This is a genomic window from Allobosea sp. 05T433, from assembly GCF_056396065.1.
The window spans coordinates 57,672-112,801 of the sequence record NZ_JBFTKS010000004.1; the positions used below are offsets into that span (position 1 = coordinate 57,672).

58 protein-coding genes (2 of these 58 cut by a window edge) are annotated in these 55,130 nt (G+C 64.6%); 22 read left to right on the forward strand and 36 right to left on the reverse strand.

All coding sequences use genetic code 11. The features are described from left to right. Positions 1 to 976, reverse strand: the 5' portion of a protein-coding gene (locus tag AC1DGP_RS06610; protein WP_476831871.1) for a leucyl aminopeptidase family protein. It extends 416 nt beyond the left edge of the window; 976 of the gene's 1,392 nt are visible here — the first part of the coding sequence; it begins with the start codon at positions 974 to 976; its stop codon lies off the left edge, out of view. A gap of 174 nt (positions 977 to 1,150) precedes the next feature. Here AC1DGP_RS06610 and AC1DGP_RS06615 point away from each other — a divergent pair, with 174 nt between their 5' ends. Continuing rightward, positions 1,151 to 1,966 (forward strand): tetratricopeptide repeat protein, encoded by an 816-nt coding sequence (locus AC1DGP_RS06615; RefSeq protein WP_476831872.1) that lies wholly within the window; start codon positions 1,151 to 1,153, stop codon positions 1,964 to 1,966. Between the two features lie 140 nt (positions 1,967 to 2,106). On the opposite strand, the gene AC1DGP_RS06620 is transcribed toward AC1DGP_RS06615, so the two are convergent. The 10 genes from AC1DGP_RS06620 to AC1DGP_RS06665 all read right to left on the reverse strand — a co-directional run bounded on the left by AC1DGP_RS06620 (position 2,107) and on the right by AC1DGP_RS06665 (position 12,338). Beyond that, on the reverse strand, positions 2,107 to 3,084 hold the full coding sequence (locus AC1DGP_RS06620; protein WP_476831873.1) for a type II secretion system F family protein: 978 nt from the start codon (positions 3,082 to 3,084) through the stop codon (positions 2,107 to 2,109). Between the two features lie 10 nt (positions 3,085 to 3,094). After that, complete coding sequence (locus AC1DGP_RS06625; RefSeq protein WP_476831874.1) at positions 3,095 to 4,072, reverse strand: type II secretion system F family protein; 978 nt, start codon at positions 4,070 to 4,072, stop codon at positions 3,095 to 3,097. A 25-nt stretch (positions 4,073 to 4,097) separates the two neighbouring features. Further along, entirely contained in the window at positions 4,098 to 5,555 is a 1,458-nt protein-coding gene (locus tag AC1DGP_RS06630; RefSeq protein ID WP_476831875.1) for a CpaF family protein, read from the reverse strand. Positions 5,556 to 5,633: 78 nt separating this feature from the next. After that, a complete protein-coding gene (locus AC1DGP_RS06635) occupies positions 5,634 to 6,899 on the reverse strand; it encodes a CpaE/TadZ family protein (RefSeq protein WP_476831876.1) in 1,266 nt (421 codons plus the stop codon). Continuing rightward, complete coding sequence (locus AC1DGP_RS06640; protein ID WP_476831877.1) at positions 6,899 to 7,609, reverse strand: CpaD family pilus assembly protein; 711 nt, start codon at positions 7,607 to 7,609, stop codon at positions 6,899 to 6,901. The genes AC1DGP_RS06635 and AC1DGP_RS06640 overlap by 1 nt, the downstream gene beginning before the upstream one ends. A 61-nt stretch (positions 7,610 to 7,670) precedes the next feature. After that, on the reverse strand, positions 7,671 to 9,137 hold the full coding sequence (locus AC1DGP_RS06645) for a type II and III secretion system protein family protein (protein ID WP_476831878.1): 1,467 nt from the start codon (positions 9,135 to 9,137) through the stop codon (positions 7,671 to 7,673). Continuing rightward, positions 9,134 to 9,919, reverse strand: coding sequence for a Flp pilus assembly protein CpaB (cpaB, locus tag AC1DGP_RS06650; RefSeq protein WP_476831879.1), 786 nt, complete (start codon positions 9,917 to 9,919; stop codon positions 9,134 to 9,136). Before cpaB ends, AC1DGP_RS06645 begins: the two co-directional genes overlap by 4 nt. 194 nt (positions 9,920 to 10,113) lie before the next feature. Next, the gene (locus AC1DGP_RS06655; RefSeq protein ID WP_476831966.1) at positions 10,114 to 11,391 is read right to left on the reverse strand and encodes a phosphatase PAP2 family protein; all 1,278 of its coding nucleotides are present in this window, start codon (positions 11,389 to 11,391) and stop codon (positions 10,114 to 10,116) included. Positions 11,392 to 11,498: 107 nt separating this feature from the next. Further along, positions 11,499 to 12,011: an A24 family peptidase gene (locus AC1DGP_RS06660; RefSeq protein WP_476831880.1), complete on the reverse strand. Its 513-nt coding sequence runs from the start codon at positions 12,009 to 12,011 to the stop codon at positions 11,499 to 11,501. Between the two features lie 150 nt (positions 12,012 to 12,161). Then, on the reverse strand, positions 12,162 to 12,338 hold the full coding sequence (locus AC1DGP_RS06665; protein WP_476831881.1) for a Flp family type IVb pilin: 177 nt from the start codon (positions 12,336 to 12,338) through the stop codon (positions 12,162 to 12,164). Positions 12,339 to 12,750: 412 nt separating this feature from the next. On the opposite strand from AC1DGP_RS06665, the gene AC1DGP_RS06670 reads away from it, so the two are divergent. The 3 genes from AC1DGP_RS06670 (at position 12,751) to AC1DGP_RS06680 (ending at position 14,702) form a co-directional block, all read left to right on the forward strand. Then, on the forward strand, positions 12,751 to 13,254 hold the full coding sequence (locus AC1DGP_RS06670; protein WP_476831882.1) for a pilus assembly protein N-terminal domain-containing protein: 504 nt from the start codon (positions 12,751 to 12,753) through the stop codon (positions 13,252 to 13,254). A 156-nt stretch (positions 13,255 to 13,410) separates the two neighbouring features. Beyond that, a complete protein-coding gene (locus AC1DGP_RS06675) occupies positions 13,411 to 14,025 on the forward strand; it encodes a TadE/TadG family type IV pilus assembly protein (RefSeq protein WP_476831883.1) in 615 nt (204 codons plus the stop codon). 8 nt (positions 14,026 to 14,033) lie between these two features. Then, complete coding sequence (locus tag AC1DGP_RS06680; RefSeq protein ID WP_476831884.1) at positions 14,034 to 14,702, forward strand: TadE/TadG family type IV pilus assembly protein; 669 nt, start codon at positions 14,034 to 14,036, stop codon at positions 14,700 to 14,702. A 90-nt stretch (positions 14,703 to 14,792) separates the two neighbouring features. On the opposite strand, the gene AC1DGP_RS06685 is transcribed toward AC1DGP_RS06680, so the two are convergent. The 8 genes from AC1DGP_RS06685 to AC1DGP_RS06720 form a co-directional block, all read right to left on the reverse strand. Further along, entirely contained in the window at positions 14,793 to 16,292 is a 1,500-nt protein-coding gene (locus AC1DGP_RS06685; RefSeq protein ID WP_476831885.1) for a phosphomannomutase/phosphoglucomutase, read from the reverse strand. A 145-nt stretch (positions 16,293 to 16,437) separates the two neighbouring features. Beyond that, entirely contained in the window at positions 16,438 to 16,989 is a 552-nt protein-coding gene (locus AC1DGP_RS06690) for a retropepsin-like aspartic protease family protein (protein ID WP_476831886.1), read from the reverse strand. Between the two features lie 150 nt (positions 16,990 to 17,139). Beyond that, positions 17,140 to 18,048, reverse strand: coding sequence for a ribokinase (locus AC1DGP_RS06695; RefSeq protein WP_441490609.1), 909 nt, complete (start codon positions 18,046 to 18,048; stop codon positions 17,140 to 17,142). Then, positions 18,045 to 18,941 carry a 2-dehydro-3-deoxygalactonokinase gene (locus AC1DGP_RS06700; protein ID WP_476831887.1) on the reverse strand — a complete coding sequence of 299 codons (897 nt, stop codon included), beginning with the start codon at positions 18,939 to 18,941 and terminating at the stop codon, positions 18,045 to 18,047. Before AC1DGP_RS06700 ends, AC1DGP_RS06695 begins: the two co-directional genes overlap by 4 nt. Positions 18,942 to 19,068: 127 nt before the next feature. Then, positions 19,069 to 19,647 (reverse strand): protocatechuate 3,4-dioxygenase subunit alpha, encoded by a 579-nt coding sequence (gene pcaG, locus AC1DGP_RS06705; RefSeq protein WP_476831888.1) that lies wholly within the window; start codon positions 19,645 to 19,647, stop codon positions 19,069 to 19,071. Continuing rightward, positions 19,640 to 20,350: a protocatechuate 3,4-dioxygenase subunit beta gene (gene pcaH / locus AC1DGP_RS06710; RefSeq protein WP_069878356.1), complete on the reverse strand. Its 711-nt coding sequence runs from the start codon at positions 20,348 to 20,350 to the stop codon at positions 19,640 to 19,642. Before pcaH ends, pcaG begins: the two co-directional genes overlap by 8 nt. Next, positions 20,347 to 21,117, reverse strand: a complete 771-nt coding sequence (locus AC1DGP_RS06715; protein ID WP_476831967.1) for a CoA-transferase subunit beta — start codon at positions 21,115 to 21,117, stop codon at positions 20,347 to 20,349. The genes pcaH and AC1DGP_RS06715 overlap by 4 nt, the downstream gene beginning before the upstream one ends. Before the next feature lie 26 nt (positions 21,118 to 21,143). Next, a complete protein-coding gene (locus AC1DGP_RS06720) occupies positions 21,144 to 22,001 on the reverse strand; it encodes a CoA transferase subunit A (RefSeq protein ID WP_476831889.1) in 858 nt (285 codons plus the stop codon). A 112-nt stretch (positions 22,002 to 22,113) separates the two neighbouring features. On the opposite strand from AC1DGP_RS06720, the gene AC1DGP_RS06725 reads away from it, so the two are divergent. Together AC1DGP_RS06725 and AC1DGP_RS06730 are read left to right on the forward strand one after the other, a co-directional pair. After that, complete coding sequence (locus tag AC1DGP_RS06725) at positions 22,114 to 22,851, forward strand: IclR family transcriptional regulator domain-containing protein (protein WP_476831890.1); 738 nt, start codon at positions 22,114 to 22,116, stop codon at positions 22,849 to 22,851. Positions 22,852 to 22,861: 10 nt separating this feature from the next. After that, a complete protein-coding gene (locus AC1DGP_RS06730) occupies positions 22,862 to 23,752 on the forward strand; it encodes an aldose epimerase family protein (protein WP_476831891.1) in 891 nt (296 codons plus the stop codon). Between the two features lie 4 nt (positions 23,753 to 23,756). On the opposite strand, the gene AC1DGP_RS06735 is transcribed toward AC1DGP_RS06730, so the two are convergent. The 8 genes from AC1DGP_RS06735 to AC1DGP_RS06770 all read right to left on the reverse strand — a co-directional run bounded on the left by AC1DGP_RS06735 (position 23,757) and on the right by AC1DGP_RS06770 (position 31,296). Then, positions 23,757 to 24,422, reverse strand: coding sequence for a L,D-transpeptidase (locus AC1DGP_RS06735; protein WP_476831892.1), 666 nt, complete (start codon positions 24,420 to 24,422; stop codon positions 23,757 to 23,759). Between the two features lie 156 nt (positions 24,423 to 24,578). Beyond that, a complete protein-coding gene (locus AC1DGP_RS06740; RefSeq protein WP_476831893.1) occupies positions 24,579 to 25,424 on the reverse strand; it encodes an aldo/keto reductase in 846 nt (281 codons plus the stop codon). Positions 25,425 to 25,449: 25 nt separating this feature from the next. After that, positions 25,450 to 26,772, reverse strand: a complete 1,323-nt coding sequence (locus AC1DGP_RS06745; protein ID WP_476831894.1) for a bifunctional folylpolyglutamate synthase/dihydrofolate synthase — start codon at positions 26,770 to 26,772, stop codon at positions 25,450 to 25,452. 34 nt (positions 26,773 to 26,806) lie between these two features. After that, positions 26,807 to 27,706, reverse strand: coding sequence for an acetyl-CoA carboxylase, carboxyltransferase subunit beta (gene accD, locus AC1DGP_RS06750; protein WP_441490602.1), 900 nt, complete (start codon positions 27,704 to 27,706; stop codon positions 26,807 to 26,809). A gap of 37 nt (positions 27,707 to 27,743) precedes the next feature. Then, positions 27,744 to 28,589 carry a tryptophan synthase subunit alpha gene (gene trpA / locus AC1DGP_RS06755; RefSeq protein WP_441504940.1) on the reverse strand — a complete coding sequence of 282 codons (846 nt, stop codon included), beginning with the start codon at positions 28,587 to 28,589 and terminating at the stop codon, positions 27,744 to 27,746. A 40-nt stretch (positions 28,590 to 28,629) separates the two neighbouring features. Then, a complete protein-coding gene (locus AC1DGP_RS06760) occupies positions 28,630 to 29,361 on the reverse strand; it encodes an SIMPL domain-containing protein (protein WP_441504941.1) in 732 nt (243 codons plus the stop codon). A 34-nt stretch (positions 29,362 to 29,395) separates the two neighbouring features. Beyond that, positions 29,396 to 30,613: a tryptophan synthase subunit beta gene (gene trpB, locus AC1DGP_RS06765; RefSeq protein ID WP_441490599.1), complete on the reverse strand. Its 1,218-nt coding sequence runs from the start codon at positions 30,611 to 30,613 to the stop codon at positions 29,396 to 29,398. Then, complete coding sequence (locus AC1DGP_RS06770; RefSeq protein WP_476831895.1) at positions 30,610 to 31,296, reverse strand: phosphoribosylanthranilate isomerase; 687 nt, start codon at positions 31,294 to 31,296, stop codon at positions 30,610 to 30,612. Before AC1DGP_RS06770 ends, trpB begins: the two co-directional genes overlap by 4 nt. Positions 31,297 to 31,447: 151 nt before the next feature. Here AC1DGP_RS06770 and AC1DGP_RS06775 point away from each other — a divergent pair, with 151 nt between their 5' ends. The 5 genes from AC1DGP_RS06775 (at position 31,448) to AC1DGP_RS06795 (ending at position 36,907) form a co-directional block, all read left to right on the forward strand. Then, positions 31,448 to 32,752 (forward strand): TAXI family TRAP transporter solute-binding subunit, encoded by a 1,305-nt coding sequence (locus AC1DGP_RS06775; RefSeq protein WP_476775075.1) that lies wholly within the window; start codon positions 31,448 to 31,450, stop codon positions 32,750 to 32,752. 90 nt (positions 32,753 to 32,842) lie between these two features. Next, positions 32,843 to 33,142 (forward strand): autorepressor SdpR family transcription factor, encoded by a 300-nt coding sequence (locus AC1DGP_RS06780; protein ID WP_441490596.1) that lies wholly within the window; start codon positions 32,843 to 32,845, stop codon positions 33,140 to 33,142. Further along, positions 33,139 to 33,801, forward strand: coding sequence for an SdpI family protein (locus tag AC1DGP_RS06785; protein WP_476831896.1), 663 nt, complete (start codon positions 33,139 to 33,141; stop codon positions 33,799 to 33,801). The genes AC1DGP_RS06780 and AC1DGP_RS06785 overlap by 4 nt, the downstream gene beginning before the upstream one ends. A gap of 170 nt (positions 33,802 to 33,971) precedes the next feature. Further along, the gene (gene typA, locus AC1DGP_RS06790; RefSeq protein ID WP_441490594.1) at positions 33,972 to 35,795 is read left to right on the forward strand and encodes a translational GTPase TypA; all 1,824 of its coding nucleotides are present in this window, start codon (positions 33,972 to 33,974) and stop codon (positions 35,793 to 35,795) included. 173 nt (positions 35,796 to 35,968) lie between these two features. Then, the gene (locus AC1DGP_RS06795) at positions 35,969 to 36,907 is read left to right on the forward strand and encodes an aldo/keto reductase (RefSeq protein WP_441504945.1); all 939 of its coding nucleotides are present in this window, start codon (positions 35,969 to 35,971) and stop codon (positions 36,905 to 36,907) included. A 91-nt stretch (positions 36,908 to 36,998) separates the two neighbouring features. Here the strand turns inward: AC1DGP_RS06795 and AC1DGP_RS06800 are convergent, their stop codons facing one another. Next, a complete protein-coding gene (locus tag AC1DGP_RS06800) occupies positions 36,999 to 37,664 on the reverse strand; it encodes a nitroreductase family protein (RefSeq protein ID WP_441504946.1) in 666 nt (221 codons plus the stop codon). Between the two features lie 95 nt (positions 37,665 to 37,759). On the opposite strand from AC1DGP_RS06800, the gene polA reads away from it, so the two are divergent. From polA to AC1DGP_RS06825, 5 genes are all read left to right on the forward strand, one after another. Next, positions 37,760 to 40,801, forward strand: coding sequence for a DNA polymerase I (gene polA, locus AC1DGP_RS06805; RefSeq protein WP_441504947.1), 3,042 nt, complete (start codon positions 37,760 to 37,762; stop codon positions 40,799 to 40,801). An 86-nt stretch (positions 40,802 to 40,887) separates the two neighbouring features. Next, positions 40,888 to 42,021, forward strand: coding sequence for an AI-2E family transporter (locus AC1DGP_RS06810; protein WP_476831897.1), 1,134 nt, complete (start codon positions 40,888 to 40,890; stop codon positions 42,019 to 42,021). Between the two features lie 114 nt (positions 42,022 to 42,135). Continuing rightward, complete coding sequence (locus AC1DGP_RS06815; protein WP_441490589.1) at positions 42,136 to 42,498, forward strand: glycine zipper domain-containing protein; 363 nt, start codon at positions 42,136 to 42,138, stop codon at positions 42,496 to 42,498. A gap of 4 nt (positions 42,499 to 42,502) precedes the next feature. After that, entirely contained in the window at positions 42,503 to 42,928 is a 426-nt protein-coding gene (locus tag AC1DGP_RS06820; RefSeq protein WP_441490588.1) for a hypothetical protein, read from the forward strand. Positions 42,929 to 43,044: 116 nt separating this feature from the next. Continuing rightward, positions 43,045 to 44,415 (forward strand): sensor histidine kinase, encoded by a 1,371-nt coding sequence (locus tag AC1DGP_RS06825; protein ID WP_441504950.1) that lies wholly within the window; start codon positions 43,045 to 43,047, stop codon positions 44,413 to 44,415. Positions 44,416 to 44,473: 58 nt separating this feature from the next. On the opposite strand, the gene AC1DGP_RS06830 is transcribed toward AC1DGP_RS06825, so the two are convergent. Together AC1DGP_RS06830 and AC1DGP_RS06835 are read right to left on the reverse strand one after the other, a co-directional pair. After that, complete coding sequence (locus AC1DGP_RS06830) at positions 44,474 to 44,833, reverse strand: response regulator (protein WP_069878378.1); 360 nt, start codon at positions 44,831 to 44,833, stop codon at positions 44,474 to 44,476. 194 nt (positions 44,834 to 45,027) lie between these two features. After that, a complete protein-coding gene (locus AC1DGP_RS06835; protein ID WP_441490585.1) occupies positions 45,028 to 45,546 on the reverse strand; it encodes a DUF992 domain-containing protein in 519 nt (172 codons plus the stop codon). An 84-nt stretch (positions 45,547 to 45,630) separates the two neighbouring features. Here AC1DGP_RS06835 and AC1DGP_RS06840 point away from each other — a divergent pair, with 84 nt between their 5' ends. After that, the gene (locus AC1DGP_RS06840) at positions 45,631 to 45,921 is read left to right on the forward strand and encodes a hypothetical protein (protein ID WP_441504951.1); all 291 of its coding nucleotides are present in this window, start codon (positions 45,631 to 45,633) and stop codon (positions 45,919 to 45,921) included. A 14-nt stretch (positions 45,922 to 45,935) separates the two neighbouring features. Here the strand turns inward: AC1DGP_RS06840 and AC1DGP_RS06845 are convergent, their stop codons facing one another. Then, positions 45,936 to 46,508 (reverse strand): extensin-like domain-containing protein, encoded by a 573-nt coding sequence (locus AC1DGP_RS06845; RefSeq protein WP_476831898.1) that lies wholly within the window; start codon positions 46,506 to 46,508, stop codon positions 45,936 to 45,938. Positions 46,509 to 46,806: 298 nt separating this feature from the next. Then, entirely contained in the window at positions 46,807 to 46,959 is a 153-nt protein-coding gene (locus AC1DGP_RS06850; RefSeq protein WP_441504953.1) for a hypothetical protein, read from the reverse strand. A 167-nt stretch (positions 46,960 to 47,126) separates the two neighbouring features. On the opposite strand from AC1DGP_RS06850, the gene AC1DGP_RS06855 reads away from it, so the two are divergent. Next, positions 47,127 to 47,297, forward strand: coding sequence for a DUF1328 domain-containing protein (locus tag AC1DGP_RS06855; protein WP_441504954.1), 171 nt, complete (start codon positions 47,127 to 47,129; stop codon positions 47,295 to 47,297). A gap of 163 nt (positions 47,298 to 47,460) precedes the next feature. On the opposite strand, the gene AC1DGP_RS06860 is transcribed toward AC1DGP_RS06855, so the two are convergent. After that, positions 47,461 to 48,252: a response regulator gene (locus AC1DGP_RS06860; protein ID WP_113516876.1), complete on the reverse strand. Its 792-nt coding sequence runs from the start codon at positions 48,250 to 48,252 to the stop codon at positions 47,461 to 47,463. A gap of 240 nt (positions 48,253 to 48,492) precedes the next feature. Between AC1DGP_RS06860 and AC1DGP_RS06865 the strand changes: the two genes are divergently transcribed. The 3 genes from AC1DGP_RS06865 to AC1DGP_RS06875 are packed head-to-tail and all read left to right on the forward strand — an operon-like array spanning position 48,493 to position 50,904. Beyond that, positions 48,493 to 48,711 (forward strand): NepR family anti-sigma factor, encoded by a 219-nt coding sequence (locus AC1DGP_RS06865; RefSeq protein WP_476831899.1) that lies wholly within the window; start codon positions 48,493 to 48,495, stop codon positions 48,709 to 48,711. Next, entirely contained in the window at positions 48,698 to 49,258 is a 561-nt protein-coding gene (locus AC1DGP_RS06870; protein ID WP_043234959.1) for a sigma-70 family RNA polymerase sigma factor, read from the forward strand. Before AC1DGP_RS06865 ends, AC1DGP_RS06870 begins: the two co-directional genes overlap by 14 nt. Next, positions 49,258 to 50,904, forward strand: a complete 1,647-nt coding sequence (locus tag AC1DGP_RS06875; protein ID WP_441504956.1) for a sensor histidine kinase — start codon at positions 49,258 to 49,260, stop codon at positions 50,902 to 50,904. The genes AC1DGP_RS06870 and AC1DGP_RS06875 overlap by 1 nt, the downstream gene beginning before the upstream one ends. A gap of 6 nt (positions 50,905 to 50,910) precedes the next feature. On the opposite strand, the gene AC1DGP_RS06880 is transcribed toward AC1DGP_RS06875, so the two are convergent. The 3 genes from AC1DGP_RS06880 to AC1DGP_RS06890 form a co-directional block, all read right to left on the reverse strand. Further along, the gene (locus AC1DGP_RS06880; RefSeq protein WP_441504957.1) at positions 50,911 to 51,792 is read right to left on the reverse strand and encodes a transglutaminase family protein; all 882 of its coding nucleotides are present in this window, start codon (positions 51,790 to 51,792) and stop codon (positions 50,911 to 50,913) included. Between the two features lie 158 nt (positions 51,793 to 51,950). Then, positions 51,951 to 52,229 carry a hypothetical protein gene (locus AC1DGP_RS06885; protein ID WP_441504958.1) on the reverse strand — a complete coding sequence of 93 codons (279 nt, stop codon included), beginning with the start codon at positions 52,227 to 52,229 and terminating at the stop codon, positions 51,951 to 51,953. A 120-nt stretch (positions 52,230 to 52,349) separates the two neighbouring features. Next, complete coding sequence (locus tag AC1DGP_RS06890; protein WP_441504959.1) at positions 52,350 to 54,125, reverse strand: ABC transporter ATP-binding protein/permease; 1,776 nt, start codon at positions 54,123 to 54,125, stop codon at positions 52,350 to 52,352. A gap of 212 nt (positions 54,126 to 54,337) precedes the next feature. Here AC1DGP_RS06890 and AC1DGP_RS06895 point away from each other — a divergent pair, with 212 nt between their 5' ends. Further along, positions 54,338 to 55,130: the 5' portion of a Crp/Fnr family transcriptional regulator gene (locus AC1DGP_RS06895; protein WP_476831900.1), read on the forward strand. Its footprint extends 8 nt past the window's final position; only the first 793 of its 801 coding nucleotides appear in the window; the start codon lies at positions 54,338 to 54,340; its stop codon lies off the right edge, out of view.

Below are 55,130 nucleotides of genomic sequence, written 5' to 3' on the forward strand. Positions count from 1 at the left end.
CCTCATCCGCCAAGGCCAACGCATCGGCCAGGATGAGCCGGCCTTCGGCGTCGGTGTTGCCGATTTCGACCGTCAGCCCCTTGCGGCTCCGGAGCACATCGCCCGGGCGGAACGATGCACCGGAAACGGCATTCTCGACGGCGGGCACAAGGAGGCGCAGCCGTACCGGAAGCTTCGCCTGCATGATCATGCGCGCAGCGGCAGCCGCGGCCGCGGCACCGCCCATGTCCTTCTTCATCAGCAGCATGCCGGCATCTGTCTTGAGGTTGAGCCCGCCCGTATCGAACGCCACCCCCTTGCCGACGAGCGTCACCTTGGGATCGGCCGGATTGCCCCAGACAAGGTCGATCAGGCGCGGAGCGCGCGGCGACGCCCGGCCCACGGCATGGATCATCGGAAAGTTGTGCTCGAGCAGATCGTCCCCGACCTGGCTGGTGACGCTCGCACCAAGATCCTGCCCGAGCTGACGGATCGCGGCCTCGATCTCAGCGGGCCCCATGTCGCTTGCCGGCGTATTGACGAGATCGCGGGCAAAGGCGACCGCCTCGGCGAGCGCGCTCAGCTCCACACCATCCACGCCCTCGGGCAATACCAACCGAGCGCGGACCGGCTGCGGCTTGCGGTAGCGCTCGAAACGATAGGACTGGAGCAGCCAACCCAGCGCCGCAAGGCCGAAATCATCGATCTCGCCCTCCAGACGATAATCGCCCTCCGGCAGGACCGCGGCGAGCCGGCCGGGAGCAAATGGGTCGCGTCGGCGCGCCGATGCCCCCTCGACACCAAGGAGCACCGCGCTGACAGCGCCCAGCCCATCCGGCAGCACGACATGCTGCCCGGGACGCGCGGCGAAGCCATGGGCCTTCGCAAAGCGCGCGGCCTCCGGCGCGAGGCGCTCAATGAGTGCCGGCCAGCCCGCCTTCGAGACGAGATGAACCGGGACGGCGGACGGTGCAGAGGCAAGGAGCAGGCTGTGCACGGCTGAAGGAACCTGTTCGAAGGAGTGAGCGGCGAGGCCAGTTAAGGAAGCATTAGGGTTAACGTTTTACCACCAGAACGACCAGTTCTCTCTCGTGGCAAGGCACTCTGGCCCATGTCCCGCTGCTTCTCCGCAGTTTTGTATCCTTCGTCTGCGGCCTCCCGCGTCCGGCTGTTGGCAGCCGTCTGCCTCGCCTCGCTCGCCCTGGCCGGCTGCCAAAGTCGCGGCGGGATCGGCGACATCACCGGCTCCATCGGGCGATCCGCCCCGACCCAGCCACGCGGACCTGCCGAATGGCGCACCGAGGCCGACCAATGGGGCAAGCGCTACGACGCGAACCAGAAGGACCGGAACTCCGCCTTCTACTATGCCCGCGCGCTGCGGGCGCTCGACCAGAATGCCCAGGCCCTCGCCGTTCTGCAGAACGCTGTCCTCATACACAACGACGATCGCGAGATGCTCGGCGCCTATGGTCGTTCGCTGGCCGATAATGGCCGCTACAAGGAAGCAGACGAGGTGCTCTCGCGCGCCCATTCGCCGGAGCGTCCGGACTGGCGCATCCTGTCGGCACAAGGCACCGTCGCCGACCAGCTTGGCGAACACGCCCGCGCCCAGCAGATCTATGAGACCGCCCTCAAGCTCGCTCCCGGCGAGCCCACGGTGATGTCCAATCTCGGTCTGTCGCTCGCGCTGTCAAAGCGCCTGCCCGAGGCCGAGCGCGTGCTGCGCGAGGCGTCGAACTCCAACCGGGCCGACGCGCGCATCCGGCAGAATCTCGTGCTGGTGCTCGGCCTGCAGGGGAGGTTTGGCGAAGCGGAAACGCTGGCGCAGCAGGACCAGAGCCCGACCGAAGCGGCCGCGACCATCGCCTATCTCAAGCGCAGCGTCAGCCAGCCCAATAGCTGGAACATGCTCAAGGGCGGCAGCAAGGCAAAGACGGCGGCATCAGCGCAGCCTGAACAAGCGGATCGGTCCATCCCACAGGGTTAGGCAGGCCGGTCACCTCGGCGAGGCCTCCAACCACGAGCGTATGAGCCGTCAGGAGGTATCTGCAGCATCCTCCGCGCGCCCCCTTTGCCCTTGCTCAGCGCCAACATGCGCGTAGCGGCTCGCCGGTCGAACGGACGAGGCTATTTCAGCTTCATCACCTGAATGATCGCCGGCGTGATGATCACGACGAAGAGCACCGGCAGGAAGAACACGATCATCGGCACCGTCAGCATGGGTGGCAGGGCCGCAGCCTTCTTCTCCGCCGCCATCATGCGCTGGTCGCGACTTTCCTGTGCCAATGTGCGCAGTGCAGCACCGAGCGGCGTGCCGTAGCGCTCGGCCTGAACCAGTGCGGTCGAGACCGACTTCACTCCCTCGAGCCCGGTGCGGACAGCAAGGTTCTCATAGGCCTGGCGTCTTTCAGCGAGGTAGGAGAGTTCGGCCGTGCAGAGCGCAAACTCCTCGGCGAGAGGAACCGACTGGCCGCCAATCTCGGTCGAGACCTTGCGGAAACCATGTTCGATCGACATGCCCGCCTCGACACAGATCAGCAGCAGGTCGAGCGCGTCGGGAAAGGCCTGCTGCATCGACGCCTGGCGCTTCGAGATCTGGTTCGACAGGAATATCTCGGGCGCCTTGATGCCCAGATACGCGCCGCCGATCGCCATGCCGAACCGGATCAAGGGCGGCAGCCCGAAATCCTTGATAAAGAAGACGTAAAAGAGCGTGAACAGGAAGAGACCGATCGGCGTCACCAGGCGGAAGAACAGGAAGCCGATCTCGGCCTGTGGCCCGCGATAGCCAGCCATTGCGAGCTGCTTCTTCGCCGTTTCGGTGCCAAGCCAGTCACCCAGCTTGAACTGGTCGACGATGCGCCGCATGAACGCCTTTGGTTCCTGGCGCAGCGAGACCTTGTCCTTCTGGCGGTTCAGGCGGTCCCGCTCGCGCGCACGGATCTTGTCGCGCTCGATCGCAACATTCTTCATGCGCTTGTTGAGGTCGTTGCCCTCGACCAGCGGCATCGCCAGAGTCAGAACCGTCGCGGCGGCAGCCACGGCAGCAAGCAACGCGACCAGGAACTGGCTGTCGGCAAGCTTATCGGCGATGAGGGCAATCATTCCCGCAGCCTCAGATGTTGAAGTTGATCATCTTGCGCATCGTCATGACGCCGATCAGCATCCAGACTCCGCAGCCGACGAGCGCGACCTTGCCGATCTGCGTGAGCCAGAGAAGCTCGATATATCTCGGGGCAGTCAGATATACGAGGGTCGCAACAACCGGGGGCAAGGCCCCGATGATCGCTGCCGAGGCCTTTGCCTCCATCGAAACTGCCTGGATCTTGTCGCGCATCTTGCGACGTTCGCGAATGACTTTCGACAGATTGCCGAGGGTCTCCGCGAGATTGCCGCCCGTCTTCTGCTGGATCGCCAGCACGATGCCGAAAAAATTGGCCTCGGCGCAGGGCATGCGCTCGAAGAGCTTGGCGGCAGCCTCGGTCAGCGGCAACCCCAAGGTCTGGCTCTCGATGATCAGCCGGAATTCCGTCCGTACGGGCTCAACGGCTTCAGCGGCGATGATCCGCAGGCAGTCGTTGAGCGGCAGGCCAGACTTGATGCCGCGCACGATGATGTCGAGCGCATTCGGAAATTCGTTGCCGAACTTCTTCAGCCGCTTCGTCCGGGCTCGTGACAGTAACCACCGCGGCAGACCGAAGCCGCCGATGAACAGACCGGCCAGAAGCAGCAGGAGATTGGCTGTTACCAGGAAAAACAGGAAGCCGACAGCCATGCCAGATATGGTGCTGATGATGTAGAACTTGCGGCGGTCCCAACTCAATCCTGCTTGCAACAGCAGGAGTTCCAGCGTGACCTTGTTGCGAGCATTCTCTCGGGTTTCGATATCCTTGAGGCTCTGGGCGATCTGGCCGCGTTTCTGCCGCGCCTGGACTTCGCGATCGACCGTCCGAACGGCGACCGGGGCTGCGAACTCCTTGCGGCGCTTCTCTACCCGGGTCTGTCCGCTCAGCGCCGGATAGAACAGCGCGTAGACCACGCCGCCTGCCGCAAAGGTCGCCAGCACGACAACCGCGATGACACTCAGGTCCATGGCTCAAGTCCGCCCATAGCCGCGATCACGCAGCATTGGCTTCATCCTGGACGGCGAGTTGATCGATCGCCGTGGCCAGCCGCTGCTCCTCACCGAAATAGCGGGCACGCTCCCAGAACCGCGGGCGGCCAATGCCGGTCGAGCGATGGCGCCCGATAAGCTTGCCTGCGGCATCCTCGCCGAGCACCTCATAATTCATCAGGTCCTGGGTGATGATGACATCGCCCTCCATCCCCATCACCTCGGTGATATGGGTGATCCGGCGCGAGCCGTCGCGCATGCGCTGGGCCTGAATGACGACATCGACCGAGGAGCAGATCATTTCCCGCAATGTCTTCGAAGGCAGGCTGAACCCACCCATGGTGATCATGGATTCGATACGGCTCAGGCATTCGCGCGGCGTATTGGCGTGGAGCGTCCCCATCGATCCGTCATGGCCAGTGTTCATTGCCTGCAGCAGGTCGAACGCTTCCGGGCCACGCACCTCGCCGACGATGATCCGCTCGGGCCGCATGCGCAGGCAGTTCTTGACGAGGTCGCGCATCGTGATCGCGCCGGTGCCCTCGAGATTGGGAGGGCGCGTCTCGAGCCGCACGACATGCGGCTGCTGGAGCTGCAGCTCGGCAGCGTCCTCGCAAGTGATGACCCGCTCGTCATGCTCGATATAGTTGGTCAGGCAGTTCAGCAGGGTCGTCTTGCCGGAGCCGGTACCGCCGGAAATCACGATGTTGCAGCGCACCTTGCCGATGATCTTGAGGATTTCCGCACCAGGGGGCGAGATCGCGCCAAAGCGGACGAGCTGATCCAGCGTCAGCTTGTCCTTCTTGAATTTGCGGATGGTGAGAGCCGGCCCGTCGATCGCCAGCGGCGGCGCGATGACATTGACACGCGAACCGTCGGCAAGGCGTGCGTCGCAGATCGGCGAGGATTCGTCGACGCGCCGGCCAACCTGGCTGACGATGCGCTGACAGATGTTCATCAGCTGCGCGTTGTCGCGAAAGCGAATATTGGTCAGCTGGATCTTGCCGCCGGTCTCGATGAAGGTGCGCGAGGCTCCATTGACCATGATGTCGGCGATATCGTCCCGCGCCAGCAGCGGCTCCAGGGGCCCGTAGCCGAGTACATCGTTGCAGATATCGTCGAGCAGCTCCTCCTGCTCGGAGATGGAAAGCACGACGTTCTTGAGCGAAATGATCTCGTTGATGATGTCGCGGATTTCCTCCCGCGCCGATTCACCATCGAGCTTCGCGAGCTGAGAGAGGTCGATCGCCTCGATCAGCGCCCCGAAGATCATGCTCTTCATCTGGTAGTAATCGTCGGACTTCGGTGTTTCGACCGGAGCCACGGGCGCTGCCGATACCTGACGACGCATGTCGGGAGGAGGCGCAGACGATTCGAGCAGGCGCGCAGCCGAAGCCGGGCCCGAGACCTTCGCATTCAGCGGCTGCGTCGTCGCAGCGTTCGAGGATCGCTTTCCGAACATGTCACCCTCCCTTCACGCCGGGAAACGGCCAGCCGGCCAGTTGGAGCAGGGGGTAGCGGCGAAGAATAGCCCCACAGCTCAGGCCCTGCGACGCTTGAGCTTGGCGACCAGCGGCTCCAGCAGGCTGCGCTTTCCGCGCCTGGCCTCACCGCGGCCGGTCAGGGTGCTTGCAATATGGATGAAGGCCTCGTTGATCTTGCCGCCGGCCTGGACCTCCGCAACCATCTGCCCGTTATTTGCCGCCGTGCCGAAGACCTGCGCGTCGAAGGGAATTGCGACGAGCACCTCGACACCCAGGGCCTTGGCAAATTCCGCAGCGTCGATCTCGGGCCGCTTGGGCAAGCCGACCTGATTGAGCACCAGACGTGGCGGCGAATCGTTCGGGCGGCTGGCCCGGGCCAGATCGATCAGGTTCTTGGCGTTCCGCAGCGAGGCAAGTTCAGGGCCGGCAACGATCACGACCTCGTCTGCACCGATCAGACAGCGTCTGACCCAGCCGCTCCAGAGATGCGGCACATCGAGTACCACGCAAGGAACGCTGGCGCGCAACAGATCGAAAAGTTGCTCGAATGCGTCCTCTTGCAGGTCGAGTGTACGATCCAGCATCGCCGGCGCCGCCAGCAAGGCGAGATTGTCGCTGCAGCGCGAGAGCAGGCGATCGAGCATGTTGGCATCAAGCCGCTCAGGCGCGAACACCGCCTCCGCGATGCCCTGCGGCGGATCCTGATTGAAGTCGAGCCCCGCCGTGCCGAAAGCGATGTCGAGATCGACGATCACGGCCGATAAATCGAGATTGCGCGCCATCGCCCAAGCGACGTTATGGGCCACCGTCGAAGCGCCGACCCCGCCCTTGGCCCCCATGACGGCGACGATGCGCCCGAGATTACGAGCGCCCGGCGCGACATAGAGTTCGGACAGGGTGCGCAGGATGTCGAGCGGCTCAAGGGGAGCAATCAGGTAATCGCTGACGCCTCGGCGGATCAGATCACGGTAGAGCTGGACGTCATTGACATGCCCGATGACGACGACCTTCGTGCCGGCATCACAGCTCTGCGCCAACGCATCGAGATGGCCGACGAGCGTGGCACCATCGGACACCGTTTCGAGCACGATGACATTGGGCGTCGGTGCGGTGCGGAACGCCTCGACAGCGGCCGCGGGTCCCCCCATCTGGACGCGCGAATGCGTCTTCTCCATGCGCCGGTCAGTGGTCGCCGTCTGCATGGCAGCAGCGATGGCAGGCGTTTCGCAAAAGGCCTGCAGCGTGATGCGCGGCAGCGGCGCGATGACCTCGTCGCCGGCACTGCTCGCTGCCTGGGTTTCGAAATTCTGCGCCGGATCCATCAGCGGCCTCCGACCGACTGGTTGATCTGCGGCGTTTCCTGCCGGTACTGGGTCGAGGGGTCCTTGCCCTCACGCAGCTTGCCGATCGCGTTCATGCGCTTGACGATATCGGCGCGGCCCTCGGTCCGTCCGCGGACGAGGTCGATCGGATCGGCGACCTGCGCAGCCAATGTCGCCTGGCTGGAACAGCCGAAATTCCAGAGCGGCTCGTTCGCCATGTCCAGTTTCCAGTCGGAGACGCCCGCGTCCTGCGTCCATTGTCCGCAGGAATGCGGCAGGCCCGCCTGCAGCGAGGCGAATGTCAGGCGAATGGGCGAGGCGAGATTCGGGTCCGCGATCGGATAGGTCCTGACCGAGAGCGACCCGGGCGGCACGCCGCCCTGCGCCAGGGCTCTGCGGATCGCTTCGAGCGTGCCATGGGTTGCCATCTCCCGGCCGGCACCGGTCGGCACCTGGGCAACGAGTCCGCCACGCCCACTGCGCCGATAGTCCGCGGCGAAACTGGTGACGTCCTCGGCCTGACGGCGATCGAGACCCGCACCGGCCCGCACGATGAAGACATCAAGCGAACGTGGCGCGTCTCGCAGCACGATCGGGTGCCGCTCGCGCAGATCGCTGGCGCTGATCGACCCGGTCGTGTCTGTCTTCGACGCGCAGGCTCCAAGAGCAACGCCGGTGGCCAGAACGGCGGCCAGAGGCCAGTGGCCCATCCGCTGCTGTCCTCGATCTGTCATGGCCCGAGCCATCCCTTGCACGTTCATGAGAGCACCCTTAGTCGGCAATGAAGCCGACACGGCCCCTGTAGGCCTGGGGCAACGGCCCGCTATTGGTGCCATAGATCTTGTTCAGCCGGCCAAGCAGCACGGCCTGCGCATCATGGGCATCGACGAAGCCATCATCCGGGCGCTGGACCTGGTTCGGCTCCATCGGCTTGGCGATATAGGGCGTGACCGTGATCATCAGCTCGGTCTCCTCGCGCTGGTAGTCGCGCGAGCGGAAGAGCACGCCGATCACCGGCAGGTTCATCAGCCCCGGGAAACCGTTGATCGACTGCTTCGAGACGCGCTGGATCAACCCGGCCGTCGCGAGGGTCCCACCCGAGGGCAGTTCGACAGTGGTGTCGGACTTGCGCACGCGGAAAGCGGGGGCGTTCACCGATTCGCGGGTATTGGTGCCGCGCGCTGCGTTGCTCGTATTGCTGAGCCGGAGCTGGTTCTCGAAATCGAGCTCCGTGACTTCGGTCGCAATGCGCATGCTGATCTTGTTGTCGGACAGGACAATCGGGGTGAAGTTCAAGGAAACGCCGACCGGCTTGTACGTGATGCCGAGCGTGCAGATGCCCGACGAGTCGCAGGTGTATCCGTTGGGCACGGGGACATCGCCGCCAGCCGTAAACTTGGCGCTCTCCCCGGAGATCGCAGTGACCATCGGTTCCGCCAGAACGCGGGCGAGTCCCGCGCGCTCAAGCGCACGCAGGGTGAAATTGGTCGAGTTCCCGATCCCGGCGCCGATCGCCGTGGCGGCCAGGGCCTGGGGCTGCAAGGGAAGCGGATTCTCGATCGACGGGGTGATCGAGAAATTGCCGAGTTTCCACTCGCCGGACGAGTTGATGCCGAGCTGCTTGATCGCCTTGCGCGAAACCTCGGAGATCACGACCTTGACCATCACCTGATCACGATCGCGGATCGTCAAAGAGTTGATCACGGCGCCCTTGGACGAGGAGAAGATGCCGGAGGCTGTCCCAACGAAGGCGTTCGCGATGTCGACTGCCTGGGTCGCTTCCGACGCATTGGCGACGTTGCCGAGCAGGAGGATGGAATTGCCGGCTGGCTTGACCTCGATCTGGGCCCTGGGCATCGCCGCACGCAGCGTCTGGCGCAGCACGTTGAGATCCCGCCCGACTTCGATCTCAAGTGCGGAAATCTGGCGGCCCTCGGAATCGATCACGAACATCGAGGTCGAACCATCGGCGATGCCGATGATGAAAAGCTTGCGCGCCGAGCGCACGACCGCGTTGGCGACCTTGGGGTTGGCGACGAAGACTTCCTTGGCGTCACGCGGCAATTCGACGATCAGTGAACGACCGATCGAGAGCGAGAGCTTGCGGGCAATGGCATGCTCGCTGGAGCCGACATTCAGAACCGGGGCAGGCCCGGTCGACTGGGCCATGGCCGGCAGGCCGAGCAGCATTGCCAGCGCCGACCCCGCGAGGGAGAGAAGAATGCGCTTGGGTATCATGGCTTCACGCTTTTGCTGGTGACGCCGTAGCGTACGAGGGTCAGGCCGCCTTCGGTGTCCGGGCGCCCGGCATCGCCAGCGTCCTTGAGACTGCGCAATGCGAGCGAAAGCGTGCCGTTGCGCTGCGCCTGAGCGACGATCTCTACTTGGCGCGGCTCGAGTTCGAGCGTCGCTGTCTCGCCGATGACGACCTTCTCGCCGTTGCGTTCCTGGATATTCTGACCGATCGCCAGCACCCGGACATTGGTCAGGATCGTTTCGCTGATGAAGCTCTCGGCGCCGCTATTCGCGTTGCCGCCGCCTCCCTCCTGGTGGGTGCGGATGACGTCGACACGGTCGTTCGGCAGGATGAAGCCACCCGCCGTATTGGCTCCGCGGCTGTCGGTGCCGATTGCGGTTGCCCTCTTGCCGGCCGGCAGAACCGCCGAGAGGAATCCGGTGCCGTCGGTCTTGATCAGCTTCTCGCGGCGGATCGGTTCGCCACCCGACACCGCGAAACGCGCAAGCTGCCCGGCCAATTCGGTTTCGGCCTCGGGCGCCTCGCTCTTGCGGATGACCCCAGCCGGAATACTGTCGGCCGGCCAGTCGATCCAGCGCATATCGCCGGCAGCCAGCGTATTGCCAACCGGGATATCGGCAGCCGCGACCAGCACCGGAACCGTCGGCGCCGGCTCATAGCGCGTCACGGGTGCCGGCGTCGCCTTGGGGCTTTGGATCAACAACGCTGCGCCAAGCCCCGCAACAAGCGCGACGACCAGGATGATGATGCGGGCAGGACTCATGAACGCCGATCMTCAGCCAAGCTGCGTTGGCTCTCGGAGAGGATCGTGACCCGGGATTCGTCAAATTATGGTTAACCCGGCGTAACTTTCATCAACCGCCCAGGTTCTGGACTCATAAGCCCTGAACCAGTGTCCTCCCCGAATTCCGCTCGGAATGTGACAGGTACCGGATCGGGGCGCGCGCGAAATGCGTCTCAGGATTCTGCGACTTCCGCAGTCGCCACCACCGGAACGCACCGGGCCGCGGCACCATAGGTGGGTTGCAGGAGGCGGTGCGCCAGCAGGTAGCAGGCCCCGGCGATGATCAGGCCCGCGCCGACATCGACAAAGTAGTGGCCGCCATCGATCGGTGTCGCGGCGATCATCGTCAGATTCACGGCCACGACCGGCCAGCGCAGCACTGGATGTGCGAGCCCGCCGAGCAGCATCAGGAGCCCGAGCGCCGCATGGTAAGATGGAAAGGTGATGATTCCCTGAGCCTTCGACAGGTCGAGATCAAAGGGAGCGCCCGCCCGCAACGCCTGCATATCATGCACATGCACAAAGGCTGCGGACGGAGACAGTTGGGGGAAGTCGGCGGGCGTCAGGCTCAGATGGACGAACATCGCCATCGCTGGAAAGAAGCCCGAGATCAGGATCGTCACGAAGCCGGCAAGGATCATGGCCAGGATCATCACGCGCGCGGCGCTACCCCGCCCGGTGAACGACAATGTCACGATCAAGATCAGGACCTGTGGGATGAAACTGTCATAGGCCAATTGAAACAGCAGGCCGAGCAGCGGACGCTGATTGACAGCCTTGAGATAGGCCATCCAGTCGAGCCCAAGACTACGGTCGACATCATAGAGGACCGAATCCTGCAGGGGAAAACCGAGAGAGGCGAGCAAATAGGAGAACAATGCCCCGACGGCGAAGAAGCCGATGATCTGAGCAGAGCAATCCAGGCCATCGGCGATCTTATGCTCCGCCCGCCGCTCGCGGTAGACATGGGCTGCGAATGTCAGAACGAGGGCCGCGACAAGCGGCACCAAGAGTGAAACGGCATTGAGGCGAATAGCCGAGAAGGGTAGCCAGGCCAAGTCGATCAGCAGAAGGCCGATGATGAAAGATCGGACAAACTGATTGGATCGCCGCGCCAGTGTCGTATCAGCCGCCGTCATCGTGCCACCTTCCGTTGCGGAGGCACTATGCAGCTGAAGATTTAACCCGAGTTCAATCGCGATGGTTAAATCTTTCGGCAGGGGAGCGAGTTGACCCCGATTCTTGCACCCGTCAAGACCGGCCGGCGCTGGCGACTTGAATTCCCCTGCGCCAGTGGGGCCATGCCGGGGCGAAGCGCGCGGGGCTTCGCGACGGCATTCCGGGCGCCTCGATCGCAAAAGCGAAGGGGTAAAGGGCGTTCGGGGACAGGCCGCCGTCGCCGGTCGCCCGCTGGGACAATGCCGCACCGGCTTGTTCGGCAGAAGCGGCACAATCAATCGCCACTCCAACACTCAGATCGAAACGCGCCATCAACGCCTCCTCCCGGAAACGTTGAATCAACCCAAACTCCCAATCACAGCCCCTATGGGTTCAGAACCTATAGGCCGATGGCAGCGCGCCAGATCTCGGTTTCCGGCAAGACGAAGAGAGCCGAGCAGGCAAGGGCGATTCCATAGGGCACGCCCTGATTAGCCTCATGAAGCCGGCGCAACCATGGCCAGTTCTCCCCCAGCACCGGCAAGGGTGCGGTACGTAGCTTGATCACGATGAGTGTCAGCACGGCGCCGAACATGGCAGCCACAAGCAGATAGGGCATCAACTGCCCAAAGCCGAACCAGAGCGCCGTAGCGGCAGCCAGTTTGGCATCCCCGCCGCCGATCCAGCCTGCGGCGAACAAGCCAAAACATATCGCAAGAACAAGGCCCCCCGCGGCAAAATGCCAGCCAATCTGAAGCCAGGGCAGGCCGACGACGAGAGCGCTCGGCACGAAAAGCACGGCAAGGCCGAGGCAAAGCCGGTTCGAAATCGTCATCCACAGCAGGTCGCTCGCTGCAGCATAGGCCATCGCCGCTGGAAAGAGGACGAGGAGGAACAGCAACGGGAGCGACATCGAAAAGTCTCCTGGCAATGCAGCTTCACGAACGATGCGTCAGCATCGCACCCAACCCTGTAGAAACGGTATCTGGGCGGTCGAGCGGGAACCGGGACGCAAAACGCCCCGGACCAGCCGGGGCGTACGCTGCGCAAGGCAGAAAGTAGTTCAGGTGGCGACGTTCCTCAGCGCGGCGCTGATCCGGCCGAACAGCGCTTCGAGCTGCGTGCCGACAACCGTGGCGGAGGCGATGATGACGACGGCAATCAGGCCGGCGATCAGGCCGTATTCGATGGCGGTCGCGCCGGACTCGTCCTTGGCAAAGCGAGCGAACAGATTCTTCATGACGGAACTCCTATTGCACCACGGTTTGACTGCTGCCTTCGCTCTGAACGGCTTCGGTCAGCGACAAGACTGACACTACCCAGAAGCTCTTGCGTTTCGGTTAAACGAAACAAAGAACTCAGCGCCCACCGTAGACATTTTGTGGATGGTTAACGCCATATTTATTGAATTCGCCACCCATCATCACGATGAATATCAGGTAGTATTTGAATTTAATTACGACTATACGTGCGATCGTGATCGATTTTGACCATTTGCCCAATGTTTATCTCTCAGGATAGCGTGCCTCTAAGCGATACTCCATTTCTCATTTTGGAAATCGTCTGCTCAATAAACATGTTCACGGGGGGCATTAGGATTCAATTCATCATTTTCGGCTTTACTCCAAGCGTTGGAAACCTAGGGCGCCACCATGTCGACTATCCCCAGCCGTGCCCTACGCCTGCGCCGCGGAGCGCTGGCCATGGCCGCGTCCGGCGCGATCCTGCTGGGAAGCGCGCCCGCAGCGCGCTCGGCACCGGAAGCTGCGCGGCCTGAAACGGTCGCCGTCATCGTCGATCACGCCAAGCTGGTCAGGCTGCCCGAAAAAGCCCAGACCGTGATCGTCGGCAATCCGGCGATCGCCGACGTATCCGTGCAGAGGAACGGGGTGATGGTGGTGACCGGCAAGAGCTTTGGCGTCACCAATCTCATCGCGCTCGATGCCAGCGGCGGCCTGTTGGCTGAATCGCTCGTGCGCGTCAGCGCGGCCGCGGATTCGATTCTCACGGTCCAGCGTGGCATGGAACGGGAAAGCTATTCCTGCACCCCCACCTGCCAACCGACCGTGCAACTCGGAGACGCAACCAAATATTTTGGCGATGTCGGCGGGCAAACGACCAAACGCAATGCACTCGCCGGCGGCAGCGATAAATAGCGTCCGCGCCTTCAAGGTGAAGGTTTCGCTAACGCCAGTGCGGCCTCGCTGAGCAAGGCCCTAACAAGTCGGCAATGCTTTCCAGCTAGGATGTCCCCACTGAAGAGCGGAGGCCCCTCGGCGGCATCCGCATCCGAATGGTTGGCTTAACTGGTCATGGTCACATCTTTTTCCAGAACGAGCAGAAGCGGCGCCCAACGCCTACTCATGGGGCAACGAGAGGAATCCAACGGCTTTTCCAGCGACCAGAGCGGCGCAACCGCAATCGAGTTCGGCATCGTCGCGTTTCCGTTCCTTCTGCTCGTGTTCACGACCATCGAAACGGCGCTGATGCTGTGGACAAATCAGGTGCTCGCGGACGCTGTAACACAGGCGTCGCGGACGCTGCTGACTGGCGAGTCAGTCGCAATCTACAGCACCCCCTCGAACCCCCTGCCGCATGATGCCAAGACATCGACAGAGGCATTCAGGCGCGAGGTCTGCGCGCAGGCTCCGGCGCTCGTCGATTGCGAGAAGCTGCGTGTCGACGTGCGCGCCTACGGATCACCAACGGACGCTCGAACCGATCTTGCCAAGCGCAACCCGCTCAGCGGGACGACGCTGAACACCAGTGATTTCAGCTACAACCAGCCCGGAAGAGGCCAGATCGTCGTCGTGCGGGCGACATTGCGTTATTCGCTCTACCTGACCGGCTGGACGAACTCCCTGGCCAATATCGACGGTGGGGAACGCGCCCTAATGGCTGTCGCTACGTTCCGAAGCGAACCATGAGAGCGACCATGAGGCAGTTCTTCTCGATCCGCCGCAACAGGGCCGCGCTGCGCCGCCTCAGGTGTCACCTGCAGAGGGACGCAAACGGCGTAGCCGCCGTCGAGTTCGCTCTGATCCTGCCTGTGATGCTCTTGCTATATTATGGCATTGCCGAGATCGGGCAGGCGGCCATGGCCGATCGCCGGGTGACCCAGCTCAACCGGGCCCTCGTTGATCTCGCCGCGCAGGGCAACCTCCCGCCGGAAGGCGCCGCGTCAGGAGGCCCCGCGCGGGGAACCGCATTGTCTGACGCCGATGTCGATACGATCTTCCTCGTCGGGCAAATGATCATGGCCCCCTTCACCACGACGCCAAAGATGATGATCGCCAGCGTCACCGTGGACGACAAGGGGGTTGCAAAGGTCTGCTGGAGCGAACCGAGAAACACGACCGCGCCGCCGACAAACATCAAATTGCCGGATGGGCTGCTCCTTCCCAAAACGTCCGTGATCATAGCCGAAGCCAGCTACGTCTATGAACCCGTTCTCGGCCAACTGGTGTTCAAAAACGCCCTCACCCTGGGCGGCGACAGAATCTACATGCGCCCACGCATGGCTGCCAAGGCAGGCACGCTCAACATCGAGCAGGTCGCACGAATCCAGGGAACTGGCAGCACCGCCAAGACCATCGTCTGCTGAGCTTCAGGCAGCTTGCCGCCGAGAAGCGCGGCGGCGAGAGACTGTCCCGATGCGAGTTCGCTCGCGCCGGGGCACATCTGCTCACCAGCCTCAGATCGTCTGATTATAGGCGCCCACTTCCGGGTTCTCGCGCAGCACACCGTCGATGGCCGCGAACATCTCGCGCATGCGCGCGTCCGAGACCGGGCTTTCGCAGACGACGACAAGCTCCGGCTTGTTGGAGGAGGCGCGGACCAGTCCCCAGGTGCCATCTTCGTTGACGACGCGGACGCCGTTGACGGTGATCACGTCGCGGATCTTCTGGCCGGCGATGGTTTCGCCCTTGGCCTGCATGGCCTCGATGCGCTTCGTCACGCGGTCACTGACCTCGTATTTGATCTCGTCGGCGCATTTGGCGGCCATGGTCGGCGTGCCCCAGGTCTTGGGAACCGCGGCATAGAGTTCCGCCATCGACTTGTCCGGATTGCGGTCGAGCATGTCGATGACCGCCAGCGCCGTGACCACACCATCGTCATAGCCGCGCCCGACCGGCGCGTTGAAGAAGAAATGGCCCGACTTCTCGAACCCCGCCAGCGCATTGAGATCGCGGACGCGGCGCTTGATGTAGGAATGGCCGGTCTTCCAGTAATCGGTCTTCACCCCCAGCTTCTGCAACTCGGGGTCGGTGATGAAGAGCCCGGTCGATTTCACATCGACGACGAACTGCGCTCCCGGATGCAACCTGCCGAGGTCGCGCGCCAGCATCACGCCGATCTTGTCCGCGAAGATCTCCTCGCCGTGATTGTCGACCACGCCGCAGCGGTCGCCGTCGCCGTCGAAGCCGAGCGCGACGTCAGCGCCGTGCTGCTTCACGGCATCCGCCATGGCATGCAGCATCTTCATGTCTTCGGGGTTGGGATTGTAACGCGGGAAGGAGTGGTCGAGCTCGGCATCCATCGGGATGACCTCGCAGCCGATCGCCTCCAGGATCTGCGGGGCGAAGGCGCCAGCCGTGCCGTTGCCGCAAGCCGCGATGACCTTGAGCTTGCGCGTGATCTTCGGCCGGTTGGTCAGGTCCTTGATGTAGAGAGCCGGGAAATCGGGAACGAAGACATAGGAGCCGCCGCCCGACAGCTCGAAATCGGCCGCGAGCACGATGTCGCGGAGTTGGCCCATTTCGTCGGGGCCGAAGGTGACAGGGCGCTGCGCGCCCATCTTCACGCCGGTCCAGCCATTGTCGTTATGCGAGGCCGTGACCATCGCGACGCAGGGAACGTCGAGCGCGAACTGGGCGAAATAGGCCATGGGCGACATGGCAAGGCCGATATCATGGACCTTGCAGCCCGCCGCCATCAGGCCGGTGACCAGCGCCATCTTGATCGACGACGAGTAGCCCCGGAAATCATGGCCGGTGACGATCTCGGGCTTGATGCCCATGCGCTTGATCAGCGTGCCGAGGCCCATGCCGACGGCCTGCACGCCCATCAGGTTCAGTTCCTTGCCGAAGAACCAGCGCGCGTCATATTCGCGGAACCCCGTCGGCTTCACCATTGGTAGGGATTCATACTCGAAGGTATTCGGGAACAGCTCAGGCAGTGGCTTCGGGAACATCAAGGCATCCATTGCAAGGGAACATGCAGGGCGAACGAAGCATCAAGCCACATGAATGCAGCCTGACCGTGACACGGCAGCGACGCCGTCTTGACGGACACTTGGCATAGCGGATCGCGGCCGATTAGGAAACGCCGGAGACCGCCTAACCGCGCAGGATCATGCGACCGGTCTGGACCTCGTAGCCCTTGAGCTTGCTCAGGAAAGAGGTTCCAAGCAGACTGACGGAGAGGGCGCCTGCGGGCAGCACCATGGCCTCGACATTGCGCACGATGATAGCACCGAGCCTGACCTCGCGCAGGTTCACCCGGGCGCCCCGTACGACGCCGTTGGCTGTGCGCAGCGTGATCTTGTAGTCGGAAGCTGCAGGGCGGATGCCGAGCCCCAGGGCATCGCTCTCCGTCAACGCGATGAAACTCGCACCGGTATCGACCAGCATCCTGACGCGGTAATTGTCGATGGTCGGATGGACCATGTAGTGACCGCGAGAATCGGCCGCCACGGTGACCATCGGAGGTTCGATCGCTCGGGCGACTGGAGGCGGTGACGCGGGCGGTCGCGCACCGGTGGCGACAGCCGCCGCGCGGGGCGTGTCATCATCCTCGACATAGCCTGCCAGACGCGTGCCGTATGACATCGCGCCATAACCGACGGTAAAGGCTACTCCGAGTGCCCAGATGATGGGCCGTTGCGCCATCTGCTTTCAGTCTCCGCCACGTTCCCGGGATGCTGCCCACAGGACACTGCCGAAGAATGAATGGGAAGGGGCGGATTGGCGGGTTCGGCCAAGCTCCGACCCGATGAATCCAAACAGGCTTAACGTATCGTCATCCACATCGAGGGCATCTCAGAGGAAGCCGGCACCGGCCAGTGCCTCGATCTCCGGCCGGCGTGGCACGCTTGGTTGCGCACCGGACACCGTGCAGGCGAGCGAGCCGGCTGCGAGCCCGCGCTGAAGCGCGCCTGAAAAACCATAGCCGGCATCGAGCGCCGCCGCGAAGGCCCCGACGAAGCTGTCTCCGGCCGCGACCGTGTCGACAACCTCGACCTTCGGCGCTTCGAGGCGGCGGCGAACGCCGCCATGCCAGCCGACGACGCCCTCGCCACCGAGCGTGACGACACAGGCAATGCCGCGCTCGGCATCGACGCGCTGCGCAAAGGCGTCAGGCTCCCGCTCGGCCCAACCCCAAGCGCTGGCAAGCACCAGCGCCTCGTGCTCGTTGACGATCAGCATGTCCAGGCAATCGAGCAATTCGGGAGCAGGCGTGCCGGCCGGCGCCAGGTTCAGGATGACGCGCCCGCCCGCCTGCCTCGCCAGCCGGGCCGCCGCGATGCACTCCGTCTCCGGAACCTCGCGCTGCAGCAACAGGATGTTACGCTGGCCAAGCGGCAGGTCGCGCAAGCCAGCGGCCCGGGCCTGGGCATTCGCGCCGGCCGCCACCACAATTTGATTGGAGCCGGCTGCATCGACCGCGATGAAGGCGGCACCCGTCGGCGCCTCGACCCGCTCGACAAGCGCGAGGTCGACTCCGTCGACGGCCAGCAGGGACAGGGCGATCTCGGCAAAGGCATCACGCCCGACAGCGCCGGCGAGCACGACCTCGGCGCCCGCCCGGCGGGCGGCAAGCGCCTGGTTGGCCCCCTTGCCGCCGGGATGCAGCGCATAGCCCGGTCCGATCACGGTCTCGCCGGCTCCCGGTAGGCGCTCGACGGGCGTGACCAGATCGACATTCAGCGATCCGAAGACGGTGATCACGCCACCAGCCTCGCAGCCAGACGCTTCACACCCGCGACAAAGGCGTCTTCCGGTGTCGTGATCCGGAAGGGCAGGCCCGCCGTCTCGAACGCCGCTCCATAGCTCGCAGCCAGCGCTCCATCGGCCACGAGATGGACCGTGGCGGGGCGTCCGAACGACGCCTGCACGCCGGCAATCTCCTGGCCGACCAGAAGCGCCGAGAGATAGGGCCCGACCGCGCCGCCGCCCATTCGCCCCGCCAGCACCTCGGTACGCGCCGCAAAGGCTGCGTTGAGCAGCCCGGCAGGCCGCGCGGCTGCAGCAAAACCGCGTGCGGCGCCAGTGCTTGCGTCGTCTCCGGAGGGCTCTTCGGCAAGGCGCGCCAGAATCGAATGCTGACGCAGCAGGCCGTAGATCTCGCCGGTCATGAAGCTGGCAAAGCGCGTGATCCGGCCGGCCCTCACTTCAGCCCATTTCGAATGGGTGCCGGGAAGGCAGACAATGCCCTCGTCGAGACCCAGTCCGACGATCAGCGTTTCCTCGCCACGCATGACATCGAAGGCACCATCGTCCCAGGACAGGCCGGGCAGCACGGTTGCGCGTGTTCCGTCCTCCAGCGTCACCGCGATGCCGGCATCTGCCAGCGCTTCGATTGAGGCGGGGCACGCGACGTAAGGCGCCTCGACCCAGCCATTGCGGCTGCCAACCATCCCGGCGAGCACGATCGCGGCATCCGGCCGCCTGCGGCGGAAATCACCGGCGATCCCCTCGAAAGCCGCCGGGAAACCGCCGGCCGGCACGGATTGGATGCCCTGATCCGCAATCCGCCGGTCCATCACGCGGCCGTCCTCGCCGATGAGGAAGGCGCGGGCACGGGTGGTGCCCCAGTCGAGCGCGATCAAGGGTTTCGGCATGGCAGGCTCCGGCTCGGCGTCGGTCATGGCCCTGCCTTGCCGCATCAGGCGCGGGCGAAGCAAAGCGCTGACCCGACTATCTCCTTGGCCCGCAAGCCGGGGTCAAGCCCGCAGATGCCGCACGGACTCAGACGTCGAAGAACACCGTCTCGCCTTCGCCCTGCAGGCGGATGTCGAAATGGAAGACGCCGTCCGGGCCACGTTGCGCGATCAGCGTTTCACGCCGCTCATGCGGGACCAGCGCGAGCACCGGATCGGACGCATTGGCAGGGTCGTCCGAGAAATAGATGCGGGTCACCAGCCGGAGCAGGAGCCCGCGCGCGAAGATCGAGACGGCGAGATGCGGCGCCTGCCTCGTACCGTTTAGCCCCTCCACCGCGCCCGGCCGCACCGTCTCGAAGTGGAAAAAGCCTTCCGGCGACGTTTCCGCCCGGCCGAAACCTGTGAAGCCGGCATTGCCCCCGGCATTGTGTCGCCCATCCGCATCGGCCTGCCAGACCTCGATCATGGCGTCCGGGACCGGCTCGCCATCGCCATCGAGGACATGGCCGCGAATGGTGATGCGCTCGCCCGAGACGCCATCGGTCGCGATCCGCTCATTGGCCAGCTCCGAACCGCCATAGGCACGGGGCGTCAGCGCGTAAGCGTAGAAGGGGCCGACCGTCTGCGAGGGGGTGAGGCCCAGGGCGGCCTTGCGCTCAGTCATCATGCGGCTCCTCGAGCGGCGTCGCGTCGCGACCGCGCAGGACAATGTCGAACTGGTAACCCAGCGCCCATTCCGGTTCGGTCGTGTCGATGTCGAAGCGCGAGATCAGGCGCTCCCGTGCCTTCGCGTCCGGGATCGACTGGAAGATCGGGTCGTAGGCGAAGAGCGGATCGCCCGGGAAATACATCTGGGTGATCACGCGCGAGAGGAAGCTCGGCCCAAACAGCGAGAAATGGATATGCGCCGGGCGCCAGGCGTTGTGATGGTTGCGCCAGGGATAGGCTCCGGGCTTGATCGTGACGAAGCGATAGCGCCCTTCCGCATCGGTCATGGCGCGGCCGGCCCCCGTGAAGTTCGGGTCGAGCGGCGCGGGATGCTGATCGCGCAGATGGACGTAGCGCCCGGCCGCGTTGGCTTGCCAGATCTCGACCAGGGTATGCGGCACCGGCCTGCCATCCTCGTCGAGCACCCGGCCCGTCACGATGATCCGCTCGCCGAGCGGCTCGCCCTCATGCTGCAGGGTGAGATCCGAATCGCCGGCTTGCACGGCGCTATGACCGAACGCCGGACCGCTGATCTCCGACAGCGTATGCGGCAGCAGGATCAACGGCTGCGAAGGGGCGCGCTTCAGCGTGCTCGTATAGGCCGGCGACGCGTTGAGCGGATGGGCCTTCAGGCCATCGCGTGGATAGATCAGGCTCATGCCGCTTCTCCATGCGCTCGCTTGGTCCGGGCGTGCAGATCGCGCAGGATCTCGATCTCCTGCGCGGTCGGCGCCGGAGTTTCGACGAGTTCGCCAGCGAAACGCAAGGTCCAGCCGCAACCGGCCTGAACCTGATCCCGCGTCACGCCAGGATGCAGCGCAGTCACAGTCAGCTCGGCGGTCTCGGCATCGGGTTCCATGACGCAAAGATCGGTGATCACCTTGGTCGGTCCCTTGGTCTTGAGGCCGAGCCGTTCCCGATCGCCCTTGCCCTTGCCGTGGCCGAAGGACGTGATGAAGGGCAGCGTCTCGACGAAGGCGCGCGAGCCCATCGCCATCGTGATGAAGATCTCGCCGCAATTGCTGGCGATTTCCGGCGCGCCGCCGCCGCCGGGAAGCCTCACCTTCGGCGCGGCATAGTCCCCGACGACCGTGGTGTTCAGATTGGCGTAGCGATCGATCTGCGCACCGCCCAGGAAACCAATGGTGATCCGGCCGCCCTGCAGCCAGTAGCGGAACATCTCGGGCACACCGACCGTGGTCAGCGCGGTATCACAGAGTTCGCCGTCGCCGATCGAGAGCGGCAGCACGGACGGGCGGGTGGAGAGCGTACCGGATTCGTAGATCAGCGTGATCTTCGGGGCATGGGTCAGGCGCGCCAGGTTGCAGGCAGCCGAGGGTGCGCCGATACCGACGAAGCAGACATCGTCATTGGTCAGCAGGCGGGCAGCCGCAATGCTCATCATCTCGGTGGGCGTGTGGCTCATGGGAGTATGGCTCATGGCGCTGATCCTCACGCGGCCTGCCGAGCAAGGCCGGCATGGTGCGCAAACACCTCCGGCCCCTGCTCCAGGACATTTGCCTTCATCCAGGCCATGAATGTGTCGCGCTCCCGGGCGATCTTGTCCCAGGCAATGTAGAAGTCGTTGGCGCGCTTGTAATAACCGTGGGCGTAGGATGGATAGGCTCCGCCCGGCACCCTGGCGATGGCGGTCACCGCCCAGGACGGCAGGATGACGGCATTGGCATTGCGTGGGCCAAAGTCCTCGACGATCTCCTCGACGGTAACCAGCGAACGCCTGGCCGCCAGCACGGCCTCCTTCTGCACGCCAACAATGCCTTCGAGCAGGACATTGCCCTCGCGATCCGCCTTCTGTGCATGAATGACGGCGGCGTCGGGCCGGATGGCGGGAACCGTCGCCAGGACTTCCCCGGTATAGGGGCAGGTGACGGATTTGATCCGGGGATTGACCTTGGGCAGATCGACGCCCTTGTAGCCGCGAAACACAGCGAAGGGCAGGTTGGCGGCGCCCGCCTCGTAGGCATTGGCCATGGCGGCGTGGCTGTGCTCTTCAAGCTCGAGCTTATGCGGCCAGCCATTCTCGACCGCATCGCGCAGGCGATGCAGCGAGCCGACGCCAGGGTTGCCGCCCCAGGAGAAGACCAGCTTCTCGGCGCAACCCATCCCGATCATCTGATCGTAGATCAGGTCCGGCGTCATGCGGATCAGCGTCAGCCGCTTGCGGCCCTGACGGATCGCCTCATGACCGGCAGCATGCGGGATGAGGTGAGTGAAGCCTTCCATCGCGATGGAGCAGCCGTCACGCACCACCGACTCGATTCCCTCGGCGAGGGAGACGAACTCAGCCACCTTGACATCTCCTCATTTTGTGCGTTAATCGCACATCGTTTTGATTTTCGAACAATACCCATTGCGTCAACAGGGGTCAAGATTGGACACGGCAACGTCGGATCGCGACCACATGGCCGCCCTCGAAAAGGGGCTGGCCGTGATCGAATGCTTCGACGCGACGCATGAGAAGCTCACCATCGCAGACGTGGCCCGCGCCACCGAATTGTCCCGCGCGGCGGCCCGGCGCTGCCTTCTGACGCTCACAAGGATCGGCTACGCCGAATTCGACGGCAAGTTCTTCCGGCTGACGCCGCGCGTGCTCAGGCTCGGCCATGCCTGGCTGGCCTCCAGCGCCCTGCCCCAGCTCGTCCAGCCCTTCCTGGAGCGGTTGTCCGAGGAAACCCATGAATCCTCCTCGGCCTCGCTGCTCGACGGGCACGAAATCGTCTATATCGCGCGTTCGGCGCAGAGGCGGATCATGTCCGTCGGCCTTTCCGTCGGCTCGCGCCTGCCCGCCTTCTGCACCTCGATGGGGCGCGTCCTGCTCGCAGCGCTGCCACCGGACGGGGCCCGCGAACGGATTCTGTCCTGCCGGCCGCGAGCCCTGACGTCCCATACCGTGACAGAACCCGATCGGATCATGGCCGCCTTGGCGGCGGCGCGCGAACGGGGTTACAGCGTGGTCGATCAGGAACTGGAACTTGGCTTGATCTCGATGGCGCTCCCCCTCGCCAATGCGCGTGGCGAGACCGTTGCCGCCTTCAATATCTCCGGACAGGTGCAGCGAACCTCGGCCGAGGAGATGGTGGCGCAGTTCCTGCCGCGCATGCGCTCGATGCAGGCGATGCTACGCCCGCTGATCAAGTAAGGACATCACGATGCTTACCCTGCAGTCCGGGCCTCTCTCCGCCGCGATCGCGCCCGAGGTCGGTGCGATGGTGACCGCGCTCGAATGGCGCGCGCCTGACGGGCAGTTGCGTTCGCTTCTGCGGGCGCCGGCGGGGGCGGTTCCCTCGATCGCGGCCCCCAATCGCTTCGGCAGCTGGGCCATGCTGCCCTTTGCCAATCGCGCCTTCGATTGCGTCATCGACGATGGCGAGCAGCGCTTTCGGGTGCCGGCCAACGATCCTGCGGGAACAGTCAGCATTCATGGCTTCGGCTGGCAGTCGGACTGGGAGGTCCTGCGGTATGACCACCGCCATACCGTCCTGGAACATCGGCGCAGCGCCGGTGAAGATCCCTATTGCTACCGCGCGCGGCAGGAGATCAGCCTCGACGATTCCGGTATGACCATCGCCCTTGCGATCATAAACGAGGCGGATGTGGCCCTACCCTTTGGTTTCGGGCTGCATCCCTGGTTTCCCGCGGCGGCGGATACGCGCCTCAGGATGCGCTCCGACGGCGCATTGATCCTCGGCAACGGCTTCCGCGCGACCGGCTCGCAACCGCTCGCAGATGGCGGCCCCTACGCCGCCAACCCGCTCTTCGCAACTCAGGCAGAAACGGCCTGGAGCTTCCTCGGTTGGGATGGCACTGCGCGCATGGAAACACCGTCGCGCGGCGTCGCCATCACCGTCACGGCAAGCGAAACGCTTCGCTGCCCGGTCGTATGGGCGCCTCCTGGTGCCGACTTCCTCTGCGTCGAGCCGCAAAGCCACGCCATCGGTTCGCCGAGCGAGGCTGCAGCGCGCGCGGCCTCTCCGCTCACCCGGCTTCAGCCGGGCGAGACGCTCAGCGGCTGGATGCGGATCGCCGTGGAGGCGATCTGAGCCCTTATCTCCAGGTCGGCCCGGCCCGGTAGGGCTGGTAGCCGTAGGCGTTGGGCGGCAGGGTCGGCCGCATGAAGAGCTGATCACGCGCCGCATCCCAGTTCGGCACGCCACGCTGATGCGCGATCGCCGCCGCACGCTGCTTGGATTTCGACTGCGCAATGGCGACCTTGCTCTTTTGAGGCGCCTTCGCGAGCTTGCTCTTGGCACCGCCTGCCCTGGCAAATTGCGACAGCCCGTCCGAACTGGCACCATTCAGCGCAATACGCGTCTGGCCGGCACCGTGCTTCTTGACCAGCGCAAACAGCTTGGCGGCATGGGCAGGATGCAGCCGGATGCAGCCATGCGATGCCGGCCGACCGAGTGCACCTACCGCTGTCGTGCCGTGGATGGCATAGCCACCACGGAAGAACACGGAATAGGGCATCGCCCCGCCATATTTGCGCGAGTACCAGCTCCGCTCCAGCCGCGTCGGGCTATAGACGCCGTTGGGCGAGCGGAATCCCTTGCGGCCGGATGAGATCGCCCAATTGTAGATCTCTCCGTCAGTGGTCGTCACCTGCATGCGCTGGGCAGCCAGGTCGACGCGGACCTGAACGCCGGCCTGGGCCGAAGCCAAGCCGGCAAGCGAAAGAAACAATCCGGCGAGGACGCCGAGGACGCGACGCATCACACCACTCCTGAAGACGCAACCGTTGCAAGAATTCGGCGTTGTCGGATGCGATGCTCCGCCGCCTTTACTCTAGGAAACGCCCTTCAGCCCCCAGTTGTAAAGCAGAAAGCCGCAACTTGGTTTCCGCACGGCCGGCTTGACCTGCAGGCGCCCCTACAACATCGGCAGGGAACGGGGCTTGGGTCCACGTGGAAAAGCAGCGTCGATCCGCGCGATCTCGCTGTCGCTCAGGCGCAGCTTCAGCGCGCCGGCATTGTCCTCGACATGTTGGGCCCTGGCGGCCTTCGGGATCGCGAAGACCGGGGATTGGCGGGTCAGGAAGGCAAGCGCGACCTGACGCGGTGTTGCTCCATGCGTGATCGCAACATCGGCGAGCACGCGGCCGCCGGCACTTGCGGCTAAGGGAGAATCATCCTGACCAAATGGGCTGTAGGCGGTCACCGCAACGCCGTGGCGCTGGCACCACGGGATGACCATATGCTCGATGGCACGTTCGCCGAGATGATAAAGTACCTGGTTGCAGGCGATGATGCCCTCGCCGGCAATCGCCAGCGCCTCGTCGAGATCATCGACGTCGAAATTGCTGACGCCCCAGGACAGAAGCTTGCCCTGGAGCTTCAGGTCCTCGAAGGCTGCGAAAGTCTCCTCCAGCGCGTATGAGCCGCGCCAATGCAGCAGGAAGCAGTCGAGCCTGTCGGTGCGCAGCCGCCTCAGCGATTCCTCGCAGGCCCTGCGCGTCCCCGCACGAGAGGCGTTGTACGGCAGCACCTTGGAAACGAGGAAGACCTCGTCTCGTCGCCCGGCGATGGCTTCTCCGACAATCTCCTCCGAGCGACCGGAGCCATACATCTCTGCCGTGTCGAGATGGCGCAGGCCAAGGTCGAGCCCGCGACGCAAAGCCGCCACAGCGCCGGCCCGATCGGCGAGCTCGATGTTCCAGGTGCCCTGGCCGATGACGGGGAGCAACGGGCCATTTGCTCCGAATTGCCGGGCCTGCATCGCACTCTCCCCATCCGTGCCGGTGCTACACCGGTGGCGTACCGTTGGCCGAAAGCACTTCGCCGGCCAGATAGAGCGAGCCGCAGATCAGGATGCGCGGCGGCGCCCGCCAGGTCCGCACGGCGATCTCGCGCAACGCCTGCTCGACGGAACCTGCGACCTCGGCCTTCAACCCGGCGCCCCTCGCGAGAGCCGCAACCTCCTCGGCCGGGCGGGCGGCAAGCTGGTTGTGGATCGGCACGGCGAAGAGCGCGTGCGCGAGACCCTTGAAATGCCCGAGCGTCGCGGTTGCGTCCTTGGTCGAGAGCAATCCCGCGATCATGACGAGCGGAGCCGGGTTCTTCTCCTCCAGATCGGCCATCGCCTGCGCAAGAACGCGGCCGCCATCGGGATTGTGGCCGCCATCGAGCCATAGCTCGGCGCCAGCAGGCACGAGTTCGGCGAGTTGGCCGCGCGCCAGCCTTTGCAGCCGTGCCGGCCATTCGGCATTGAGCATGCCCTGCTCGAAGGCGCGGGCCGGCAGGCCGCCATATCCGGCTGCGCGCAAGGCCGCTATGGCCGTACCGGCATTGACGTGCTGATGACGCCCGGTGAGGCGCGGCAACGGCAGATCGAGCAGGCCGTCACCATCCTCGTAGACCAGCCGTCCACCCGCCTCGTGAATGTTGAAGTCCTGCGCGCCGATCAGAATTTTCGAGGCGCCCACACGCTCGGCCACGGCTTCGAGCACGGCCGTCGGCTCCGGTTCCTGTGGCGCAATCACGGCCGGGGCGCCGCGCTTGAAGATGCCGGCCTTCTCGCCCGCGATCTTGGTGACGGTATCGCCGAGATACTCGGCATGGTCCATCGAGACCGGCGTCACCACCGTGCAGGCGGGATGGGCGACGACATTCGTCGTGTCGAAGCGACCGCCGAGACCAACCTCGAGCAGCAGAACATCGGCCTTGTGCTCGGAGAAGAGCAGCATGGCGGCCGAAGTGGTGATCTCGAAGAAGGTGATCTGGTCGCCGGAATTGGCCCGCTCGCAGCGCTCCAGCGCCTCGACCAGCACGGCCTCGTCGACGAAACGACCGCCGCCCGGCTGACCGAGCCGGACGCGCTCATGAAAGCGCACCAGATGCGGCGAAGTGTAGACATGGACGCTGAGACCCGCCGCCTCGAGAATCGCCCGCATGAAGGCGATGGTCGAACCCTTGCCATTGGTGCCGGCGACATGGATCACCGGCGGCAGGCGCTTGTGCGGATCGCCGAGCCGCTCCAGCAAGGTCAGGATGCGGCCGAGCGAGAGATCGATCAGCTTGGGATGCAGCGCCAGGAAGCGCGCCAGCAGCGTGTCGGAAGACCCCATGATGCGCTCGGCCTCCGGCCATCCGTTATCCGTGTCAGGCCGCTTCGGGGACCGGCCCGACCGGTTGCTTGGCATCAGCTGCCGGCTCGGACTGCTTGGTCAGCAGGCGACCCAGCCGCGCCAGCGTCGCCGGGATCTCATGGCGATGGACAACCATGTCGACCATGCCGTGATCCTTGAGATATTCGGCGCGCTGGAAGCCTTCAGGCAGCTTCTCGCGGATGGTCTGCTCAATGACGCGCGGACCCGCGAAACCGATCAGGGCGCCCGGCTCGGCGATGTGGACGTCGCCCAGCATCGCGTAGGACGCGGTGACGCCGCCGGTGGTCGGGTTGGTCAGAACCACGAAATAGGGCAGCCCAGCCGCGCGCAGACGCCTGATCGCGACGGTCGTCCGCGGAAGCTGCATCAGCGAGAGGATGCCCTCCTGCATGCGCGCACCGCCTGAGGCGGCGAACACGACATAGGGGGTCTTCTTCTCGAGCGCGGTCTCGGCGCCCTTGATGAAGGCTTCGCCGGCCGCCATGCCGAGCGAGCCGCCCATGAAGTGGAAGTCCTGCACGGCAATCGTCAGGGGCAGGCCCTGGACGCGGCCGAAGCCGACCTTGAAGGCATCGGCCGCGCCGGTCTTAGCGCGCGCGTCCTTGAGGCGGTCGACATAGCGCTTCTCGTCACGGAACTTCAGCGGATCGACCGCGACCTCAGGCAGCGGGACATCGACCCATTTGCCCTCGTCGAAGGTCAGGCGCAGCCGATCCTGCGCGGTGACGCGCATATGATGGTCGGAGCCCGGAATGACGAAGCCATTGGCCTCGACGTCCTTGTGGAAGACCATCTGCCCGGAATCAGGGCACTTGATCCAGAGGTTCTCGGGGCTCTCGCGCTTGAACAGGGTCTTGATGCGCGGGCGAACGACTTCGGAAATCCAGTTCATCGGATCATCCTTGAAACGTGTGACTGGAGCGGCCGGGTCAGGCCGCCTTGGAGACCGTGCGGATGCCGGCAGCCAGTTCCACAACCAGCGAGGTGACCGCCGAAACCGTCTTGTCCGTGGCCTTGCCGTCCGCATCCAGCGAGAGGCGAACCCGCTCGACGAGCGCGGAGCCGACGACGACCCCGTCGGCGCCCTTCGCGATGGCTGCGGCATCGGCCGCCGTCTTCACGCCAAAGCCGACAGCGACCGGCAGATCGGTGTGGCGCTTGATCCGGGCCACCGCATCGCCGACCGCGTCGTAGCTCACGATCGCGCCACCGGTGACGCCGGTCATCGAGACATAATAGACGAAGCCAGAGGTGTTGCTGAGCACCTTCGGCAGGCGCTTGTCGTCGGTCGTCGGCGTGGCCAGACGGATGAAGCTGATACCGGCCTCAAGAGCCGGCAGGCAGAGCTCCACATCCTCTTCCGGCGGCAGGTCGACAACGATGAGCCCGTCGACGCCGATCCGGCGCGCATCCTGCAGGAAGCGCTCGACGCCATAGGCCCAGATCGGATTGTAGTATCCCATCAGCACGATCGGCGTGTCATGGCCGGCCTTGCGGAAGGACTCGACCATGGCCAGCGTCTTCTTCAGCGTCTGCCCCGCCTTCAAGGCCCGCTGGCCCGCGAGCTGGATCGGGACGCCGTCGGCCATCGGATCGGTGAAGGGCACGCCGAGCTCGATCACATCCGCGCCTGCCTCAGGCAGGGCATTGAGGATCGCGCTTGCGGTCTCGAAATCCGGGTCGCCAGCGGTGACGAAGGTCACCAGCGCTGCCCGACCTTGGGCAGCGCAAGCGGCGAAGCGGGACTGGATGCGGGTCTGGCCGGTCTCTGTCATGAGCGTGCGGTTAGCATGAAGGGGGCGGGCTGGCGAGGGCTCAGGGCGCGATGCGCCAAACCGTACGCAGCGAACTCGTCACCGTGATCTCGCCGGGTTCGACCGAAATCGGCGCAGCACCAGCCGCCATGCGGAAGGCACGAACATCGCCCGCGGCGCGGCCTGGGATTTCGGCTTCAGCCTCGACGATCGAGACCAGCTCGCCGACCTTGACGCCGAGTGCCGTGGCATGGAGTTCGGCCCGCGCACGCGCCGCCTCCGCCGCCTTCAGGCGCGCGGCATCCTTGGCCTTGCTCTCGTCCGCCAGCCCGAAGCTTATGCCGGACATCTCGTTCGCGCCGGCCTTTGCCAGCGCGTCGATCAGCGGACCGGCCTTGGCGAGATCGCGCACGGTGACGGTCAAGCCGGTGCGGGCCTCGTAGCCGTCGATCGTGGCGGCGCGCGGCGGCTTCGGACCAGGAGACATGGAAGGCTGCGTCATGCGCGGCATCAGCGAGACCTGCGAGGTCATCAGATCGGCTGGGGCGATGCCCGCCGCCTTGACGGCTTCGACCAGCCTGGCCAGCGCCGGCGTGTTCTGGGCGAGAGCCTCGGCGGCCGTCTTGCCCTCGCTGACAATGCCGGCCTGCAGGATCGCGATATCGGGCCTGACCCTGACCTCGCCCTCGGTCCGGATGACGATTCCCTCGGCGGGAGCCACCGTGTTCGCGGTCTGGGCCATGACGGGGCCAGACAGAACCAGCATGGCGGCGAGCAGAATCGTCTTCTTCATCGTTTTATCCTCAGGCTATCGGACGGGGCCGGCATCACCGTCCCGCCAGAATCTCCGCCACTTGCGGAATATCCTTGTCGCCACGACCGGAAAGATTGACCACCATCAGGTGGTCCTTCGGCTTTTGCGGCGCAAGCTCGGCTACACGAGCAAGCGCATGTGCCGATTCCAAGGCAGGAATGATGCCTTCGAGCTTGGAGATGAGCTGGAAGGCCTCCAGCGCCTCCTCGTCAGTGGCGGACAGATATTTGACCCGGCCGACATCGTTGAGCCAGGAATGCTCAGGGCCGATGCCGGGATAGTCGAGACCGGCCGAGATCGAGTGCGCATCCTTGATCTGCCCGTCATCATCCATCAGCAGATAGGTGCGGTTGCCATGCAGCACGCCGGGACGCCCGCCCGTCAGCGAGGCCGCATGCAGGCCGCTCGGGATGCCGTGCCCGGCCGCCTCGACGCCATAGATTTCGACCGTGGGATCGTCGAGGAAGGGGTGGAACAGCCCCATGGCGTTCGAGCCGCCGCCGATGCAGGCGATCAGCGAATCCGGCAGGCGCCCCTCGAGTTCCTGCATCTGCTCGCGCGTTTCCCTGCCGATGATCGACTGGAAGTCGCGGACCATGGCGGGATAGGGATGCGGGCCGGCCACCGTGCCGATGCAGTAGAAGGTCGTCGCGACATTGGTCACCCAGTCGCGCAGGGCCTCGTTCATCGCGTCCTTGAGCGTCTTGGTTCCGGATTCGACCGGCACCACGGTGGCGCCCAGCATCTGCATGCGAAAGACGTTCGGCGCCTGACGGGCGACGTCGACCGCGCCCATATAGACGATGCATTCGAGGCCGTAGCGCGCGCAAAGCGTTGCGGTGGCGACGCCGTGCTGACCGGCGCCGGTCTCGGCGATGATGCGCTTCTTGCCCATACGCCGCGCCAGCAGGATCTGGCCGAGCACATTATTGACCTTATGCGAGCCGGTGTGATTCAGCTCTTCACGCTTGAGATAGATCTTTGCGCCACCGAAATGATCCGTCAGGCGCTCGGCCAGATAGAGCGGCGACGGCCGGCCGACATAGTGCTTGAGGCCGCCAGCCATCTCGGCGTGATAGGCCGGATCGGCCTTGGCGGCATCATAGGCCTGTTCCAGTTCCAGGATCAGGGGCATCAACGTTTCGGCAACGAAACGACCGCCGAACATGCCGAAACGGCCGTTCTCGTCGGGCCCGGAACGATAAGTATTCGGATTGCGGGGCGCGTTCATGTCGGGCCTGCCTTCTTCAAATCCTGCGCCGCCTGACGTGCGGCGGCGATGAAATCCCTGATCCGGCGGATATCCTTGACGCCGGGCGCGCTTTCGACGCCGGACGACACATCTACCCCGGCAGGCCGGGCAATGCGGATGGCATCGGCAACATTCGCCGGATCGAGGCCGCCCGATAGCATGAAGCGCAAAGCCGGGTCGAGGCCGGAGAGGATCGTCCAGTCGAAGGGCCGGCCGTGGCCACCGGGATAGGCCGCATCCTTCGGCGGCTTGGCATCGAGCAGGATGCGGTCCGTCACCGCGACATAAGAGGACATGGCGGCAAGATCGGACGGAGCAGCGACACCCAGCGCCTTCATCACGCGAAGACCGGTCGCGGCCTTGAGCGCCAGCGCCTGCTCCGGCGTCTCGCGGCCATGCAGCTGAAGCCAGTCCGGCCTGAGCGCGTCCACGAGTTCCCTTGCCCGCGCCACATCGAAATCCACGATCAGGGCCACGATCTCGGCGCGGCCGCGCGCCATCTCGGCGAGCGCCATCGCGCGAGCCATATCGACGAAGCGCGGACTCTTCGGGTGGAAGACCAGCCCGACCATGTCGGCACCGGCGGCGAGCGCCGCCGCCATCGTCTCACGCGTGGAGAGACCGCAAATCTTGACGGTGAAGGCATCGGAGCTTTGCGACATTCCCCGGCAATAGGACATCTGCCGCGGGCCCGGCAACCTCCATGTCCCCGTGCGCCATGCCCTCTTGCGGCGCGCCCCACTTGCGACATGATCACGAGCGAAGCCAAGCGCGTCGCGGGGGCGACGGCAAAGCGGTCAGGATTGGTCCGGCATGGGGCGGCGCGGTTTCATGGCTCTGGCGGGCCTGCTGGCGATCTTCGGTATCGCCGCGTCGGTCTTCTACGTCCTGAACCAACCCCGGACGCTCAGACTCGCCGTCGGCCCGCTCGGATCGGAGGATGCGCGCATGGCCGCAGGCTTCGTACAGGGGCTCAGCCGCGAAAAATCCTCGATCCGGCTTCGCCTGATCCTCACGGAGGGCTCCGAGGAGAGCGCCAAGCGCGTCGACAGCGGCCAGGCCGATCTCGCCATCATCCGTCCCGATATCGCGCTGCCGGAGAATGCCGACACCGCCCTGATCACCCGCCGCACCTTCCCCTTCCTGATCACCAACAAGGAAACCGCAATCGGGCGTATCGCCGATCTGCGCGGGCGCAGGATCGGCGTGGTGCGTAATCCGGCAGGCAATATCGCGCTGCTCAAGCGCGTGCTGGCGCAATACGAGGTCAAGCCGGAGGAGGTCGAGATCGTCGGGCTGAACTCCGAAGAGATCGTACCCGCCGCGCGCGAACGCAGGATCGATGCGTTCTTTTCGATCAACGCCGTCGGTTCGCGCATCAACAATGACGGCCTGAGCAAGCTCAAATTGGCCTGGGGCGACGACCCGGTCCTCATTCCGATCAGCGCGGCGGATGCGATCACCGCGCGGCACAGATCGATCGAAACCGGAGAGATCGTGCGCGGCGCGCTCGGCGGAGACCCGCCGCGCCCCTCCGAGAGCCTGACGACGATCTCCGTGACCTCACGGCTGGTTGCGGCCCAAAGCCTCGACGACGCCGTCGTCGGGGATCTCGTCAAGGACCTGCTGGCCCTCAGGCTGACGCTGGCGGCCGAGCTCCCGTCGATCCAGGGACTGGAGACACCCTCGACCGACAAGGACACACCGCTGCCGGTTCATCCCGGCGCGGCAGCCTTCATCGACGGCGAGCAGGAAACCTTCTTCGAGCGCTATGGCGACTGGTTCTATCTGGGCGTGATGGCGCTTTCGCTGCTAGGCACCGGTTTCGCCGGCCTGCTCAGCCATGACAGCACGCTCCGCCGACGCAAAGCCATGGCGGGGCTAGACCGGCTTGTCGCGATGCTCTCCGCCATCCGCTCCGAACAGGACGAGACCGCCCTCCAGAATTTCGAACGCACGGCCGATGCGATCCTGGCAGAGGTGCTCTCGAATTTTTCGAGCGGCGATGTCGACGCCAGCGGCCTCGCCGCATACCGGCTCGCCATGGATCAGGTCGGGCGCGCCGTAGCCGAGCGCAGGCAGACCCTTCTCGACGCCGAGGGCACGCCGGCCGCGTGATCCGGCAGCTTCCAGCCCCGCCACTTGGGGCATGCATGAGCATGGCAGTTTGCTTTTATTTCGGTAATTTCCTAAATAACGAAGATGAACATGGTCTTCAAAGCGCTCTCCGACCCGACACGCCGTGAAATCCTGCGGCTGCTGCGCGAACGGGACATGACGGCCGGAGAGATCGCGGCCCGTTTCAACCTCGCCAAACCCACCTTGTCCGGCCATTTCGCCGTCTTGCGCGAGGCGGACCTGATCCAGAGCGACAAGCTCGGCACCACCATCACCTACCGCCTGAACCTGTCCGTGCTCGAAGAGGCAATGTGTCTGTTCCTCGACCATTTCGGGCTCGCTCTCGAACCGAGGCCTCGCGCGGCCAAACCAAAGGACGCTCAATCATGATCCGCTCCACCATGACCCTGAGCCTTGCCGTCCTCGGCAGCATGCTCGTCGCTTCGACCTATGCGTTGATGCACGTGTCGCCCGATGCCCGGATCGCCATTCATTTCGGGATCGACGGCCAGCCAGACGGCTTCGCCGGGCCCTGGGTGGCGTTCCTCAGCCTGCCCGTCATCGCGGGGTTCGTCACGGCACTGTTCGCGCTGCTGCCGCGCATGGAGCCCCGCGCCGACAATCTTGCCCGCTCCGGCAAGGCCTACACCGCAACATGGAGCGCCGTCATGCTCATGCTCGCGGCGTGCCACGCGCTTCTGATTGCGCACGCACTTGGGTATGCGGCCGATGTTCCACGCCTGGTGACCGCGATGCTCGGCCTCTTCCTGGTCGTCACCGGCAATGTCGCAGCCAAGACGCGCTCGATGCAGCTATTTGGCGTCAGGACGCCATGGACGCTTTCGGACGAGCGGGTCTGGCAGAGGACCCACAGGCTCTATGGCTGGGGCTCCGTCTGCCTCGGCCTTGCCCTCTTCGGCCTCGCGCTGGGCGCCGCGGCACCCCTCGTCCTGGCCACGGCCACGCTGCTCGGGCTGGCCGCCCTGATGGCCGCAACCTTCAGCTATTCCTATTGGGTCTGGCGGCAATTGCAGACCACCGCCCGCTGAGTTTCATGCGCCAGCGCTGCCCCTGTTGCCGGGCAGCTGTCGATCAAGGTTGCCCAAACGCCCTCTAGCGTTTATGTGCAGCGCAACGAATTCCATAATCCCATACGAAAGTGAACTGCGCCGGCCGGGCTTTCCGCGCCGGCTCGCGGTCCTGAAAAGGTACCCCACGCATGTCCATGCGAAATATCGCCATCATCGCCCACGTCGATCATGGCAAGACGACTCTGGTCGACAAGCTGCTCCAGCAGTCGGGTACCTATCGCGAAAACCAGCGCGTGATCGAGCGCGTGATGGATTCCAACGAGCTCGAGAAAGAGCGCGGCATCACCATCCTGGCCAAGGCCACTTCCGTGGTCTGGAAGGATACGCGCATCAACATCGTCGACACTCCGGGCCACGCCGATTTCGGCGGCGAGGTCGAGCGCATCCTGAACATGGTCGACTCCGCCATCGTGCTGGTCGACGCGGCCGAAGGCCCGATGCCCCAGACCAAGTTCGTCGTCTCCAAGGCACTGAAGCTTGGCCTGCGCCCGATCGTGGCGATCAACAAGGTCGACAAGCCCGACGCTCGCGTCCAGGAAGTCATCAACGAGGTCTTCGATCTCTTCGCCGCGCTCGACGCCAATGACGAGCAGCTCGATTTCCCGATCCTCTACGGTTCGGGCAAGCAGGGCTGGATGGCGCATGATCCGGCCGGTCCGCAGGACCAGGGCCTTGCCCCGATGTACGACCTGATCCTCAGCCATGTGCCCGAGCCCCGCATCGAGGAAGGCCCGTTCCGGATGCTCGGCACGCTGCTCGAGGCCAACCCCTATCTCGGCCGCATCATCACCGGCCGCGTCGTCTCCGGCACGGCCAAGCCGAACCAGACCATCAAGGTGCTGTCGGGCGACGGTACCGTCGTCGAGACCGGCCGTATCAGCAAGATCCTGGCCTTCCGCGGGCTCGAGCGCACGCCGATCGAAGAAGCCATTCCCGGCGACATCGTCTCGATCGCCGGCCTGGTGAAGGGTTCGGTCGCCGACACCTTCTGCGACCCGTCGGTCGAGACCGCGATCAAGGCGCAGCCGATCGATCCGCCGACCGTGTCGATGACCTTCATGGTCAACGATTCCCCGCTGGCCGGCACCGAGGGCGACAAGGTCACCACCCGCGTCATCCGCGACCGGCTCCTGAAGGAGGCCGAGGGCAATGTCGCGCTCAAGGTCGAGGAAGCCGCCGACAAGGACAGCTACATCGTCTCCGGCCGCGGCGAATTGCAGCTTGCCATCCTGATCGAGCAGATGCGGCGCGAGGGCTTCGAGCTCGGCGTCTCGCGCCCCCGCGTCGTGCTGAAGCGCGGCGAGGACGGCCAGCTGCTCGAGCCGATCGAAGAGGTCGTGATCGACGTCGACGAGGAGCATTCCGGCGTCGTCGTGCAGAAGATGTCGGAGCGCAAGGCCGATATGCTTGAGATGCGGCCTTCGGGCGGCAATCGCCTGCGTCTGGTCTTCCACGCTCCGACCCGCGGCCTGATCGGCTACCAGGGCGAGCTGCTCACCGACACGCGCGGCACCGCCATCATGAACCGGTTGTTTCATGCCTACCTGCCCTACAAGGGCGAGATCGGCGGGCGCCGCAACGGCGTGCTGATCGCGATGGAAACCGGCGAGGCCGTGGCCTATGCACTGTGGAACCTCGAGGATCGCGGCCCGATGATGATCGAGCCCGGCTGGAAGGTCTATCAGGGCATGATCGTCGGCGAGCACACCCGCGAGAACGATCTCGAGGTGAACGTGCTCAAGGGCAAGAAGCTCACCAACATCCGCACCACCTCGAAGGACGAGGCCGTGCGCCTGACACCGCCGATCCGGATGACGCTGGAGCGTTCGCTCGCCTGGATCGACGACGACGAGCTGGTCGAAGTGACGCCGAAGTCGATCCGCCTGCGCAAGGGCGTGCTCGACCCCAACGAGCGCAAGCGCTCGCAGAAGCAGAAGGAAGCGGTGGCGTAACGGCTACTGCAGAATGGCCGGGCCCCTCGCCCGGCCATTTTTCGTTGTGAACGACCTGGCATCTGCGGGCTTCTGCGAACCTGCGCCTCGCGCAGCCCGCGAATGACGATAGCGGCGATTGCCACGTCGCCTTGGCTCTGATCCTCTGCCGCACTCTCTGGGAGGATCACATCATGCTTACCCGCAATCTCGGCCGTACCGGCCTGCGCGTTTCGCTCGTCGGCCTCGGCTGCAACAATTTCGGCGGCCGGATCGATCTCGAGGCGGCCCGCAAGGTCGTCGACAAGGCGATCGAGTGCGGCATCACCCTGTTCGACACTGCCGACATCTATGGCGCGCGCGGCGGCTCGGAGACGGCTCTCGGCGAACTCCTGGGCGCACGCCGCAAGGACATCGTGCTGGCGACCAAGTTCGGCATGGACATGGATGCCGAGGGCATCAAGAAGGGCGGCTCGCGGCGCTATATCGTGGAGGCCGTAGAGGCTTCGCTGAAGCGGCTGAAGACGGACTGGATCGACCTCTACCAGATCCACCGGCCGGACCCGCTGACCCCCATCGAGGAAACGCTGCGCACGCTCGAGGACCTGATCCGCCAAGGCAAGGTGCGCTATATCGGCTGCTCGAACCTGCCGAGCTGGCAGGTCGCCGATGCCTACTGGACGGCGCGCAACCATGGCATCGAGGGCTTTGCCTCCTGCCAGGACGAGTACAGCCTGTTGGTGCGCGGCGCGGAAAAGGAGCTGATTCCGGCTGCCCGCCATTTTGGCATGGGGCTCCTGCCGTATTTCCCGCTCGCGAACGGCATGCTCACCGGCAAATACAAGCGCAATCAGCCGATGCCGGACGGCGCGCGCATGACGCGTGAGGCCCAGCGCGCCAACGAGGTCCTGACCGAGACGAACTGGCAGAAGACCGAGAAGCTCTCCGCCTTCTGCGAGAAGCACGGCAAGACGATGGTCGAGCTGGCCTTCTCCTGGCTGGCGGCTCAGCCCGTCGTTTCCAGCGTCATCGCGGGCGCCACCAGGCCCGAGCAGATCGAAGCCAATGTGGAGGCCGCGAGCTGGACGCTCAATGCCGATGAACTGGCTGAGATCGACGCGATCACCGCGTAAGCCGGCGGGGCCCCTGAGCCCAGATAGGGTCCGTCATGGCCAAGTCCGCTCCGACCATGCGCGCCCCTCGCCAATCGAGGCTCCGACCCAGTCAAAGGAAACTCGCGATCTCCTCCAGCGGCTTCTTGCCGATCGCCGGAACGAGGCAGTCATCGGCGGGATAGCCGACGACGAGCAGGATCAACGCCTTCTCATTGTCCGGCCGCCCGCAGATCTCGTTCAGGAAATTCATCGGCGCCGGCGTATGGGTCAGGGTCGCGAGCCCGGCATCGTGCAGCGCCGCAATCAGGAAGCCGGTCGCGATGCCGACCGATTCCGGTACGTAATAGTGCTTCACCTTGCGGCCCTGCGCATCATAACCCCAGCGTTGCGCAAAGATTGCGATCAGCCAGGGTGCCTCTTCGAGGAAGGGCTTGCTGTCGTCGGTGCCGAGATGGGCAAGCGCACCGAGCCATTCCTCGCCGGCCCGACCGGCATAGAAGGCACGCTCCTCCTCTTCCGCCCCCTCTCGGATCAGCTTCTTGCGCTCCGGATCGGAGATGCAGACGAAGGTCCAGGGCTGCTGGTTCGCACCGGACGGAGCGGTTCCGGCGGCCCGAACCGCCGTCTCGATCAGTTCGCGCGCAACCGGCCGCTGCGAATAGTCGCGCACCGTGCGGCGCTTGCGCATGCGGGCAAGGAAGGCCTCGGCGCGCCCCTGCATCTGATCCTCGGGAACCCCCTCGAAAACCAGAGGCATGGTGACGTAGGGACTCATGACGTTTCGCTCCTGACGTGTTTTGGCGCAGCTTGCTGCGAATCGCGCCCCGGATGCAATGGACCCGGCCGCGCCGCCCGCATAAGGTCCGCGCCATGAGCACGACCGCACCAGACCTCAAGCCCGGCGACCATCTCTTTCTCGTCGACGGCTCGAACTTCATCTTCCGCGCCTATTTCCAGTCGATCAATCAGGACCGGAAGTATCTTTCGCGCTCGGATGGACTGCCCTCCGGCGCAGTGAGGCTGTTTGCGACCAAGCTCTTCCAGTTCGTGCGCGAGGGCGTGCTCGGCGTGAAGCCGACCCACCTCGCCATCGTCTTCGACAAGACGGAGAACTCGTTCCGCAAGGCTCTCTACCCGGCCTATAAGGGCAATCGCTCCGAGCCCCCGGCCGACCTGATTCCGCAGTTCCCGCTGATGCGAGAGGCGGTCCGTGCCTTCGGCCTGATCCCGGTCGAGCAGGATGTCTACGAGGCCGACGACCTGATCGCGACCTATGCCAGGCAGGCGCGCGAGGCTGGGGCCGACGTGCTGATCGTCTCGGCCGACAAGGACCTGATGCAACTCGTGCGGCCGGGCGTCGCCATGTACGACCCTGCCTCCGGCGACGCATCGAAGGGCAAGGGCTTTCGTGCCGAGCGCAAGATCGGCGAGCCCGAGGTGGTCGAGTATTTCGGCGTGACGCCCGACAAGGTCGTCGACGTGCAGGCGCTTGCCGGCGATGCCACCGACAATGTGCCGGGCGCACCCGGGATCGGCATCAAGACCGCTGCCCAGCTCATCGGCGAGTTCGGCGATCTGGAGACGTTGCTGGCGCGCGCCGGCGAGATCAAGCAGCCGAAGCGCCGGGAGACGCTGACCAATCCCGAGGTGGTCGAGAAGGTCCGGATCTCGCACAAGCTCGTCACCCTGGTCGACGATGTCGCGGTCGAGACACCGCTTGCCGACCTGACACTGAACCAGCCCGATCCGGCCAGGCTGGTCGCCTTTCTCAAGGCGATGGAGTTCACCACCATCACCAAGCGCGTTGCCGAGGCCTACGAGGTCGATGTCGCGGCAGTCGACCCCGACCCGGCGCTCGCACCCGGCGGATCGCGTGCAGCCGAGCTCAAGGCGCTCTATGCCGGCACGGACGGACCGGCCGGTGACGCGATCGCCGCCACGACCAACGGAACGGTCGCGGCTCCAGGCTCGGCGCAAGCGCCCATCGCGGCAGCCTCCGCGACAGATGGCTGGATGAAGCCGACCGATCTCGTGGCACAGCGGCGCGACGAGGTCGCGAAGCTGCCGATCGACCGCTCGACCTATGAATGCGTGCGCACGCTCGCCGATCTCCAGCGCTGGATCGCGTGGTCCTATGAGGCCGGCCAGGTCGCGCTCGACACCGAGACGAACTCGCTTGATGCGATGCAGGCCGATCTCATCGGCATCTCGCTCGCCGTCGCGCCAGGCCGCGCCTGCTATATCCCGTTGCAGCATCGCGGCGGCACCGACCTGTTCGGCGGTGGTATGCTGGAGGGCCAGATTCCCGTCGCCGACGCAGTCGCGGCGCTGAAACCGCTGCTTGCCGATAGCGGCGTGCTGAAGATCGGCCAGAACCTGAAATACGACCTGCTCGTCCTGCAGCGTCACGGGCTCGCCGTGTCCCCGATCGAGGACACGATGCTGATCTCCTATGCGCTCGATGCCGGCAATAACAGCCACGGCATGGACAAGCTCTCGGAGCTGCATCTTGGCCACGAGACCATCCCCTATTCGCAGGTCGCGGGCACCGGCAAGGCACAGGTGACCTTCGACAAGATCGATCTGGAAAAGGCGACCGCCTATGCGGCGGAGGATGCCGACGTCACCTTGCGGCTCTGGCGCGCGCTCCGGCCCCGCCTGACAGCCGAAAGCAAGACCACCGTCTATGAGACGCTCGAACGGCCCCTGGTCGCCGTTCTCGCGCGCATGGAAGGCCGCGGCATCGCCATCGACCGGCAGATCCTGTCGCGGCTCTCGGGCGACTTCGCGCAGGGGCTCGCGCGGCTCGAGGATGAGATCTACGAGATCGCCGGCGAGAAGTTCACGATCGGCAGTCCCAAGCAGCTCGGTGACATCCTGTTCGGCAAGATGGGACTCGCTGGCGCCAAGAAGACCGCGACCGGACAATGGGCGACCGGCGCCGGCGTACTCGAAGATCTCGCAGAGCAGGGCCACCCGCTGCCGTCGAAGATCCTGGAATGGCGCCAGCTCGCCAAGCTGAAGTCGACCTATACCGATTCACTGCCGGCCTACGTGAACCCGGCGACCAACCGGGTGCACACGTCCTATGCCCTGGCTGCGACGACGACGGGGCGGCTCTCCTCCTCTGAGCCCAATCTCCAGAACATCCCGATCCGCACCGAAGCGGGTCGCAAGATCCGCACGGCCTTCATTCCGGAGAAGGGTCACAAACTGATCTCGGCCGACTACAGCCAGATCGAGTTGCGCCTTCTCGCCCATATCGCGGACATACCGCAGCTCCGGCAGGCCTTTGCCGACGGCATCGACATCCACGCCATGACCGCGTCGGAAATGTTTGGCGTGCCGGTCGCGGGCATGCCGAGCGAGGTGCGCAGGCGGGCCAAGGCGATCAATTTCGGCATCATCTACGGCATCTCGGCCTTCGGCCTCGCCAATCAGCTCGGCATCGGGCGCGAGGAAGCGGGCGCCTATATCCGCAAGTATTTCGAGCGCTTCCCCGGCATCCGCGACTATATGGATCAGACCAAGACGGCGGTCAGAGCGAACGGTCATGTCACCACGATTTTCGGCCGGGTCTGCCATTTCCCGGCCGTCGCCTCGAAGAACCCGTCCGAGCGCGCCTTTGTCGAGCGTCAGGCGATCAACGCACCGATCCAGGGCTCGGCGGCCGACATCATCCGCCGTGCCATGATCCGGATGGAAGGAGCCCTGACTGAGGCCAGGCTCGATGCCCGCATGCTGCTGCAGGTGCATGACGAGCTCGTTTTCGAAGTGCCAGACGCGCAGGTCGAGGCAACCTTGCCGGTGATCACCAAGGTGATGGTTGAGGCGCCGCACCCGGCGGTACAGCTGCGAGTGCCGCTCCAGGTCGATGCGCGCGCGGCCGGCAATTGGGACGAGGCGCACTGACCGAGAGCCAGACCGGGCGGGAACCAGAGCGGCCGCACTGACGTTATCGTTCCGTCGTGCCTCGGCGCGCGCGGGGGTAACGCATCATGCTCAACACGTCGGCCTGGAGGCCTTTTCCGCGCTATATGGTGGAGCCTGAGGTCGTTGAGGAGGAGAGCGGCCGCACCGTCACGCCTTACGAGCATGACCTGATCCTGCGTTATGCCATCGTCGGCATTTTCGTGATCCTAGCCACTGCGGCACTCTCCATCACCAAGGTTATTGCCCTGCCTGTCACCGCGGGGGTGATCTTCGGCCTCGTGCTCGGCCCGGTCGTCGACTGGCTGGTGCGCCATGGCGTGCCGCAGCTCCTGGCTGCCTTTATCGTGGTCCTTGTCGGCGTGTTGCTCCTGATCGGTTCCCTGACGGTGCTGGCAGTGCCGATCGCAAGCTGGAGCGATCAGTTCCCGGCCATGCTGGCCGCGCTGCGCTCGAAACTGGCCGGCGTCCTTGTCTTCATGGACGAATTCAAGAAGATGGCGGCCAGCCTCTCCGGCAAGAGCGGCGTGGAACTGAACGTCTCACAAGGCAATCCGCTCTTCGATATCGCGCTCGGCTCCTCCACTGCCGCCGGCGGGCTGCTGATCTTCGTGGCGACAGTGTATTTCTGGCTGGCGACCCGCCGGATTTTCAAGGCGCGCGTCCTCAGGCTCTGCCTCGGCCATGGCGCACGCCGGTCCGCCGGATCCTTCTTCGAGGAGATCGAAGTGCGGGTCGCCCGCTATTTCGGCCTCGTCACTCTGATCAATCTCGGCGTGGGCCTGGCCTCGATGGCGATCGCCTGGCTCGCTGGACTCCCCTTTCCGGTGTTCTGGGGTGCGCTCGCCTTCCTCCTCAACTATCTCGCCTTCATTGGCCCGATCATCGTCACAGTGATGCTGTTTGCCGGCGCCCTGCTCGATGCGCCTTCGCTCCTCAGCGCGGCCTGGCCGGCAGCCACCTATTTCGTGCTCCACCTTCTCGAGGGGAACGCGATCACCCCCGTCTTCGTTGGCCGTACGCTGACGGTGTCGCCCTTCCTGGTCTTCATCGGCTTCATCTTCTGGCTCTGGCTCTGGGGGCCGGCAGGCGCAGTGCTCTCGACTCCGATCCTCCTCGTTGCCATGGTGGCGCAAGAGGAGTTCGCGCGGTATCGCAAGACGCAGCTTGACGACGCTGGCGAGGAGACCAAACCGGCTTAACGGCCGGGCTGATCACCGAGCAGTTCGCGGAACCGGAGCGAGGATGGCGCGTTGCCACCATGACGCGTCGATTTCTCGACGGAACCGGTTTTCCAGACATAGGGAACGACAGACATGGCCAAGACCGCCACTTCCGCGAAGCGTCAGGCGGAGACCTCCGTCAAGAGCGCCGGGGATGAGATCGCAGCCGGCGCCGACGACATCGCCAAGCGCGCGACTACAGCCGGGCGCCGCGTTCGCGGCGAAGCCGAGAATGTCGAGGAGAGCCTGTCTCGCAGCGCCGAAGACCTCGCGGCGACGGTGAGCGAAAAGCTCAGGGCCGTCGGGGTCGATACCGACAAGATGGTCGACGTCGCCAAGGAGCAGGCGACCGAATTGCAGCGCCTGATCGTCGCGGAAATTCAGGAACGCCCGTTGCGCGCGCTTGGCGTGGCCGCAGCGGTCGGTCTGTTCGTCGGCTTCCTTTCGGCACGCTGAGATCATGATCGGGGGGCTGGGAGCACTGCTGGCGTCGGAAATCCGCGGCAGGGTGAAGCGCAATATCGTCGTCTACGGCCTGTACGGGTTGGCGGTCCTGCTGATGATCTGCGCCGTCGGCTTCGCGCTCGGCGCCCTGCATGCGGTGCTGGAGCTGCATTATGGCAAGGTCCAGGCGAGCCTGATCATCGCCGGCGGGCTGGTTATTGCCGGTCTGCTGGTCTTCGCGATCGCGGCTTTCATCAACAGCCGTCGCCGGCCGCCCCCGCCCTTCGCTGCAACCGCCCTGGCCGCCGCTCCGGTCGCGGCCTCGCTGCTGAGCTCCCGCAAGAAGTGGAGCACCGTTCTCGTCGGCGGCGTGGTGATCCTGGGCGCGATCCTCGGACGTCAGCTTTTCAAGGGGGACGATGGCGCCGAGGGAGAGAGCTGAGAACCTCGCTTCGGAGCCCCGTCGCGGCGTCCTCATAGGCGTAGCGCGGCCCTGAGGATGGACGATCCTGTCTTTTTACATAGGGATTGTGACTTCGGTCGGCTATCACGGTGCCCATGTCCGCCCAAGCAAGGCCGCAAGGCCCGATCTTTCTATCGCCATTGCCGACGCTGGCCCGGCGGCTGCGCTCCGCGACCACGACCATTGCTGCTATCACCGTCGTCGGGGTTGCGATCATCCTGGCGGCCTGGATCAATTCGCAAGCGATCGAAACATCGCGCGAGGTGGCTCATTCGGTCGAGATTCGCGAACAGGCCGAACGCCTGCTCGGGCACATGCGGGATGCTGAAACCGGGCAGCGCGGCTATATGCTGACTGGTACGACACCTTACCTTGCCCCCTATACCTCTGGCCGCGCGGCCGCTCCGTCCGACCTCGAAGCGCTTGAGCGCCTCGTCTCCGACGACAAGCAGCAGAGCGAGCGGGTGGCCTTGGTGCGCGCCCAGATGGCCCGCAAATTCGAGGAACTCGAGGCAGCGATAGCGCTTGCTCGCGAAGGCCGGCAGGCTGAGGCGCTGGCGCAAATCCGCGACGGGCACGGCATTGCGGCGATGGACGAACTCCGCGGGACAATCCAGCAGATCCAGCTCGCCGAGAATATCAAGCTGGTCGCCTTAAGCAGCCGTGAGGAGCGCCGCCGGCTCTGGGCAAGCATCGGAATCGTGGTGGCGCTGGCAGGGCTCGCATTCGCGGCATGGCTGCAGGTCCGTACGCGCCAGCGCCGCTCTGCAGCGCTCGCGATGACCAATACGGAACTCGAACAGATCGTCAGTGAGCGCACGCAGCAGCTCGAAGCGGAGCGATTGCGCATCGAGGCGCTTCTGCGTGACGTCAACCACCGCGTTGGCAACAACCTCGCCATGGTTTCCGCGCTGCTCAATGTTCAGAGCCGGCAGACGCGCGAGCCAGCGGTGAAGGCGGCCCTCGCCCAGGCGCAATCGCGCATCCAGGCGATCGCCGCCGGACAGCGCCGGCTGCGTCTCGACATCGAGACCGACGAGATCGACGCCCGGCCCTATATGGAGGACCTGCTGGACGAGATCGGCAAGGCGGCGGAGGGCCGCCCCATCTCGATAGATCTCGATATGGATTCGATCCGGCTGCCCGGGCGCGACGCGGTCTCCTTCGTGGTGATCGTCAACGAGCTCGTCACCAACGCGATCAAACATGCCTTTCCCGGGAACATGACCGGGCGGGTCGTCATTCGCTTCGGCAGAGGTGACGGCACCGAAGCCCCGACACTCGTCCTGACGATCGAAGATGACGGCGTTGGAATGCCGCCCCAGGCCGAGGCCAAGGGGCTGGGTCAGACGGTCATTGCGAGCCTGTTGCGCAGCATGCGGGCAACCATGGATGTCGCCGCCCGCACCCCGGGCACAGAGCGCCCTGGAACCCGGGTCACGTTGATATTCCCTAAGAGAGACTGAGCGCAACGTGAGCTGAACCGACCGCGGGAGCTGCCCGGAACGGAGCCGCCGGGTGCCGTCAGTTCGCCTTCAACGCCCGAGATACGAAGCTTGCAATCTCGCGCGTCGAGAATGGCTTGCGCAGAAAACGCACCTGGCGCAACGCGTCCGGCACATCGCCCGGTGTCGCACCGGACACGAACGCGATCGGCGTCCCCTTGCTGAGCAGGCTCTTGGCAACGTCGAACGTCTTGCCGCCGACAACGTCGATGTCCAGCAATGCGCAGGAAACCGGCGAGCCGATGGCGCGCCGAGCCTCCTCGACGGAACCGACAATGATGAGCTCGGCATCCTCGCCGAGCTTGTCCATCACGGCATACTCGATATCCATCGCGATGAACGGGTCGTCCTCGACGATCAGGATGCGGATCTGGCTCATCAATCCCGCGTCCTTTCTCGACCTGCCATGGAACTTTCGCCTCTGGGTGAAGAACGCGGCGAAGCATGGCGTTGTTCCGGCACGCGGGACGCACCGCGACGGAAAGCTCCAAATTGAGCTAAACATGCGGCAAGAAGGTTATCGAAGCGTAACCCTTTGCAGAAGCCTCTCCGTCTTGAGCAAGTTGCGAGACATCAGCGGCGCCCACGCGACGGAGAAGACGACGGCGCGAGCGTAAGCTCGAGACCGGTAACGCCGACGGCGACATTGAAGCCGCGCAGGGTCTGCAGTGAGAGAGGCTGCAGCGTGACATCCTTCTCGACGCCGCCGATGAGCATGTTCACCGATCCTCCCGTCCCCGCCGAAGCGCCGGCGCTTGCGCCAACATAAGTGCCCGCCAACGCCCCCAGAGGGGCTCGCGCATAGGGACCAAAGACACGCCAGCCCATGCTGCTGCGCTTGAACGAGCCGACATCGAGCCCGAAACCGCGCACAACGCCGGTATAGCGCTGCACGGGCCCGCGGCGCGGCGTAAAGCGGCACTCCATGGGCTTCTGCGATGTCACGATAAGGTTGAGTGCGCCGCCGACATGGCAACTCAGCCGACCTGCCGGGGCCCCGCTCTGCGCGTTCGCAGCCGTGGTTGTAAGAGCGCTCAAAGCGGCAACGCAGAACGCGGTTGCGGCGACAATTTTGGCAGGCCGATGGATCATGACGAATCTCCTGACAACATGGTTACCAAAAAATGCCGCAATAGCTCCACAGTTCCCAATCAGTCTGGAACCTAGGCAGGAGCGTTGCGTTCCAATTCCGCCCCTGGACGGAAACGTGAGATGTTCACTCGTATTAGCCCTCCTCTGCAAGCGACGCTGATCCCGACAGGCAGCGAGCCGGATCGGCTCCCTCCCTTTTGGGAACTTGAGGATTTGATTGCGTCGGGATTCGACCAAACCACGGCGCTCGATATTCTCGCGATCCGCCGCGCGCAGGCCGAGACCGGCCGGGTTCCTGTGGCCCTGTTTCGCCCAAGCGATCCCTGGCGGCTCACCCGCGTCGAACTCGACGAAATCTCCGACAACGTCGCTTGAGCGACGGCACACCGTCATTGGCAGAAGCGCGCCGCGGCTGAGCGGCGCGGCTGAATATCGACATGCAGATGATTGGCATGGGCGGCGTCCGAGCCCGGGCCTAGGCTGGTCGCGAAAGCCCCGCACGCCGATTGCCTCACCGACTTCAAAAAACGGTCCTGAGCCAATCCTGCCGGCTTCTCGACCATGACACGAACGCTGCCCGACCGTTCCTCGCCCATGACAAAAGCGAAGATATCGAGCGCCTGACCCGTCGCATGCTCACTGACCGGGCCGGCCGTCGAGCGGTTGCGCCGACGGCACTCATAGCCACCTCCAACCTGAAGACGCGAGAGATCCCGCCCAAAATGCCCTCGGGCGAGGGGCTGGACGGTATCGTCAAGCCACTGCGAAACCGTCGTCGCCATGGCACAGCTGATCGTGACCGGCGGCGCGAAGACAACCTTCCCCGGCCCGTCGCTCGCACGGTAGGCAAGCGCCTCCACGACGACCGGCTCCTGCACCCGGCAGGCCGGGTCCGTTGCCCGGTACTGCTTCGCATCGGGTTGACGAATGCGATTGCCCGCGATGGCTGCCAATGCCCGCATGCAGGCGCCGTCTCCGGGCGGAGTAGGAGTAGAGGTGACGGGTGACTGCGGTTCGACCGGCTTCGCAGGCGACTGTTCCGCGGGAGCCGACACGGAGGGCAGCGCAGGCGAAGGTATAGCCAAATCCCGAGGGCGCGGTGGCGGCACGCCAATGGGCGCAGAGCGCTCCGTCTGAGTTCGTGGGGCCGGCTCGGCCTTGGAAGGCGTGCCAAGGGGCAACATGGCGGCCACCGCGCCAATGCAGCACACCCGCACTACCAGCCCCATGCCCCTGGACGTCATCGCAGCATTCCCTCCTTCAATCAGGCCCCGTCACGATTTCAGCAGGGAGAGGCGCAAGCGGTGCAACGACGAGAAGGACAGCCAGAGTGATCAGCGCGCTGGTTCCCACGTAACTGCCAAATAAAATGGATGCGTCCGTCGTAAGCGGAAAGATATCGAGCAGAATCATCCTTGTCGTTCTCGGCGTCCTTCAAATTTCGGAACGCACCTGAGGCAACGCGGGGTGTGTAAAACTTGTTCCCTTCACCACTCGTCCGCCCCGGGCCACCAAGGCGGAACTTTTGCGGCGGCAGAACCGTTGCTTCAACGATGCATGTTGAATTCTGAGGTTTCTCGATGTCCGGGTGGGCCGTGACATTCCTGATCGCAGCGCTTGTTGCGGCGATGCTGGCTTTTGGCGGTGTGCCGGGGCTGGCGACAATGGCCGCAAGGATCGTTTTCTTCGCTGCGCTCGCCGGAGCGGCCATCACCGGCCTGATTGCAATAACCAAGGGGCGGCGGTCGTGAGGCGGCCACGCGCCACGAGAGATGTCATGAAATGGATTGCGCCGATGATCGTCGCCTTGCCGTTTCCGGCACTTCTGATCGTCTATTTTCTGGGCTGGTAAGACGCACGAAAAAGGGTCCGTTGCGCCATGACGCCACGGACCCGCTGTCATACTGAGCTGTATCAGGCGGCCTTGCGACCGGCGCGCCGGTCAAAGAACAGCGCCTGACTGATCGCCGCCTTCACCGCTTCCGGCTGGAATGGCTTGGTGATCAGGAAGGCAGGCTCGGGCCGGTCTCCGGTCAGCAGGCGTTCCGGATAGGCCGTGATGAAGATCACCGGGACGTCGATTGCGCTCAGGATCTCATTGACGGCTTCGAGGCCGGAACTGCCGTCAGCAAGCTGGATGTCGGCCAGCACCAGGCCCGGCCGCTTCTTCGCGACAGATGCGATCGCCTCGCGATGAGTCCGGGCGACACCGGTCACCGTATGTCCGAGCTCTTCGACCATCGTTTCGATATCGAGCGCGATGATGGGCTCGTCTTCGATGATCAGCACGTCGGTGGCGACCTGATCGGCGATTTCCTGTCCCGCGACCTGGACGAGATTTGCCACTTCCGCCGCGGAGACCTCCATGATCGCAGCGACCTCATCGAGCGAAAAGCCCTCAACGGTGCGCAGCAGGAAGGCCTGCCGTGGACGCGGCGTCAGCGCACTGAGATTGCGCTCGGCCGACGAGCGCTCCACACCGCCCGAAGACTGGTTGTTGATGCCGACCGACGACCAGAGCTTCAGGAAAGTCCTGTACAGTCCGGTGCGGGCATCGACGTCCCGCGGAAAGGAATTTGGATCGACGACGAGCGCTTCGAGCATTTCAACGACATAGGCATCGCCACTCGCCTGCGTGCCGTTCAGAGCTCGCGCGAAGCGGCGCAGATAGGGCAGATGCGGGGCAATTTCCTTCGCAATCGACATTGATTGGTCCTTCTTCAACCTGCCGAAAGTGAGCACCCGCAACGTGTTTCTGACAAGCAATTTATTTTACGATTTGCCCGGAACTTTTCTGAAACTAGACCGTTATCTGGCAGCATACGTGTCAATGATGCTCCCGGCGGATCATGATCGGCCGGGATGTTGATGACGGTTGAACAGGGCAATCCGGCCGCCCCTGCAGCAAGAGCGGAGCGGTGTCGGCGCGAGGGTATGATGAGTGGTATGAAGATCGAGATGCCAGAGCCGAACGGGGGCGAAGAGACGGATTTCGAAGCCATTCTGGACCCCAGGGTTCAGGAGTCGATCGGCCGGTCGCTGAAGGCGCATTACGACGATCTGATCAACGCACCCATCCCCGACAAATTCCTGGTTCTGCTGGCGMAGCTGGAAGCCAAGGAAAGCCGTTCATCCGCTGAGGAAGCAAGTGATGAGCGCCCCTGAATTCAAGGACGGCCTGATCAAGGAAATCCCGAACCTGCGTGCCTTTGCGGCGTCGCTTTCGGGTTCGATGCAGCTCGCGGACGATCTGGTGCAGGACACCCTGCTCAAGGCCTGGGGCAATTCGGACAAGTTCGAACCGGGCACCAGCCTGCGCGCCTGGCTCTTTACCATCCTGCGCAACACCTACTACTCGCTTTACCGCAAGCGCGGCCGCGAGGTGCAGGACAGTGAAGGCACCTATGCCGAGCGCATGGCGGTGCACGGCAACCAGGAGAGCCATCTCGATCTTGCAGATTTCCGCAAGGCTCTGGCCAAGCTTCCGGAGGAGCAGCGGGAAGTGCTGATCATGGTCGGCGCAACGGGCCTTTCCTATGAGGAGGCTGCTGAAATCTGCGGCGTCGCGATCGGCACCATCAAGAGCCGCGTCAACAGGGCGCGCACCAAGCTTGCGGAGCTGCTGTCGATCAAAGGTCTCGATGATCTCGGGCCCGATCGTCAGAGCGCGGCGGCGGTTCACAGGACCAGCTCCGAACCCATCCGACCCTAATGCGACTGGCGCGGTTCAAGACCGTCCGCGGCAGGCTTCTCGCCCTGCTGGTCGCAATCGCGTTGCCGATCGCCTGCCTGTCGGCGATCGCGGCGATCACGACCTATCGAACGGTCATCGCCTCAATTCAGACTTTCCAGATCCGCACGGCGGACGACTATGCCGTGCGCGCTCGCGTCTGGTATCGCGGCGCCTTGCGCTCGTTGCTGACGGCGGCCGCGGCCGTCGGCACGTCGAGCAGCGGGGATTGCGATGCGGCCGCCCAAGAGATTCTGAAGCGGGTAACCGGCTACAGCGCCCTTCACCTCAAGATGCGCAACGGCGAGATCTGCTCGGTCTCGCTCGATCCGCATGTCACGTCTGCCAAGCTTGCCGCGACCGCAGAGCGACTGAGCGCCAAACCACCGGTCCGCATCTGGGCAGGCACGGAACTGGCGACCGTGCGTTATGACGATCTCATCCTCGATCGGCAGCGCTATCTCGCAGTCTATGCTCATAGTAACGATCCCGAACAGCCTGCGCAGGAAGCTCTGCTGCTCGCCGACTCCGACCTGCTCAACAAGGTCTTCGACCTCGGCGAGAGCGATGAAAGCCTTGCGGTCGCGCTGATCCATCGGGGCAGCGGAATCGTCACCAGCCGGGGAGCCGATGAAGGCGACGAGTCCTGGCTGCCGGCGCAGGAAGTGGTGCCCGAGGTCAAGGCCCGCTGGGAGGCGGCAAGCAGGGCCGGACCCAACCGCGCCTATGCCGCCCGCATGGTTGCCGAGCCTGACCTCTATGTGATCGCGAGTTTCGACAACGCAGCCGAACGTGCGGCCCAGACGCAGTTCCTCATTTTGCTGCTGACCCCGCTCCTCACCCTCGCCTTGCTCTGCTTCGTCTACCTGCGCGCAATCGACCGGCATTGCGTGCGCTGGCTGCGCGGCATCGAAACGGCGGCCAGGACACGTGCGAAACTCTCGAGTGCCCGGGCCCCGATTGCGGCGGATATGCCGAGCGACATGCGGAGCGTGGCGGAGGCCTTCAATGCGATGGTCGAGGAGGAGGAGGTGCGGCAGCGCAAGCTCTCGAACGCCCTCGACGACAATCGCTTCCTGGTGCGCGAGCTGCATCACCGGGTGAAGAACAGCCTGCAGGTCGTCCAGAGTTATATCGGGCTGACCAAGCGCGATTCCCGCGGCGAAGCCAGGCTAGCGCTCGCCGACGCCGAATGCCGCGTCCACGTCCTCTCGGCAGCCTATCGCTTCACGCTCGCCGATGGAGAAATGCAGCCTGTCCGCGTCGACCTGTTCCTCGACGACGTCATGACGATGATCTCGAACCTCATCCGCCGCCGCGACCAGGGCCTGATCAGCCAGATCGAGACCATGTCGTCCCTTTCTGTCGACCGGATCATTCCGCTCGGCTTCCTGATCGTCGACGTGGTGGGGCGCGCCTTGCGGCACGGACCGGGCCTCACCGTGACGGTCACCGCTACCGATATCGATGAGGAGACCATCGAGATCAGCATCAAGGCGGATCGCGAGATCGACCATGCCGAGCCCCCCAAGCTCTTCGCCGGTCTCCTGACACAGATCGCGGCGACCGAGGTCTCCGCGCCGGGCGGGCGCTCACTGGGCTCCTGGCGCATCGTGCATCGGGACTGAGCCTGCTCAGCAGGCGTCCGTCTCGACCGGCTCGATGCTGACCCCAACGTTCAAGCCAAGGAAGGCTCCGGCGAGCCCGGTATAGCTGCCGGAGACCGGCGATGCGTCCTCAGGAACGCGGGCGACGGCGATGCGCAGCAATTGGCGGTCCGCCACCAGATCATTGGTCGGATCGAACTCGACCCAGCCGTCGAAGGGGATGAAGACGTCGGCCCAAGCATGCGTCAGGCCGGCCGGTGAGACGAGGCCGCCGCCTTCCAGGGTACGCTCGTGAATATAACCGGTCACGAACCGGGCAGCGAAGCCCAGGCGGCGCGCCAGCTCGATAAACAGCCACGCATAGTCACGGCAGGAGCCGCTCCCCAGCTGTAGTGTGTCGAGCGGGTGTTGTGTGCCCTCGTCATAGCGAATGGCGTAGCTCAATGCGTCATTGATGGCATGAGCGAGATCCCGCAACAGGTGCCCGGTGCCGGTGCCGCTCCGCGCGCGAAAGGCGAGAAGCCATTGGTCGAGGGCGCCATCCGGATCGGCGCTCGCCAGAGCCAGATAGGGCTGTAGCGCCGCGCGTTCGGAGGGGGTGTAGACAACCCCCGTCATGGCCGCGTCCGACGCGAGCACCGGGCTCGGAAGGGCCGGTCCGAAGCGCTCGACCACCAGTTCGCTGACGATGTCGAGGCTGTCGGCCTGCCCCTCGAAGCTCGCGATGGCAACCGAATTGCCATAGGCATCATGCATCCAGCGCAACTGCGCCGCCGGAGTGATGCTGAGCGCGGTTTCCACGACGCGCAGGTCGAAACTGTCCCGCGGCCTCAGCATCAGGCGATGCGGTCCGAACCCGACCGGCTGGGCGTAGCGATAGGTCGTCGCGTGACGGATACGCAGCTGCACAGAACCCTCCCGGCCAAGCGATGCGCCTCATGGCAGTCAGCGCGGCCACGGACAAAACAAGCCGCCCGAAGGCGGCTTCACGCGTGACAAGCGCGCGGGGCTCCCGTCGCACCGCGACCGAGCGCCCCTGATTGCGCTATCCCGCAGTAGGTTCCGGCTCAGCGAATAACGCTGGCGATCGGCCCGGCCACGCGAGCCTCCTGGGAGCTCGCGATGGCGCGCTTGGTCCGATCGGCGACCCTCTGGGCGGGATCCACCGATGCCAGCTGGCTATCCGTCGGGACGTTGTTTCGAATCTTGGCCTCCGCGACGGAGGTCGAACTTTGATCGGTCGCGCTCTGGAGAGCCGAGCCGAAGGTCAGCGTGGCCACCACCGCGCCCATGATTCCAAAGAAGGCGAAGGCGCGTTTGATGGGGGCAAGGCTGTCATTCAACATCTGTCTCTCCCTACGCCACGACCGGTCACCATTGACCGGTTTACGTCGAAGAGAACGCGACGCCGCCCGTTCGGTTCCCGTTGTGCGGGTGGCAGCGATCACGAAACCGGGAGCGGCGGTTCAGGCCTCCTCGTCCTCGTTGGCGGGCTGACGGCTGCGAAACAGCCGCCAGAGCGACTTCCCGATCCGGCGCGAGCTCAAATGCGCGCCGGCGAGACGCTTCTCCAGGGTGATCTTGCGGTCATGGAAATCCTCGAGGCCGGGGCGGTGACCGACACTGATGACTGTCGCGTGTGCGAGCTCGCCTTCGAACAGTCCAAGGAGCGAATTCTGGCTGTCCTCATCGAGGGCCGAAGTCGCCTCGTCCATGATGATGATATCGGGCTTCTGGATCAGCAAGCGCACGAAGGCGACGCGCTGACGCTCGCCGCCGGACAGGACGCGATCCCAATTATCCTCCTCGTTCAGGCGCTTGGCCATGTAGGCCAGGCCGCAGCGCCGAAGGGCGGCAATGATGGTCTCGTCGCTGACGGGGATGTCGGAATCGGGATAGAGCAGGACTGTCCTGAAATTGCCGAGGGGCAAGTAGGGCTTCTGCGGCACGAAGGCGATGCTCTTGCCGCGAGGCACCTGGATCGAGCCTGAACCCCAGGGCCAGAGGCCGGCCAGCGACCGGATCAGCGTGCTCTTGCCGGAGCCGCTCTCGCCAACGATCAGAACTTTCTCGCCGAGTTCGATGATAACCGTCGCGTCTGCGATGACGATGCGCCCATTGCTGTGCGCCAGCGAGAGCTCCTTGATATGAATCGCGCCGTCATCACTCTCGCCGAGCGAGATCTGGGTCTCGCCGACCATGATCGTGCCGACATCGAGCGCCTCCAGCTCTTCGACAAGCTCGTCGACCCGAATGACGGAGGCAAACCACTCGGCCAGCCTGACGAAGTTGTCGACGAACCAGATCAGCGCGGCCTGAACGGCGCTGAACGCCGCGACGACCTGCATCACGGCCCCGAGCGTAACCTCGCCCGAGAGATATTTTGGCGCGATCAGCAGCAGCGGCACGATCGGAAACAAGGCACCATTGGTGTTGAGCACCAATGCGATCACGCCTTGTTGGCGAATGACGCGGAGCCAGGCGGCCAGGACGCGGCCATAGTTCTCGCCAACCGATGCTCGCTCGTCGGCATCGCCCTTGATCAGGGCAATGCTCTCGGCATTCTCGCGCAATCGCGTCATTTCTGCCCGGAACTGGGCCTCGGCCTCGTTCTTGGCCGCAATGCGAGCGACCAGCGGTCGTCCGGTGAGATAGGCCGCGAGCGACGCGACCGCCGCATAGACGATCGCGGCCAGCGCCATGTAGCTCGGGATCACGACCGCCACGCCACCGAGCGTGAAGTGAGCTGAGCCTGCGACCTGCCAGAGGATGGCGGCGAAGGTCGCGGCCGTCACCGCCGCGCTGATCAACCCGATCGCGAATTCGGCGAGCGGCTCGATCGCGAGCCGGACGTCATCTGCGATCCGGTATTCGGGAGCCGTCTGCCTCTTGGTGAGGAAGCCGAGCCGATAATAGCGCTGATCAGCGATCCACCAGCCGGCGAGACGCCTGGTCAGGTCCTCCCGCCATCGCGCCTGGAGCAGCATGCGGCTGATCACGAGGGCAGACAGCGACAGGCTGAATGCGATGACCAGCGCCGGCAGCCAGGCGATCACCGACCAGACAGCGCCGGTATCGCGCTTTTCAAGCGCATCGAAGAAGTACCGGTTCCAGCTATTGATGCCGACGGCGCTCGCCGTCTGCGCAGCGACGAAAACCAGCACCGCTATCGTCAGAACCCAGGCGCGCAACCGGGTCTCACCGCTCCAGAACCGCAGCGCGATGCGGAAAAACTGCCGCATGCGCGACCGCCTGGATGGTTGCGGTGTCTCAGCCATGGCCTTGCAACTCCCGCCCGAGATGTCATTGACCGGAGCATCATCGCGAGGTGTCGCAATCATAAACCGGAGGCTGGAGATCGGCACGCTCCACGGCGCTAGAACGCCGCAACGCTTCTGCCAGTTCCGCCAATTGCAAAGGATATGTTGCACCGCACGCAGCATGCGATTCGCCATTGAGCTATGCCGGCTCCTCCGCGCATAATGGCGTCATGAAGACCATGCCCGACCATGCCAGCATAGCCCGGCTCGGAGTGCCTTGCCTGGCCTGCCCTTTGCGGCTGAAGGCGGCATTCAAGGACAAGAGCGATGAGGAAGTCCGCTTCATCCAGGGGATGAAGATCGATCATCGTTCCGTTCCGGCCGGATCGGAGGTCATTCATCCCGGCCAGGAAGATGCCGAGCTCTTCACGTTATTCTCCGGCTGGGCCTTTCGCTACAAATCGCTCCCCGACGGCCGGCGTCAGATTCTGAACTTCCTGCTGCCGGGCGATCTGGTCGGGCTGCAGGCGTCACTCCTGAGCGCGGCCCAACATGGCATCGAAGCGCTGACCGATGTCGAGCTCTGCACCTTTTCGCGCAAGCGGATCTGGGATCTCTTCGTGCACATGCCGTCGCTGTCATACGAGATCGCGTGGCTCGGCTCCCGCGAGGAGAGCCTAATCGACGAGAATCTGACCTCGGTCGGCCAGCGCAATGCGGGCGAGCGCATTGCTGCACTGATGATCTCGCTCTATCGCCGGGCCGAGGCGCTCGATCTCGTCAGCGACAACAATTTCCAGTTCCCCTTGTCGCAACAGCACCTCGCAGACGCGCTTGGCCTGTCACTTGTCCACACCAGCAAAACCTGGTCGCGCCTGCGCCGTGCCGGCCTCTTCTCGCTTGCCGGGGGACGGCTCACCTTGCTCAACCCGCGGCTGACCGCGCGCATGGCCCTGCTTTTCGAACGCGAACGCCATCCGAGACCGT

Coding starts and splice junctions, on each gene's coding strand:
- AC1DGP_RS06620 (WP_476831873.1), bottom strand. CDS start 3,084: ATGATTGCCCTCATCGCCGATAAGCTTGCCGACAGCCAGTTCCTGGTC.
- AC1DGP_RS06625 (WP_476831874.1), bottom strand. CDS start 4,072: ATGGACCTGAGTGTCATCGCGGTTGTCGTGCTGGCGACCTTTGCGGCA.
- AC1DGP_RS06630 (WP_476831875.1), bottom strand. CDS start 5,555: ATGTTCGGAAAGCGATCCTCGAACGCTGCGACGACGCAGCCGCTGAAT.
- AC1DGP_RS06635 (WP_476831876.1), bottom strand. CDS start 6,899: ATGGATCCGGCGCAGAATTTCGAAACCCAGGCAGCGAGCAGTGCCGGC.
- AC1DGP_RS06640 (WP_476831877.1), bottom strand. CDS start 7,609: ATGGGCCACTGGCCTCTGGCCGCCGTTCTGGCCACCGGCGTTGCTCTT.
- AC1DGP_RS06645 (WP_476831878.1), bottom strand. CDS start 9,137: ATGATACCCAAGCGCATTCTTCTCTCCCTCGCGGGGTCGGCGCTGGCA.
- cpaB (WP_476831879.1), bottom strand. CDS start 9,919: ATGAGTCCTGCCCGCATCATCATCCTGGTCGTCGCGCTTGTTGCGGGG.
- AC1DGP_RS06660 (WP_476831880.1), bottom strand. CDS start 12,011: ATGTCGCTCCCGTTGCTGTTCCTCCTCGTCCTCTTTCCAGCGGCGATG.
- AC1DGP_RS06665 (WP_476831881.1), bottom strand. CDS start 12,338: ATGAAGAATCTGTTCGCTCGCTTTGCCAAGGACGAGTCCGGCGCGACC.
- AC1DGP_RS06670 (WP_476831882.1), top strand. CDS start 12,751: ATGTCGACTATCCCCAGCCGTGCCCTACGCCTGCGCCGCGGAGCGCTG.
- AC1DGP_RS06675 (WP_476831883.1), top strand. CDS start 13,411: ATGGTCACATCTTTTTCCAGAACGAGCAGAAGCGGCGCCCAACGCCTA.
- AC1DGP_RS06680 (WP_476831884.1), top strand. CDS start 14,034: ATGAGGCAGTTCTTCTCGATCCGCCGCAACAGGGCCGCGCTGCGCCGC.
- AC1DGP_RS06685 (WP_476831885.1), bottom strand. CDS start 16,292: ATGTTCCCGAAGCCACTGCCTGAGCTGTTCCCGAATACCTTCGAGTAT.
- AC1DGP_RS06690 (WP_476831886.1), bottom strand. CDS start 16,989: ATGGCGCAACGGCCCATCATCTGGGCACTCGGAGTAGCCTTTACCGTC.
- AC1DGP_RS06700 (WP_476831887.1), bottom strand. CDS start 18,941: ATGCCGAAACCCTTGATCGCGCTCGACTGGGGCACCACCCGTGCCCGC.
- pcaG (WP_476831888.1), bottom strand. CDS start 19,647: ATGACTGAGCGCAAGGCCGCCCTGGGCCTCACCCCCTCGCAGACGGTC.
- pcaH (WP_069878356.1), bottom strand. CDS start 20,350: ATGAGCCTGATCTATCCACGCGATGGCCTGAAGGCCCATCCGCTCAAC.
- AC1DGP_RS06715 (WP_476831967.1), bottom strand. CDS start 21,117: ATGAGCCACACGCCCACCGAGATGATGAGCATTGCGGCTGCCCGCCTG.
- AC1DGP_RS06725 (WP_476831890.1), top strand. CDS start 22,114: ATGGCCGCCCTCGAAAAGGGGCTGGCCGTGATCGAATGCTTCGACGCG.
- AC1DGP_RS06730 (WP_476831891.1), top strand. CDS start 22,862: ATGCTTACCCTGCAGTCCGGGCCTCTCTCCGCCGCGATCGCGCCCGAG.
- AC1DGP_RS06735 (WP_476831892.1), bottom strand. CDS start 24,422: ATGCGTCGCGTCCTCGGCGTCCTCGCCGGATTGTTTCTTTCGCTTGCC.
- AC1DGP_RS06740 (WP_476831893.1), bottom strand. CDS start 25,424: ATGCAGGCCCGGCAATTCGGAGCAAATGGCCCGTTGCTCCCCGTCATC.
- AC1DGP_RS06745 (WP_476831894.1), bottom strand. CDS start 26,772: ATGGGGTCTTCCGACACGCTGCTGGCGCGCTTCCTGGCGCTGCATCCC.
- accD (WP_441490602.1), bottom strand. CDS start 27,706: ATGAACTGGATTTCCGAAGTCGTTCGCCCGCGCATCAAGACCCTGTTC.
- trpA (WP_441504940.1), bottom strand. CDS start 28,589: ATGACAGAGACCGGCCAGACCCGCATCCAGTCCCGCTTCGCCGCTTGC.
- AC1DGP_RS06760 (WP_441504941.1), bottom strand. CDS start 29,361: ATGAAGAAGACGATTCTGCTCGCCGCCATGCTGGTTCTGTCTGGCCCC.
- trpB (WP_441490599.1), bottom strand. CDS start 30,613: ATGAACGCGCCCCGCAATCCGAATACTTATCGTTCCGGGCCCGACGAG.
- AC1DGP_RS06770 (WP_476831895.1), bottom strand. CDS start 31,296: ATGTCGCAAAGCTCCGATGCCTTCACCGTCAAGATTTGCGGTCTCTCC.
- AC1DGP_RS06775 (WP_476775075.1), top strand. CDS start 31,448: ATGGGGCGGCGCGGTTTCATGGCTCTGGCGGGCCTGCTGGCGATCTTC.
- AC1DGP_RS06780 (WP_441490596.1), top strand. CDS start 32,843: ATGGTCTTCAAAGCGCTCTCCGACCCGACACGCCGTGAAATCCTGCGG.
- AC1DGP_RS06785 (WP_476831896.1), top strand. CDS start 33,139: ATGATCCGCTCCACCATGACCCTGAGCCTTGCCGTCCTCGGCAGCATG.
- typA (WP_441490594.1), top strand. CDS start 33,972: ATGTCCATGCGAAATATCGCCATCATCGCCCACGTCGATCATGGCAAG.
- AC1DGP_RS06795 (WP_441504945.1), top strand. CDS start 35,969: ATGCTTACCCGCAATCTCGGCCGTACCGGCCTGCGCGTTTCGCTCGTC.
- AC1DGP_RS06800 (WP_441504946.1), bottom strand. CDS start 37,664: ATGAGTCCCTACGTCACCATGCCTCTGGTTTTCGAGGGGGTTCCCGAG.
- polA (WP_441504947.1), top strand. CDS start 37,760: ATGAGCACGACCGCACCAGACCTCAAGCCCGGCGACCATCTCTTTCTC.
- AC1DGP_RS06810 (WP_476831897.1), top strand. CDS start 40,888: ATGCTCAACACGTCGGCCTGGAGGCCTTTTCCGCGCTATATGGTGGAG.
- AC1DGP_RS06815 (WP_441490589.1), top strand. CDS start 42,136: ATGGCCAAGACCGCCACTTCCGCGAAGCGTCAGGCGGAGACCTCCGTC.
- AC1DGP_RS06820 (WP_441490588.1), top strand. CDS start 42,503: ATGATCGGGGGGCTGGGAGCACTGCTGGCGTCGGAAATCCGCGGCAGG.
- AC1DGP_RS06825 (WP_441504950.1), top strand. CDS start 43,045: ATGTCCGCCCAAGCAAGGCCGCAAGGCCCGATCTTTCTATCGCCATTG.
- AC1DGP_RS06830 (WP_069878378.1), bottom strand. CDS start 44,833: ATGAGCCAGATCCGCATCCTGATCGTCGAGGACGACCCGTTCATCGCG.
- AC1DGP_RS06835 (WP_441490585.1), bottom strand. CDS start 45,546: ATGATCCATCGGCCTGCCAAAATTGTCGCCGCAACCGCGTTCTGCGTT.
- AC1DGP_RS06845 (WP_476831898.1), bottom strand. CDS start 46,508: ATGCGGGCATTGGCAGCCATCGCGGGCAATCGCATTCGTCAACCCGAT.
- AC1DGP_RS06850 (WP_441504953.1), bottom strand. CDS start 46,959: ATGATTCTGCTCGATATCTTTCCGCTTACGACGGACGCATCCATTTTA.
- AC1DGP_RS06855 (WP_441504954.1), top strand. CDS start 47,127: ATGTCCGGGTGGGCCGTGACATTCCTGATCGCAGCGCTTGTTGCGGCG.
- AC1DGP_RS06860 (WP_113516876.1), bottom strand. CDS start 48,252: ATGTCGATTGCGAAGGAAATTGCCCCGCATCTGCCCTATCTGCGCCGC.
- AC1DGP_RS06870 (WP_043234959.1), top strand. CDS start 48,698: ATGAGCGCCCCTGAATTCAAGGACGGCCTGATCAAGGAAATCCCGAAC.
- AC1DGP_RS06875 (WP_441504956.1), top strand. CDS start 49,258: ATGCGACTGGCGCGGTTCAAGACCGTCCGCGGCAGGCTTCTCGCCCTG.
- AC1DGP_RS06885 (WP_441504958.1), bottom strand. CDS start 52,229: ATGTTGAATGACAGCCTTGCCCCCATCAAACGCGCCTTCGCCTTCTTT.
- AC1DGP_RS06890 (WP_441504959.1), bottom strand. CDS start 54,125: ATGCGGCAGTTTTTCCGCATCGCGCTGCGGTTCTGGAGCGGTGAGACC.